The sequence below is a fragment of the Desulfobacterales bacterium genome, assembly GCA_028704555.1.
Classification (GTDB): domain Bacteria; phylum Desulfobacterota; class Desulfobacteria; order Desulfobacterales; family JAQWFD01; genus JAQWFD01.
Genome location: JAQWFD010000002.1, coordinates 115,344 through 173,014, shown reverse-complemented (window position 1 = coordinate 173,014; position 57,671 = coordinate 115,344). Strand labels below are relative to the sequence as shown.

The 57,671-nt window shown below is 46.5% G+C and carries 51 protein-coding genes and 1 tRNA gene (2 of these 52 cut by a window edge); 21 read left to right on the top strand and 31 right to left on the bottom strand.

Translation table 11 applies throughout. From position 1 onward, the window contains the following. Positions 1–252, top strand: the end of a protein-coding gene (locus PHQ97_01830; protein MDD4391472.1) for a phosphatidylglycerol lysyltransferase domain-containing protein. 663 nt of this gene lie to the left of the window's left edge; the window shows 252 of its 915 coding nt (coding positions 664–915); the start codon falls outside the window, past its left edge; the stop codon is at positions 250–252. Positions 253–299: 47 nt separating this feature from the next. On the opposite strand, the gene PHQ97_01825 is transcribed toward PHQ97_01830, so the two are convergent. From PHQ97_01825 to PHQ97_01810, 4 genes are all read right to left on the bottom strand, one after another. Beyond that, a complete protein-coding gene (locus tag PHQ97_01825) occupies positions 300–1,271 on the bottom strand; it encodes a rhomboid family intramembrane serine protease (protein ID MDD4391471.1) in 972 nt (323 codons plus the stop codon). 128 nt (positions 1,272–1,399) lie between these two features. Continuing rightward, the gene (nadC, locus tag PHQ97_01820; protein MDD4391470.1) at positions 1,400–2,248 is read right to left on the bottom strand and encodes a carboxylating nicotinate-nucleotide diphosphorylase; all 849 of its coding nucleotides are present in this window, start codon (positions 2,246–2,248) and stop codon (positions 1,400–1,402) included. A gap of 57 nt (positions 2,249–2,305) precedes the next feature. Further along, entirely contained in the window at positions 2,306–4,972 is a 2,667-nt protein-coding gene (locus PHQ97_01815) for a valine--tRNA ligase (protein ID MDD4391469.1), read from the bottom strand. 209 nt (positions 4,973–5,181) lie between these two features. Then, on the bottom strand, positions 5,182–5,673 hold the full coding sequence (locus tag PHQ97_01810; protein MDD4391468.1) for a hypothetical protein: 492 nt from the start codon (positions 5,671–5,673) through the stop codon (positions 5,182–5,184). A 381-nt stretch (positions 5,674–6,054) separates the two neighbouring features. On the opposite strand from PHQ97_01810, the gene PHQ97_01805 reads away from it, so the two are divergent. The 3 genes from PHQ97_01805 (at position 6,055) to PHQ97_01795 (ending at position 7,476) form a co-directional block, all read left to right on the top strand. Further along, positions 6,055–6,819, top strand: a complete 765-nt coding sequence (locus PHQ97_01805) for a 16S rRNA (uracil(1498)-N(3))-methyltransferase (protein ID MDD4391467.1) — start codon at positions 6,055–6,057, stop codon at positions 6,817–6,819. Between the two features lie 43 nt (positions 6,820–6,862). Then, on the top strand, positions 6,863–7,273 hold the full coding sequence (locus PHQ97_01800; GenBank protein MDD4391466.1) for a hypothetical protein: 411 nt from the start codon (positions 6,863–6,865) through the stop codon (positions 7,271–7,273). Between the two features lie 130 nt (positions 7,274–7,403). Then, positions 7,404–7,476: transfer RNA gene (locus PHQ97_01795), tRNA-Phe, on the top strand. A 676-nt stretch (positions 7,477–8,152) separates the two neighbouring features. On the opposite strand, the gene PHQ97_01790 is transcribed toward PHQ97_01795, so the two are convergent. Both PHQ97_01790 and PHQ97_01785 read right to left on the bottom strand, forming a co-directional pair. Continuing rightward, complete coding sequence (locus PHQ97_01790) at positions 8,153–9,085, bottom strand: restriction endonuclease (protein ID MDD4391465.1); 933 nt, start codon at positions 9,083–9,085, stop codon at positions 8,153–8,155. Positions 9,086–9,224: 139 nt separating this feature from the next. Then, positions 9,225–11,894: an AAA family ATPase gene (locus PHQ97_01785; GenBank protein MDD4391464.1), complete on the bottom strand. Its 2,670-nt coding sequence runs from the start codon at positions 11,892–11,894 to the stop codon at positions 9,225–9,227. 697 nt (positions 11,895–12,591) lie between these two features. On the opposite strand from PHQ97_01785, the gene PHQ97_01780 reads away from it, so the two are divergent. The 6 genes from PHQ97_01780 to PHQ97_01755 all read left to right on the top strand — a co-directional run bounded on the left by PHQ97_01780 (position 12,592) and on the right by PHQ97_01755 (position 18,924). Beyond that, positions 12,592–13,272 carry an ERF family protein gene (locus tag PHQ97_01780; GenBank protein ID MDD4391463.1) on the top strand — a complete coding sequence of 227 codons (681 nt, stop codon included), beginning with the start codon at positions 12,592–12,594 and terminating at the stop codon, positions 13,270–13,272. Between the two features lie 15 nt (positions 13,273–13,287). After that, the gene (locus tag PHQ97_01775; GenBank protein MDD4391462.1) at positions 13,288–14,526 is read left to right on the top strand and encodes a hypothetical protein; all 1,239 of its coding nucleotides are present in this window, start codon (positions 13,288–13,290) and stop codon (positions 14,524–14,526) included. A 101-nt stretch (positions 14,527–14,627) separates the two neighbouring features. Then, positions 14,628–15,623 (top strand): CbbQ/NirQ/NorQ C-terminal domain-containing protein, encoded by a 996-nt coding sequence (locus tag PHQ97_01770; protein ID MDD4391461.1) that lies wholly within the window; start codon positions 14,628–14,630, stop codon positions 15,621–15,623. A 257-nt stretch (positions 15,624–15,880) separates the two neighbouring features. Further along, the gene (locus PHQ97_01765; GenBank protein ID MDD4391460.1) at positions 15,881–16,879 is read left to right on the top strand and encodes a DUF3150 domain-containing protein; all 999 of its coding nucleotides are present in this window, start codon (positions 15,881–15,883) and stop codon (positions 16,877–16,879) included. Between the two features lie 5 nt (positions 16,880–16,884). Beyond that, the gene (locus PHQ97_01760; protein ID MDD4391459.1) at positions 16,885–18,579 is read left to right on the top strand and encodes a VWA domain-containing protein; all 1,695 of its coding nucleotides are present in this window, start codon (positions 16,885–16,887) and stop codon (positions 18,577–18,579) included. A gap of 15 nt (positions 18,580–18,594) precedes the next feature. Further along, positions 18,595–18,924, top strand: coding sequence for a hypothetical protein (locus PHQ97_01755; GenBank protein MDD4391458.1), 330 nt, complete (start codon positions 18,595–18,597; stop codon positions 18,922–18,924). A gap of 443 nt (positions 18,925–19,367) precedes the next feature. On the opposite strand, the gene PHQ97_01750 is transcribed toward PHQ97_01755, so the two are convergent. Next, complete coding sequence (locus PHQ97_01750) at positions 19,368–20,672, bottom strand: hypothetical protein (protein MDD4391457.1); 1,305 nt, start codon at positions 20,670–20,672, stop codon at positions 19,368–19,370. A 465-nt stretch (positions 20,673–21,137) separates the two neighbouring features. On the opposite strand from PHQ97_01750, the gene PHQ97_01745 reads away from it, so the two are divergent. From PHQ97_01745 to PHQ97_01715, 7 genes are all read left to right on the top strand, one after another. After that, a complete protein-coding gene (locus PHQ97_01745) occupies positions 21,138–21,374 on the top strand; it encodes a hypothetical protein (protein MDD4391456.1) in 237 nt (78 codons plus the stop codon). Positions 21,375–21,407: 33 nt separating this feature from the next. After that, on the top strand, positions 21,408–21,776 hold the full coding sequence (locus PHQ97_01740) for a hypothetical protein (GenBank protein MDD4391455.1): 369 nt from the start codon (positions 21,408–21,410) through the stop codon (positions 21,774–21,776). 279 nt (positions 21,777–22,055) lie between these two features. Next, positions 22,056–22,493 carry a hypothetical protein gene (locus PHQ97_01735; GenBank protein MDD4391454.1) on the top strand — a complete coding sequence of 146 codons (438 nt, stop codon included), beginning with the start codon at positions 22,056–22,058 and terminating at the stop codon, positions 22,491–22,493. 336 nt (positions 22,494–22,829) lie between these two features. After that, positions 22,830–23,057: a hypothetical protein gene (locus PHQ97_01730; protein MDD4391453.1), complete on the top strand. Its 228-nt coding sequence runs from the start codon at positions 22,830–22,832 to the stop codon at positions 23,055–23,057. Positions 23,058–23,067: 10 nt separating this feature from the next. Next, entirely contained in the window at positions 23,068–23,334 is a 267-nt protein-coding gene (locus PHQ97_01725; GenBank protein ID MDD4391452.1) for a hypothetical protein, read from the top strand. Between the two features lie 64 nt (positions 23,335–23,398). After that, on the top strand, positions 23,399–24,925 hold the full coding sequence (locus PHQ97_01720; GenBank protein ID MDD4391451.1) for a DUF3987 domain-containing protein: 1,527 nt from the start codon (positions 23,399–23,401) through the stop codon (positions 24,923–24,925). A 411-nt stretch (positions 24,926–25,336) separates the two neighbouring features. Then, the gene (locus tag PHQ97_01715) at positions 25,337–25,909 is read left to right on the top strand and encodes an inovirus-type Gp2 protein (protein ID MDD4391450.1); all 573 of its coding nucleotides are present in this window, start codon (positions 25,337–25,339) and stop codon (positions 25,907–25,909) included. A 758-nt stretch (positions 25,910–26,667) separates the two neighbouring features. Here PHQ97_01715 and PHQ97_01710 read toward each other — a convergent pair. From PHQ97_01710 to PHQ97_01675, 8 genes are read right to left on the bottom strand one after another with little or no spacing between them, the layout of a single operon-like run. Then, positions 26,668–29,718 (bottom strand): DEAD/DEAH box helicase family protein, encoded by a 3,051-nt coding sequence (locus PHQ97_01710; GenBank protein MDD4391449.1) that lies wholly within the window; start codon positions 29,716–29,718, stop codon positions 26,668–26,670. A 13-nt stretch (positions 29,719–29,731) separates the two neighbouring features. After that, on the bottom strand, positions 29,732–31,606 hold the full coding sequence (locus PHQ97_01705) for a site-specific DNA-methyltransferase (GenBank protein ID MDD4391448.1): 1,875 nt from the start codon (positions 31,604–31,606) through the stop codon (positions 29,732–29,734). A gap of 1 nt (position 31,607) precedes the next feature. Next, on the bottom strand, positions 31,608–32,471 hold the full coding sequence (dinD, locus tag PHQ97_01700) for a DNA damage-inducible protein D (GenBank protein MDD4391447.1): 864 nt from the start codon (positions 32,469–32,471) through the stop codon (positions 31,608–31,610). Further along, on the bottom strand, positions 32,468–33,133 hold the full coding sequence (locus PHQ97_01695) for a DUF4391 domain-containing protein (protein MDD4391446.1): 666 nt from the start codon (positions 33,131–33,133) through the stop codon (positions 32,468–32,470). The genes dinD and PHQ97_01695 overlap by 4 nt, the downstream gene beginning before the upstream one ends. Further along, the gene (locus tag PHQ97_01690) at positions 33,130–36,402 is read right to left on the bottom strand and encodes a helicase-related protein (GenBank protein MDD4391445.1); all 3,273 of its coding nucleotides are present in this window, start codon (positions 36,400–36,402) and stop codon (positions 33,130–33,132) included. Before PHQ97_01690 ends, PHQ97_01695 begins: the two co-directional genes overlap by 4 nt. Beyond that, positions 36,399–36,581, bottom strand: a complete 183-nt coding sequence (locus tag PHQ97_01685; protein MDD4391444.1) for an excisionase family DNA-binding protein — start codon at positions 36,579–36,581, stop codon at positions 36,399–36,401. Before PHQ97_01685 ends, PHQ97_01690 begins: the two co-directional genes overlap by 4 nt. A gap of 28 nt (positions 36,582–36,609) precedes the next feature. Then, complete coding sequence (locus PHQ97_01680) at positions 36,610–36,876, bottom strand: hypothetical protein (protein ID MDD4391443.1); 267 nt, start codon at positions 36,874–36,876, stop codon at positions 36,610–36,612. Between the two features lie 11 nt (positions 36,877–36,887). Next, positions 36,888–37,196, bottom strand: a complete 309-nt coding sequence (locus PHQ97_01675) for a gamma-glutamylcyclotransferase (GenBank protein MDD4391442.1) — start codon at positions 37,194–37,196, stop codon at positions 36,888–36,890. 593 nt (positions 37,197–37,789) lie between these two features. On the opposite strand from PHQ97_01675, the gene PHQ97_01670 reads away from it, so the two are divergent. The 3 genes from PHQ97_01670 to PHQ97_01660 all read left to right on the top strand — a co-directional run bounded on the left by PHQ97_01670 (position 37,790) and on the right by PHQ97_01660 (position 40,678). Next, positions 37,790–37,981 carry a hypothetical protein gene (locus PHQ97_01670; GenBank protein MDD4391441.1) on the top strand — a complete coding sequence of 64 codons (192 nt, stop codon included), beginning with the start codon at positions 37,790–37,792 and terminating at the stop codon, positions 37,979–37,981. A 73-nt stretch (positions 37,982–38,054) separates the two neighbouring features. Further along, positions 38,055–38,780, top strand: a complete 726-nt coding sequence (locus tag PHQ97_01665; protein MDD4391440.1) for a hypothetical protein — start codon at positions 38,055–38,057, stop codon at positions 38,778–38,780. Between the two features lie 281 nt (positions 38,781–39,061). Then, entirely contained in the window at positions 39,062–40,678 is a 1,617-nt protein-coding gene (locus PHQ97_01660) for a zinc-ribbon domain-containing protein (protein MDD4391439.1), read from the top strand. A gap of 301 nt (positions 40,679–40,979) precedes the next feature. Here PHQ97_01660 and PHQ97_01655 read toward each other — a convergent pair whose 3' ends face one another. The 16 genes from PHQ97_01655 to PHQ97_01580 all read right to left on the bottom strand — a co-directional run bounded on the left by PHQ97_01655 (position 40,980) and on the right by PHQ97_01580 (position 55,736). Next, complete coding sequence (locus PHQ97_01655) at positions 40,980–42,227, bottom strand: site-specific integrase (protein MDD4391438.1); 1,248 nt, start codon at positions 42,225–42,227, stop codon at positions 40,980–40,982. A 572-nt stretch (positions 42,228–42,799) separates the two neighbouring features. Further along, positions 42,800–43,240, bottom strand: a complete 441-nt coding sequence (locus tag PHQ97_01650; protein MDD4391437.1) for a Fic family protein — start codon at positions 43,238–43,240, stop codon at positions 42,800–42,802. A 39-nt stretch (positions 43,241–43,279) separates the two neighbouring features. Then, on the bottom strand, positions 43,280–43,678 hold the full coding sequence (locus PHQ97_01645; protein ID MDD4391436.1) for a hypothetical protein: 399 nt from the start codon (positions 43,676–43,678) through the stop codon (positions 43,280–43,282). A gap of 122 nt (positions 43,679–43,800) precedes the next feature. Then, positions 43,801–44,463 (bottom strand): hypothetical protein, encoded by a 663-nt coding sequence (locus tag PHQ97_01640; protein MDD4391435.1) that lies wholly within the window; start codon positions 44,461–44,463, stop codon positions 43,801–43,803. A 26-nt stretch (positions 44,464–44,489) separates the two neighbouring features. Beyond that, positions 44,490–45,938 (bottom strand): hypothetical protein, encoded by a 1,449-nt coding sequence (locus tag PHQ97_01635; protein MDD4391434.1) that lies wholly within the window; start codon positions 45,936–45,938, stop codon positions 44,490–44,492. A gap of 138 nt (positions 45,939–46,076) precedes the next feature. Next, entirely contained in the window at positions 46,077–46,976 is a 900-nt protein-coding gene (locus PHQ97_01630) for a PHP domain-containing protein (protein ID MDD4391433.1), read from the bottom strand. Positions 46,977–47,116: 140 nt separating this feature from the next. Continuing rightward, positions 47,117–48,028, bottom strand: a complete 912-nt coding sequence (locus tag PHQ97_01625; GenBank protein ID MDD4391432.1) for a diguanylate cyclase — start codon at positions 48,026–48,028, stop codon at positions 47,117–47,119. Between the two features lie 60 nt (positions 48,029–48,088). Then, on the bottom strand, positions 48,089–48,367 hold the full coding sequence (locus PHQ97_01620) for a chemotaxis protein CheB (GenBank protein MDD4391431.1): 279 nt from the start codon (positions 48,365–48,367) through the stop codon (positions 48,089–48,091). After that, the gene (locus tag PHQ97_01615; GenBank protein ID MDD4391430.1) at positions 48,364–48,807 is read right to left on the bottom strand and encodes a hypothetical protein; all 444 of its coding nucleotides are present in this window, start codon (positions 48,805–48,807) and stop codon (positions 48,364–48,366) included. Before PHQ97_01615 ends, PHQ97_01620 begins: the two co-directional genes overlap by 4 nt. A gap of 29 nt (positions 48,808–48,836) precedes the next feature. Next, the gene (locus tag PHQ97_01610; GenBank protein MDD4391429.1) at positions 48,837–49,286 is read right to left on the bottom strand and encodes a chemotaxis protein CheW; all 450 of its coding nucleotides are present in this window, start codon (positions 49,284–49,286) and stop codon (positions 48,837–48,839) included. Further along, positions 49,286–51,598 carry a methyl-accepting chemotaxis protein gene (locus PHQ97_01605; protein ID MDD4391428.1) on the bottom strand — a complete coding sequence of 771 codons (2,313 nt, stop codon included), beginning with the start codon at positions 51,596–51,598 and terminating at the stop codon, positions 49,286–49,288. The genes PHQ97_01610 and PHQ97_01605 overlap by 1 nt, the downstream gene beginning before the upstream one ends. Before the next feature lie 16 nt (positions 51,599–51,614). Continuing rightward, positions 51,615–52,187 (bottom strand): cytochrome c family protein, encoded by a 573-nt coding sequence (locus PHQ97_01600; GenBank protein ID MDD4391427.1) that lies wholly within the window; start codon positions 52,185–52,187, stop codon positions 51,615–51,617. After that, complete coding sequence (locus PHQ97_01595; GenBank protein ID MDD4391426.1) at positions 52,184–54,379, bottom strand: chemotaxis protein CheA; 2,196 nt, start codon at positions 54,377–54,379, stop codon at positions 52,184–52,186. Before PHQ97_01595 ends, PHQ97_01600 begins: the two co-directional genes overlap by 4 nt. Before the next feature lie 5 nt (positions 54,380–54,384). After that, complete coding sequence (locus tag PHQ97_01590) at positions 54,385–54,756, bottom strand: response regulator (GenBank protein ID MDD4391425.1); 372 nt, start codon at positions 54,754–54,756, stop codon at positions 54,385–54,387. A 102-nt stretch (positions 54,757–54,858) separates the two neighbouring features. Further along, positions 54,859–55,155, bottom strand: coding sequence for an STAS domain-containing protein (locus PHQ97_01585; GenBank protein ID MDD4391424.1), 297 nt, complete (start codon positions 55,153–55,155; stop codon positions 54,859–54,861). A gap of 116 nt (positions 55,156–55,271) precedes the next feature. After that, positions 55,272–55,736 carry a hypothetical protein gene (locus PHQ97_01580; protein MDD4391423.1) on the bottom strand — a complete coding sequence of 155 codons (465 nt, stop codon included), beginning with the start codon at positions 55,734–55,736 and terminating at the stop codon, positions 55,272–55,274. 125 nt (positions 55,737–55,861) lie between these two features. On the opposite strand from PHQ97_01580, the gene PHQ97_01575 reads away from it, so the two are divergent. Then, positions 55,862–57,671, top strand: the 5' portion of a protein-coding gene (locus tag PHQ97_01575) for a PAS domain S-box protein (protein ID MDD4391422.1). 299 nt of this gene lie beyond the right edge of the window; the window shows 1,810 of its 2,109 coding nt (coding positions 1–1,810); it begins with the start codon at positions 55,862–55,864; its stop codon lies beyond the right edge, outside the window.

Below are 57,671 nucleotides of genomic sequence, written 5' to 3'. Positions count from 1 at the left end.
GACGGAGATGTGAGCGCCTTTGTCGTTGCCGCATACCTGACAGATGACATGGGCGTGATGCATTTTCAGAAGGCGTATCAACATATCAGGGGCCTTTATCAATTTCTCGATAACCTGTGCGTCAGAGAGCTGTTCAAGGGCTATACCCGGCTGAATAAGGAAAGTGATATGAATCTTCCGGGGCTGGCCCAATCGAAAAAGTCTTATTGGCCCGTCGAAAAAGTCAGATCATTTGAACTGGTTCTGCGATAGATGGGCTACGGATCTGATTTTCAGCTGTTGGGCCTTTGCCGAGCCTCTCATGGCCGTATGGTCACTTTCAGGAGCAGATCACCTCTGGCATCGTCCCGGACGATTTTTCCCATTCCTTCCAGTCTCAGCACATTTCCTTCCTTGATTCCCGGTGGAATAGCCACCCGGAAAAGTCGTTTCTGAAAGCCCCATGGAATATTGATCAGTTTATGAGTTCCGGTAAATGCTTCGTGACGGGTAATTGTGAGCGTTCCATAAAGATGGGGCTCAGTGCCATATCCTGCCGGCCGGATCACCTGCAGCCGGGGGGATGTTTTTTTGAGGGTAAATTTCTGCATGCGTTCCGTGGCCTTTGCGCCGGCGGCCGGTTGCATCAGTTTCAGAAAAACGATGCCGAAAATAAATCCGCCGATATGGGCCCACCAGGCGATACCGCTGGCATTCGCATGACTTCCGGCAGCCTGAATAAATTGAAGGACAAACCATAGCCCCAGAAAGAAAAAAGCCGGAATTTCAACGAAATACGGAATAAAGAAAATCGGGATCAGCGTCAGTATCTTTGAATTCGGGTGAAGAATGAAATAGGCACCCATCACCCCGGCAATGGCGCCACTGGCTCCGATCGTGGGGATATTGGAATGAAGATTGAACATCAGGTGAACCAGTCCTGAACTGATGCCGCAAAGCAGGTAAAACAGGAGATACCGCACGGGGCCGAGATGATCTTCGACGTTGTCGCCGAAAATATATAACGACCACATGTTTCCGAGCAGATGCCAGAAGCCGCCGTGGAGAAACATGAATGAAATCAGGGAAAAAGCCTGCTGAGACATTGAAAAGTAGGCGGAAATCCGGGGCACGGCGTACCGGGCCGGAACAAGGCCATAAGTATAAATGAACACATCCATATCGCCCCTTTGCCCTATTTCGATCAGAAAAAACAGGACATTCAGACCGATAAGGGCGTGGGTGACGACAGGATAGGTTTTGGACGGGATGGTGTCTCGAACCGGTATCATAAGTTTTTTTAACGGCAGCTAAAGGATTCAGGCCATAAAGGCTCCCTCTGATTCTGTTGTAATAAAAAAACAGAGGGGATGGCAACCTGTTTTAATGTCGTTTTCGAAACGGATGGATCGGGTATCCGCTATGAAGGTTCGTCCAGCGGATCGATCGACATGCTGATATCCATGCTTCGGGCCGAGTGGGTCAGGGCGCCTGAGGAAATGATGTCGATGCCGGTATCGGCAAGTGCGGCCAGAGCCTCGAGCGTAACCCCGCCGGATACTTCAACAAGTGCCCTGCCCCCAATGAGGCGGACCGCTTCTTTAATCTGGTTGACGGTCATGTTGTCCAGCATGATAACCTCAACCTTCGTATCCAGCGCTTCCTGCACCTCCGTCAGGTTGGTTGTTTCAACCTCGATTTTTAACAGATGCGTACATTTTTTCCGGATACGGCTGACGGCGTTGGTAATGCCGCCACTGACGGCAATATGATTGTCCTTTATCAGGATGCCGTCATAAAGGCCTATCCGGTGATTATATCCTCCGCCTACACGAACGGCATATTTTTCAAGCGTTCGCCATCCCGGGGTGGTTTTCCGTGTATCGACCAGGCGAACCTTTGAAGCGGACAGGGCGTTTACATATGAGCGGACGTTGGTGGAAATGCCGGACATCCGTTGAAGAAAATTCAGGGCGGTGCGTTCTCCTATCAGAAGGGTGCGCAGCTGTCCTTCAATCTCAAGCAGAATGTCCCCGGCGCGTATAATATCGCCATCACTGAATCCGGATCGAAATACGGTGTCTGGCTGAAGGTGTAGAAAAACCTGCTTTGCGATATCCAGACCGGCCAGAATCATGGATTCCTTTGCAACCATCCGGCCCTTACCCTTGAGTTCCGGCGCAACGAGATTGTCGGTGGTGATATCTCCGGAACCGATATCCTCCTTTAATGCGATATCGATCAAATGCGTTATGTCATGCAGTATCATGTCGTAAAATCCCCATGGGTTATCGATGGTATGGTAAACCGGGCCGCATATAACGGCCTATTCTTCTTGAAGCCCGGTGATTTTTTCCAGATTGGCTTCGAGTTTATGCTGCTTTTCCACCAGAAGCTTATGCTGATCCTTGACTTTTTCAACGACCTCTTCCGGCGCTTTTTTTAAAAAATCTTCATTGATCAGTTTTCTGGACAGCGAGTTGAGTTCTTTATTGAGCTTGTTCAGTTCCTTTTCCAGCCGGACCGTCTCTTTCCCAAAATCAATGATGCCTTCCAGCGGAACAAAGACGACCGCACCCTTGATAATCGAGGTGGCCGCTGACTTGGGACGGTCTCCGGATTCAACTACGGAAAAAGATTCCAGCCGCGCCAGATGAACGATAATGCTCTGATAGGTTTCAATGGTGTTTCGAACCGCATTGTCGGATGCATGCACAGAGGCCCTCAGCAATTGAGAGGGGGAAATATTCATTTCGCCACGAATATTCCGGATGCTGGAAATAATGTCCATGACCAGCTGCATGGCGGTTTCCGCTTCCGTATCTTTGCGGATGCCTGAACATTCAAAGCCATCGGAAGGAAACGCGGCCTTCATGATGGAGTTTTGAGTTCCGGGCAGTTTCTGCCAGATTTCTTCGGTAACAAAGGGCATGAACGAATGCAGTAAAACCAGCGTGTCTTTCAGCACATGCCATAATGCGCCTGTGGTGGCATGCTGGCAGTCTGCCCCGTAATTGCCGTACAGAGCGGGTTTAATGGCCTCCAGGTACCAGTCACACAGTTCATGCCAGACAAACTGGTACAGGGCGCCGGCGGCATCGTTAAACCGGTAGGTATCCAGCGCATCGGCAACATCGTCTGTGACCTGGTGCAGGCGGGATAAGATCCACCGGTCCGGAAGAGAGATATGCTGCTCGTCAATCCGGTCGAAACCGGTTTTTATGTGCATCAGGGAAAACCGGGCGGCATTCCACAGTTTGTTGACGAAATGACGGTAGCCCTCTACCCGCTGTTCCGACATTTTGATGTCCCTGCCCTGAGCCGCAAATGCAGCCAGGGTATACCGGAATGCATCAGTGCCGTACTGGTCGATAATGGTCAGAGGATCGATCACATTTCCTTTGGATTTGCTCATCTTCTGACCGTTTTCATCCCGAACCAGCGCATGGACATATACCGTTTTGAACGGCACCTCGCCCATGAAATGGATGCCCATCATCATCATTCTGGCAACCCAGAAAAACAGGATGTCAAATCCGGTAACCAGAACGGATGTGGGGTAATATTTTTTGAGCAGCTGCGTCTGATCGGGCCATCCCATCGTGGAAAACGGCCACAGCGCAGAACTGAACCAGGTGTCGAGCACATCGGTTTCCTGGATCAGGCGGGTGCCGCCGCATCGGGTACATTGGGTCGGTGTCTCCGTGCTGCAGATGACTTCCTGACAGTCCTCGCAGGTCCAGACCGGTATCTGGTGACCCCACCATATCTGTCGGGATATACACCAGTCCTTGATGTTATTCATCCAGTCGAAATAGGTGTTGGCCCACATGCCGGGAACAATGGTGGTGGTTCCGTTTTGAACGGCTTCGATCGCTTTTTCAGCCAGAGGTTTGACTTTGACAAACCATTGCGTTGACAAATTGGGCTCCACAATGGTTTTGCAGCGGTAGCAGTGGCCAACCGCGTGTTTGATCGGTTCAATTTTCAGCAGAAGACCCGCATCTTCGAGGGCTTTTATCACTGCTTTTCGGCATTCGAAACGATCCATTCCTTCGTAAATTCCGGCATCTGCTGTCATTTTGCCATCTTCGCCGATGACCTTGATACTGGGCAGTTTGTGCCGCATGCCGATTTCAAAGTCGTTGGGATCATGGGCCGGGGTTATTTTCAGGGCGCCGGTCCCAAATGACATGTCAACATATGTGTCCCGGATAATCGGAATTTCGCGGTTGACGAGGGGAAGGATCACCTGATCGGATGCGGTGTTCTGGTACCGCTCGTCATCAGGATTGACCGCTACGGCCGTATCCCCGAGCAGGGTTTCCGGCCGGGTGGTTGCAATCACCAGCCCCTCTGAATTTCCGGGGAAAGGATACCGGACATAATACAGATTCCCGTCGAGTTCTTCGTGTTCGACTTCCAGATCTGACAGGGCGGTCTGGCACCTGGGGCACCAGTTGATAATATAGCTGCCGCGGTAGATCAGGCCTTCCTGATACAGCTGAACGAATACTTTGCGCACGGCCCGTGACAGCCCTTCATCCATGGTGAACCGTTCCCGTTTCCAGTCACATGATGCGCCCAGGCGTTTGAGCTGATTGATAATGGCGCTGCCGGATTCTTCCCGCCATTTCCATACTTCCTCTACAAAATTTTCTCTGCCGAGTTGATCACGGTTCCGTCCTTCACTGGCGAGTTTTTTTTCGACCACGTTTTGTGTGGCTATACCGGCATGATCTGTTCCGGGCATCCACAGGACGTTATGTCCACGAAGTCTCATGTAACGGCAAAGGATATCCTGCAGGGTAATATTCAACGCATGGCCCATATGCAGAACGCCGGTAACATTGGGAGGGGGAATTACAATCGAAAAATATTTCCGTGAATCCGATTCACCGGCATCAAACAGTCCCTGCTGCTGCCAGTAATCATACCAGCGCTTTTCGACATCATGTGATTCGTAACCCTTCTCGAGCAGATTTGAATTCATATATGAACACTCCTTGAATTTTGTACTCTGAGTAACCAAACCGGACAACCCGTATCAGAATGCAGCGTTGAGGTGTCCGGCTGCTTGCGGGCGACAGACTTTTTCGTTCAGGCACTATTTAAAAAGGGGATTAGCATATAATCCCCGTAAAAATAAGCAGTTAATAGTCTTATTGTTAATGTGCCAAATACAGTCAACAGGGTCTGGAATTAATAGAAATTGTTTCCAGGCGCATCTTCAAGAAGAAGACGCTTGATTTTATCGATTTCTTTTGAAACGGCCTTTTCGACGGCGTTGACCAGAATGGAATCCAGTTTGTCTGAAACCAGTCGTTGAATGACCCGAGTTAGCGCCGCTTCCAGTTGCTCGGGAGATACGGATATGCTTTGAGCGCCTGTGAGTGGGTCTTGCAGATCGCGATCCGTATCCGAACCGGAAAGGATGCCGACGTCCATGTCCGGCAAATCCGATTCGGGTTCGAGCGGAATGCCCATGGCGTCGATTAAGCTGTCGGCCGGCTCGATTTCATGGCTTTCATCGACAGGGTTGTCAGAGACCACATCGGTCAGTTCTATAATATCATCTTCATCCTCGTCGTATGAGGAAAGTTCACCCGCGTTTAAAAGTTCCATGCTTTCATCATCAGCGTCCATGCGATGTTCCGATTCGATGAGCTGATCGGAGTCTTTGTGATCATTCATGCCCGATTCCTTCCGGTCGTTGGTAATATATCATGAAAATTCGATATATTATGCCCCATAATACATGTCTGCGAGAACCTATCATATGGTATGGGGTGTGTCAAGGAATTTGCCTGGAAGACAGGGAGTAAATGAGTCCTGACGGTTGCGTATGGCCCGGTTCTTATTTTCTGCAGGGAAGCACATGTCCTGATGGCTTGTTGAAGATGATAAGGTTCGCGCGATTCGTTTGATCGGTGCAGGTGAAAGTGGCAAGCGGGAGCCGGCTATGAATTTTCGTTGTTTTCAACTTGACCTTTGCATAAAAAAAAGAGATTACTTGAAAAGTAAAATCCTTGGCGAATCCATTATGTTTTCAGTAGATTGACATGGCCGTATTCAATGAGACATTTTTTTATAGATTCAACAGACATCTCTGGTAACCGATGTGTTATATCCGGGCAGGATGCCAGACACATCCAAACGGTGCTTCGGAAAAAAACCGGTGACCGTATCGGTCTTTTTGACGGAAATGGGTATGAATATCTGGCACGGATCGAAGATGTTTCATCCGGTCGCGTCCAGGTTGTGATCGATGACCGGCTCCCGTCTGCCGCAGAATCTCCTGTCGACATCGCTGTGGCACAGGCGCTGTTAAAAGACGGGAAGATGGATGATCTCGTGCGCCAGGTCACCGAGCTGGGCATTACGCGCTGGTATCCGTTTACGTCCAGCCGCTGTGTTCCAAGGCCGGACCCGAAACGGATGGAGATGCGCCGTCAGCGGTGGGAAAAAATTGCGAAAGAAGCGCTCAAACAATGTCGTAGAGGTCGGCTGCCGGAAATCGGTTCAACGCTGACGTTTGAACAGATCCTGAAGCGGGGACAGGAATTTGACTTGAGCGTGGTGTACTGGGAGGGAGAATCAACGCCTGTCCGATCGATGTTGCCGCCAAACGATGGACGCATCCGGACAATTTTGGTCCTCCTGGGGCCGGAAGGGGGTTTTTCTCGGGAAGAAATTCAAATGGCGCTGGCAAACGGGTTTCTCACAGCGACTCTCGGTCCGCGCATTTTAAGGGCGGAAACAGCCACCGTTGCGGCATGTTCTCTGATCCAGTATCTGTACGGGGATTTGGGTGGTGGCCCATACAGCAAGTCCGGATGAGTCCGCAGCCTGTTGATTACGGTCAGCAAGATGGACGTTTAGAATGAATAAACGGCAAAAATGGTTTCTGGTTCTGTATGCTGTATTTGTTGTAATAATGGCGGTCTCGCTGATTACATCCGGTAAGGCCAAAAGAATCCTATCGAAATTTACAACGGAAAAATATCCGGAACAGTATTATGTGTATCTTGAAGTGATCTTTAACGTAGATGCCCGCTCCCATGTCATCATAACATGCTATATTCCATGCGGGAACAGTCTGAATCGAGTCCGGTTGCGTCGTGAGGTTTCGAGAATCAAGAATGATATTCTGGAGAACATGTCGGGGAAAATGGCGATATTGATTAAGGAGCGCAAATTTGAGGCTCTTAAATCAATGCTGCTTGACACCATAAACCGTCACACTGATACGCCCGTAACCGATTTGTATTTTGACCGGCTGGTGATCACTTAATCTGGCGGCTGGTGAGCATGGGGGGATTTTCCGGCAGAAATACCGGCTCAGCCGGCTTAAGTTATTGCTGGTTATTTCAAAAAAATCTTGACAGTGTTTTTCGGATTGGTGTATATGTCAGAAGTTGTCGGCCGAGGTAGCTCAGTCGGTAGAGCAGGGGACTGAAAATCCCCGTGTCGGCGGTTCGATTCCGTCCCTCGGCACTTTAAAAATCAAGGGTTTGGCCAGTTTTGGTCAAGCCCTTTGTTTTTTGTATAAACCTCTGTTCCCCCACTGTTCCCCCGGTTTTTAAGTATGGCTTGTGAAATTATGTGACGAACAATGAAAATAATCCTCGCCGAACAAAAAAAGTCGGATAATTTTTATCCGGCTCTGGTAAAGTTTTTTTGTCCTTGGTACCGACTGCCTGGCCCGAATCTTTATCTGTAGTCTGAATTAAAAAAGTTTAAATTTTTCTCTGAGCACGTCCGTCACTGCCTAAACATCAAACAAAACACCAGAAATACAACATTTTGTATCAATCGGCTATTAATGTTTCTATATACCCCATATTCTGATTTTAAAAAAAGACATAAGCCCTTTTACGGATCAAGTCGTAAAGTCCTCATATTCACGCGCTGACGGCTTCGTTTTGAAGCGGGGCAAAGCTCATTATATTTACGTATGGTTATTTAGAACAGATAGGATGGATTTTGGAATAAGGCCAGATATGAAATGGATACCGGAAAATTTTTGGATAGTTTGAAACCTGTGGTACATAGCAGGTATCTGTAATCGGGGATTTTCAAGATGGTTTGAAAGTTCCTTAGAGGTCTCTTTTGGGTACCGGAAAGTGACCCCTAAGCCGGATTCAGAGAATCGTTTTCAGATCAATTGCTTTTATTTCGATACGTTAGTTTGGTCCGTCCCCAGCTTATTGTTGTCAACCACCTCCCCTCGTGGTGGAATCGATATCTTCGATGGTTTTGGATCGTCCATTGTGAATGTCAAAGTTCGACTGCCATCCGCTTTCAGTTTGGCAACCACGGTCACCTGCTTTCCCAAGGCATTAGAAATCCCGGTGAAGGCGTTAATGCCATCTGATCTCTCGTAAGCTGTAAGTTTTACCGACTCAATTCGGTAATGATACCGATAGCGCGCATAAACATTTTGCGGCAAAGGCAATGTCCCTTTCGCGCATTCCAGAGAGCTGTGAAGGTCGTTGAAAAGAATGTTCGCAGCAAAAATGTCTTGGTCTTTCAAGTGAGCCAGTTCTGGTCTATTCAAGGCTTCCACTCCCTCTCCCTTAATATAGTCGAGCAGAGTACCTGACTCACCATTTGCAAGGGTAAGCACAAGGTCGGATATCTCCTCAGGTGCCAACAAAGCGTTCACGGACTCAAGTTCCTCGGGGTGAAAATTGACCTGCAGACGGAGTAACTCGACCTGCTGGTGAAATTGTGTCATGGCCGACGGAAGCCACCAGTTGGTTTTTTCAACCTGCGCCAAAGTTCTTAACTCAATTCCATGTCTTTCTGCCTCTTCTCTGGCGTTTTTTGTAAATCCAACTCGCGAGACAATGCACCCATAATCCAAATCGAGCTTCTTGAGCTTAACGATAAGCTGCTCAATTTCCGGGAGATCAACCGGGGCAGCCTCATCCTTAACTTCAACGCCAATGCGTAGCGTTCTAGGACCTGTAGGGATTTCCAAGTAAACATCGACCTGTCGAGGAACAGCACTAATTCTTTCGACGATGGAAGCATTAGGAATTACCTTTGTGCCTGGAACTATATTCAGCGATCGCTCGATTGCGGCAACAATATTCTCCATTATCTTCCACTTCGGGAGATTACACGAAACGGGCATTTCTGGCTAACCTCCTGTTCATTTTTACTGGGCGAATAACGTTGAGCTGAGTGGCGCGGATATCAAATTTCCATTAAAGGCCAACCAGTTTCTCCGCGTCCACTCAAGCGTCTGGTTCGATTTTGTGTTCTTTATTTTCGATATTCTCATTCAGCACTGAATCCAAATCGGCCAAAGAATCAATGATGCTTTTAACTGTAGTTCGATCAAACTCTGCCCGGCCAGCTTCTTCGTGTGTGCCCTTGTTTAAATAACGCCACTCACGTGAATCACCGCTGAAGCCTAAAAGCGTGCTAATAGGGGTTAATACAGCATCTCTGTCTGTATGAGTAAATTCTCGGTGTAAAAGCTTTGACTTCAGTTGTTCTGTTAGGTTTCGTAGTTCGATGGGAGAATTAGAGGCACGTAACTTAATACTTAAATTGCCATCTCCATGTTTTGATACGTAACTCCATATTTTGCCTTTGGTGAGTGCTTCTAGTGCCTGACGAGCCTTTTCTAATGCATTTCTGGTTTCTAATTTGTCAAAATGCTCCTGAGCAGATAGTAAATAGTTTCTTGGGGCCGAATGAAAGTCTATTTGTATGCTTTTTTCGCCCACTTGAGGTAAAAACGTTAAACGCCTTGATGCTTTGGTACGCTCTGCACCCAATAGGTTCTGAATATCTTTGAAAAACTCCTCCCCATGACAAGTCAGAATAATCTGCTTACCATGAAAATAGTCATCTTCGAACAGAGTACGACGAATGGCTTCTCGGTGGTCATCGTCAATGGCATTGACCGGGTCGTCGAAAATTAGAATTGGACAGTTTTCCTTCAGGTTTTTTGCCAGCAATATTGCCAAACCAACGCAACGGATATGCCCTTCGCTAAGTACATGCAGCGTATCAAAATATGTCTCAGGATCACCGCAAAACGAAACTTGGATACGCTCTCCTGGTGATACTGGAAACTTCAAATTGGCCAAAAGATCATTGGGCGCATCACCACGATTGAAGGAATTGTAAAGCTGAACAACAAGTTCCCCAAGATCAGCTACCAGCTTGCCTGGCAAAGCATCTTTGTAGCTGTTAAGACGCTCAATTAATAGTGAATAAGCCTCTGAAATTAATTTGTTTTGTGTGACTACATCTTTTTCCTGTTTGACAGCCTCAATTAACATTTTGTTTTTTCCATTAAACATCGCAATGGCTGTGTTCGCTTTGGCAATACCTTCTTCAAGTGTTTTTCGTTTGGTTTGTAGCTGTATAACTTGCTCATAAAGTAGGCGAAGCTTTTTTAGACGGTCCGTTTTTTGCTGACGTGCAGCCGGTAGCTCTGAGGCAAGTGCATCCGCCGCTTCTGTCTGTTTTACCTGCTGCTCTAATTTCGCCCAAGCAGACTGATTTTGTTCGTCGAGTTGGTTAAAGGCCTCCCACCACGCAACATCTAATAATGATTCATTGGCAACAGAATGTTTTTGCAGCAAGATAGGCCGTTTTTCATCTTCATTTATGGGCCAAGCCGTTTTAACAATTTGATAGACACATTTTATCGCTTCATGTTGGATAATTTTCAAGTCATCTCGCTGCTGCTCGAGTGCAGATAAATGCTCAAGTTTGGCGAGGCCAACTTCTGCTGCTTGAAATGGGTTCGCGGTGGTCTGGTCAAGTGGCGTTTTGCAAGCTGGACAATTCTCTTGGCTAACTGCGCTGAGTGCAATCACCGCCTGATAAAGCTGCTTATAGGAAAGCCCTTCGCTATATCCATCAAGTTCAGTTTCCTTTGCCTTAAGTTCGGTAATAGCTTTCTCAACTTCAACCCCAGATTTTAACAGTCCCGCATGTTTTAAGCCTGACACTGTCGGAGCAGGCTGTTGTAAATCTTCTTCAATTTTTTGAATCTCTCCCGTTTGTTCCCCTGTACCGAGTGCCAGCACAACTTCGGCAAATGGTATATCTTTTTCGTACTTATCAGCAAGCGCTTGTTCTTCTGCCTCCAATTGAGTTAATGCTTGAGTATTGGTTTCTTTAGTCTGCCTGTCGCCTTCAATAGCTTGTTGTTTTAATGATAGCTGGTTTGCTTTTTTTCCAATTCGGTCAATGTATTTATCGTCAATTTCAGCACTAAACCCTCGCACAAAATCATTAAAGTTGTCTAAGGCAAAAAGAGTGGAAATTACCGCTGTCTGGCGTGCGGGTGTATGAGCGGCGATACGTGAGAAATTATCGATACGGTTCTTTTCCACAAAGCAAAAGCGAAATTGTGTTTCGTTTACAGTGACAATGTCAGGTTCAGCATCAGCGAAATTTGCCTCAATTACAGGTGGTTCAAATCCGCTTACATATGCATTTTGAAGGTACTCCAGGGCTTCTTTGAAGCGTTTACTTTCAGCTTCCTCAACTGAGCCCAGCAGGCCATATTCCAAGGCTTCGCAAAAGCTAGATTTGCCGCTACCATTGGGGCCGTAAATCAGCACTATATGACTATCTAAGTCAATATTTACCGGTTTGGTGAAACCTCTAAATGGGCCAACAGTGAGTGATTTGAGACTGGATGGGCCGGTGGCCCCTGTCTGAGTATCCTTAATATCAGCAGTGCATTCAAAATTAGCTGTTTTGAACTCTCGCTGCGCCAATTCAACTATTTTTTGTACCCGTCGTCCATGAGCTGTGCTTAAGGGGGTTATCTCATCGAAATGATCAAGAACGATATTTGCCAGCTTGCAAACATTTTCAGGTGCGTCATCAATGCTTAATTTCTGCATGAAACGGATATATTCGTTTCTGATCATGGTTTAGTGTCTTTCAAAGAATTTACAATTTGCCATGCCTTCTAATTTCTTCATAGAAGGTGTCAATCGAATCAGAGATTAATCAGTTTCTGTTTATCTACACCGTCCAGAAATTTTTTCCGACGAATTTCCGACTAAATTATGTTGTTTCTAACTGTTTATCACTCATTCCGGAATGATAAACAGAAACCGTATAACTATTCACGAATTGCGTTTTATCCATTGTCCCGCATGAAAAGCCAGCTACTGATAATTCAGGTACCGATGAGGAGTAGGAAATATTTCAAGATCAAATGAACTGGGATAATGGATAAAATCTTGTAGAACTGAGGCGCTGTTATTTTCTCACGATAGGGATAGTATAAACAAGATGGGTAATTTGCAAGGGAGAATATCTTTTTTCAACTTTTTTTCGGTAATATGAAATTACAAACCTGTTGAGATCCCTTGCCAATACCTGAACAAATAGTTTTTTTCGGATATCTCAATCAGATCCCTAAAATTATCTCAATGCTCGGTTTTGAGTTTTCAATTGAGACGATATCTATCCTGACGCAGGGAAAAATGAAGTTCAAATAATTTCATATATACATCATATATATGAAAGCAGCGATCATATCGTTTTAAAACCATAACTAACGGTCCCTCGGCCTGCTTCGGCAGGTCGGGGGATTTTTATTTGGCAAGGAGGAAAAGCATGGAATCAAAAATGTGTTCCAGTGAAATCACTGCGCTGGCAACGGCTATGATAAAGGTGCAGCAAACATTACCGGCAGCGCCCACTGATCGGGAAAACTCTTTCACAAAAAGCAGATACGCGACTCTTAACTCGGTTTTCAGGGCATGTCGTGATGCGCTCCTTTCTCAAGGGATTTGGGTAACACAATATCCGGTGCCAGTTGAACAAAACCATTTGGGACTGGTTACGAAACTAGTCCATGCTGAATCTGGACAATGGCAATCCTCACTCATGGTGATGCCGTTACCTAAAAATGACCCCCAAGGGTACGGTTCGGCCATGACTTATGCGCGGCGTTACGGGCTTACCGCACTTGTCGGAATTGTTATAGAAAATGACGACGACGGTGAAGCCGCATGCCCCAAAAGGATGAGTGCAAAACAAACTCAGAATAATTTTTCTTATGAAAATCGGCAACATGCGACTGGCGCGAAATCGAACCAGAGGGTGGATGGACCTGAACCACCGGGGTTACCTAAATTGGATGGCGTGGGATATCAATCTGGCCAATCACCAAGCGGCAAGCCGTGCATCGTGGCTTTGGGAAGCACACATTCCAAAAAAGAATTTTTACGCCAGGCAGGTTTTCGTTGGGATGGGAACAATAAAATCTGGTGGCGGCACAAAGATGCTGCGTAGCAAGCGGAGGAAACTATGAATATTGATAAAAAATCTATGGGGTTGCTGTCACTACTGACTAAGGGTTTGATTAATTGCGCAAACCAGGAAACCGTCTTACATCTCGGTGATCGCCGGACTTACATCGGTATGTCAGATATCGGTAAGGGCATGGAATGTTTGAGGGCTGCGGTGGGAAGCAAAATTAGAGCGCCATCGTCTCATTCATCTTTAGAGGTGGACAGGCTGAAGCCATCGAAATTGAAAGAAATTTTAGCACGCCAGCTTATCTTGCAACGTGGTCACTGGCAAGAATTCGGAGTGCAAAAAGCACTGGCGGCAACAGGGGTGAAGTTTCTGCCGCAACTTGAAATCAACACCTTATATAAGGGTGTACCCATAAAAGCGCATCTCGATTTTACGCTGGTGTGGGGAGGAGGGCGCCCAGCCGTCCGCATAATTGAACTCAAAAGTAACCAACGCATACCGGATTTGCTCTACACATCCAATGAAGCGCAGATATATGGACAAATAGGCCTTCTAACGGCATTCTGGCATCTTCCTAATTTTAATATGAAAAGCGAAACCGGTGAAACCGTATTTACCGATTTAACCTTTCCTCAAGCCGTTCATAAAATATTTGGAGTTATCCTTCCTGAAACCCCGGATGCGGTTGATATTGAAGGCTGGGTCGTTGCTATCTCCATGTCGGATGTTAAAACCTTCGGACCCTACAAACCTGAAAACTCTATGTTGACGGCATGCCTGAATACAGCGGTGAAAATCTGGAACGGAAAACAGGCAGTGGAAAGCGGAAAAACCCATTTCAATGATCTGGAATTCTGCCAAGGGTTTCATCCTCTTTGCGACTGGTGCGAGATGAACAGGGATTGCCAGAAGTTCAATGGGCAAGGTATGACCGAACTTAATCCAATTTATGGTGACGAACTTGAAGGCCTGGCATCTCTCAAGGAACAAAGAGATAAAATTGAGAATGAAATTAAAGAAATAGAAAATCGAGTCAAATTTGTTTACCGTCTTCTGGATACTAACAGCTGTGGCAACTGGGTCAATACAGATAAATATAGATTTAGAGTGTCGACCGTGGCAGGACGAAAAACGCTGGATCGGATAACGTTGGAAAGAGAGCTTACTGCCTGCCTGAAAGATGAAACTGAGGGGCAGACCATCCTTCAACGCGCTGAAAAGAGCGGAAATCCATATGATCGGCTCTTTATAGGCAAAATTAACCAGCCAGTTCAATCAGCAGCATAACATTCCACCCCTCACAGGCGCACTCCAGGAAACCGGAGTGCGTCCCATTCATTCACATCAGTTCACAAGTCACACTTAAAAAAGCAAATGGAGAAATAAAGATGACACACGAATTGGGTCAACTCTCGGTTAAGGAAATGGACGCCGGTATTATTTTCAGTGGCAAGCCATCAGGCCGTATGATCAAGGGATTTGATAAGCCATGTTCCTTTACGCCGGTTCAAAATCCTGATTATCTGTTCCACGAAACGATGCGTGAAATAATTGTATGGTTCTTAAGCCCCCCTGAGCCTCTATACGTGTTCGGACCAACAGGAAGTGGTAAAACAAGCCTCATCAAACAGTTGGCGGCAAAAATAAACTATCCAGTATTTGATATCACAGGCCATAGCCGTTTGGAATTTCCGGATATGGTGGGGCATCTGAGCTTGGAAAAAGGGAAAATGACGTTTCAATACGGGCCGCTATCCCTGGCGATGAAATATGGGGGGCTGTTCCTCTTGAATGAGCTGGACCTACTTGATCCCTCAACCGCTTCGGGGCTGAATGGAATATTGGACGGAGATTCACTTTGTATCCCTGAAAATGGCGGAGAATTGATAACCCCGCACCCCATGTTCAGGTTCGCGGCTACAGCCAATACCAATGGTGGCATGGATGAGACGGGGCTTTATCAGGGGACCCTTCGGCAAAACCTGGCATTCATGGACCGCTTTTGGCTCTGTGAAGTCGATTATCCCGAGCAAGACGCGGAATGTAAGCTGCTTGAAAAAATGGCAGTTTCCCTTCCTGAATCCGTACGATTCACAATGGTTAAATTTGCCAACGAGGTCCGCAGGCTTTTCATGGGAAACGGTGACAGCCAGAACCAGTTCGGTGAAACCATAGAGGTGACGTTCTCAACGCGAACCCTCATCCGCTGGGCAAATCTTACCGTTCGATTTCAGCCGCTTGCCCGTCAGGGCGTTCAGCCTGTAACGTATGCTCTTGACCGGGCTCTGGGATTTAAGGCGACAAGGGAAACAAGGGCCATGCTTCACGAGCTGGCACAACGGATGTTTCCTGCCTCCAGTGTTCAGCCCGACAGCGCTCCTTGATATCGCAACCTTATATATAAGGTATGTTGCCGATAGCCTTCCATATTTTACCTCTATAATCACTTCCCCTGTTTTTCCATACGGACAATCAAGCTCAGATCATTACCCGCCCCCGGGTATTACATTTCACCGCATAGATATATGCCGTTATTAATTTATTGCGGATACAAAGCTCAAAAACAGGCTTTTGCATATTCCTGTTGGTAACGGCGTACTTGCTTATAAATAAATACGATAAAAAAACAAAGGAGATGACAATGAGTACGGATATTAAAGTGCTGGAGTGTATCATGGCCTTACGTTTGGATATAAACATATGGTCTGCCCGCAAAAAGCTCACCCCTTCTGATTTTGGCACGGTCAACCTGCCGCCGGAAAAGCTCGCCTCTCTTGGCAGTAAGAAAATATGCAATCCAAAGGAACTTCGAATTTTTGGAACCCTGAAAAGCCGGGCGGTATCGCTGTTGGAAAAAGCCGGAGTGCGCTTTCTCGGTGGTTGGGCCATCCCGGAAGCACGCATTCAAGATATTAACAGCGAGCTTGAATTAATCGCTCAAGATTTTATCCATGAAAAAGAAACCTTTCTGGCTCGATACGATGAGGCGGTTATGGAGTGGGTTCAGAATAATCCCGGCTGGGAATCACTTATCGCTGGTTCGACTGTAAGCGCAGATTATGTTCGCAGCCGCCTTGGGTTTAAATGGCAAATGTTTAAGGTGGTGCCGCCAAGAGGCAGCAAAAAGGCTTTAACCGCCACAGGACTGGTGGATGAAGTGGAAAATCTCGGTTCGACTCTTTTCGGTGAGATTGCCAAAACAGCATCTGATACCTGGCACCAAAGTTATGTCGGCAGAACCGAAGTTACCAGGAAAGCCCTGTCTCCCCTCCGATCTATCCACCGGAAATTAGCTGGACTGAGTTTTGTAGAACCCCGTGTGGCTCCCGTGGTTGACCTTCTTGATACGGCACTGAACAAAATTTCCAGCAAAGGCAAAATTGCAGGCGCGGAATTGGTAATGCTGCAAGGCTTGGTCAGTTTGCTCAGTGATCCTGTTGCACTGGTTGAGCATGGACAGAAAATCATTGAAGGCCAGACTGCCGATGGGATTTTGCAGGGACTACTTCGTCAATCGGTTATGCCGGTTGTTGAAGCAGCTTCTGACATGGATATCGGGGATGACATCATGACAAATATCGATGCGCTGATCCCGGCATCTCCTACGGAAACTCAACTCGATAGCTTAGGATTATGGTGACGATTATGATTTCGAAAAAAGATATCATGCGGTCATTACCGCTGTTGGCAAATGCACTTGGGAAAAGCTACGGTATAAAGGTCGAAATTGGTGGCAACGAAGCTTTTACGAATGGCTCTACCATTAGACTTCCGAGTCTGCCCGTTGAGGGTGATACAGCTTTTCTTGGTTTGGTTCGAGGCTACATCGACCACGAAGCAGCTCATATCCGGCATACTGATTTTGATTGTCTAAAACAGGCAAATACCCCTCTGGAAAAGCACGTATGGAACATCCTGGAGGACCGGCGGGTGGAAAACAAATTAACAGAACTATTCCCAGGATGTCGTCAGAATTTCAATTGGTTAATACGACATTTGTTCTTAACAAATAATCAAGAAACTCAATATAAGAATCCAGCAACAAAGATTCTGGATTGGTTGCTACTGACTGTGCGCAGTTGGGATGTTCGCCAATTACGGCCGACAGCTCAAGGCTTGGCGTTTGAAATTGATGCTACTTGGCCAGGATTGCGAAATGACATGAAGTTAACTTTATTAAAAGCCAGAGCTTTTTGTCCTGATTCAACAGCCTGTTTAATCTACGCCAGGGAGATAATATCCCTTATCAATGCGATGACACACAGGCCCTGTTCTCAGACAAATCAGAACGCTGATGACCAACCGAAGGAGGTGAATTCACAAAATGAAAACGGAGAAGCACGATCGGATGAAAACAGTTCCGATTCTTTACAACCCGCACAACAACAGGATGATGAGGAGGAGGATGAGATTGCAGATAGCATATCAAATCAAGAATATTCAACAGATGGTAAAAAAGACATTCCACAGGCACGTTCAATACGAAGCTTGAAAAATCTATTAAACGCATCGGACGCCGATCTTCCGAAAGACTTCGGAACTACATTGGCAGAATCATTGGAAAATATTGCAGAACAAGAATACAGCCAGCTTCAAGTCGCATCAATCGGTCACAAAAAATGCGGACCTTTTGATGCTGAGGCTATGGAGAATGTTCGAAAAAGTACGTCAGGAATAAGGGCTCGATTTCATGGGTTGATGCAGTCGACTAAACTGACAAGGGCAAGTCCTTCCAGAAAAGGTAAGCTATACGCACGAAATTTACATCGAGTTGTAATTGGAAATCCGCGGATTTTTCTCAACCAGGCTGAAAAGCAAGATCTCAATACAGCAGTTCACATTCTGATGGACTGCTCTGGATCTATGTATGGGTGTATTAACTTGGCTGGGCAGGTTTGTCAGGTGGTGGCCACCGCATTATTTTCTGTAGGTGTAAATGTAGGCGTCACAGCTTTTCCAGGTGATAACGAAGATGGACTTTCCGATAATACGGTGGCCCCTATCGTTGAACATGGGAAAAAGATACATTCCCGATTTAACTTATCTGCCGCTGGTACGACGCCCATGGGGGAATCGCTATGGTGGGTCCTGCAGCAAATGGTATTGTTGCGGGAAAACCGTAAAATCATTCTCATCATTACTGACGGCTCACCGGATTCTATGAAAAATACACGTCAAGCTATCAGTGCAGGTAAAAACTTAGGCATCGAATTCCATGGGCTTGGAATAAATTCGCATGAAATATGCTACCTGCTTCCAGAAAGCAGTCAGAATATCAAAGAGCTAAGTGAACTTGGCCCAGCGACATTCAAATTGTTTGGCAAGGTGCTGTCACGATAAAAAATAAGGAAAAATATGATGACTTATCCAAAATGTCCAATTTGTGAAATGGATGATCAGGTTGTTCTGGTCAAAACCTACCAAAAGATTGGTGCAGCCGTTGGCGGTGTGGCTGGAGCCGCTACTGGATATGTAGGTGCCAAGATAGGAAGAGTTACAGGTGAAATTATCGAAACCGTTATCCCTGTCGGCAACGGGCTTGGTGTGGTAGCGGGGGTACTTGCGGGAGCTATAGCAGGCTTTTTTGCTGGCTCAGCGATAGGCAGTGACGTTGGTGAACACATAGATCGGAACATTGTCAGCCGCTATAATTGTAACCGGTGCGATTATGAATTCGATGTATAAAAAAACAATTGCATGAACATGAACAGCCCCGGATACCCCGGGGCTGTTCTGTTTTAAAATGAGGTTGATATTTTCAAGCTGTGTTGGAAACGGTTGGAATGAATGTACGTTCAATAGTTGAATTTAAAAAAAATTCCGAAGGAGGGCTTATGGCATATACCCCTGAACTAAGCACAATATAATAGTGCCATTTTAAGAAGGATTACCTGGGCATTAAAGCGAGAAAGGGTCCACGAGGATAATGTCTGTGGACCCTAAGTGAATTGGTACGAATATATGGGAATAAGGCCTGAATTAATATAATTAATATAATTAATATTAATTATTGGGGGATGCCTCAACAAAATAAGACGTAGCATGCTCTAATAATATCCTCCATGTCGACTATGACGCTACGGATTTTGGGCAATAGACAAAGAAAAAAACATGAAGTTATCATGTTTTTATTTATGTGTTACCTCAGACAAGCTTAACAGCTCCCGCTTTTCAATACATTGACAAGCTAATTGGTACTCTTTGCGTAAGACGCGTTCAATATAATCCTTATTTGCTCTATCCTTATTTTCAGACATGTCGTATTGAGCAGGTAATTTTCTTTTTAAAATCTCTTTTATCGCCTCTGTTTGCGTAATGGGTTTGGGCGTAAAGTGTACCCTATCCCATAACCAGAGTCCAATAGCACGCGAGATTGGGTCTCTTTGTTCAGAAGGGGGGCTAATTATTTTATTATAACAAGCTATCATCTTTTTTGTTTGCGCATTTTGTTTTATCATTTCTAACAAAAAATCTTTATTTTTTTCGCTTTGCAACATTTCATCTGAGATGGAACTTATAAAAGTAATTTTATTCTGATAAATGTGATCAGCTTCTATTGTGCACTCTATTGTTTGCAATACAAAGTTTTTTGTGAATGATTTTGATTTGACGTTTATCCGAAACAGTATCTTCGCCGTGTTAGGATTTCCAACTGATACGACTTTTCCATTCTGAGCTACAGCTATCCCTGACAGCACATTATTTTTTATATTATTAAAAGATACGGATTTATCTCTGGGGTCTATATATACAAGCAGGTTATGCTTTGATCTATTGTTATACTCAGCGAACTTATTTTCATACAAATATTCAGTTATGATGGCATTATTTCTATTCATTGGAGCTTTTTTTAAAAAGCTCTCTACCGCTGGAAAATCAATTTTATCCCCCATAGATAAGCATAAATTAAGAAGTTTATCTGAATTCGGCTCTGCTATTAATAAATCCCAAGCATAGTATCCGTAATCATAGGTAATTTCATGCAGTATTTTTATTACATTCTTTTCAGGTTGAGTAGCCTTATTCAAGACATTCCGGCAATTTATTAAGGTTTCGTCAGAAATTCGAAAATCTCTAAAACTGTCTTCAGGCCGTGGGTTATTTTCGTTATGGTAAACAATAATGCCAGCAGCCAAATCGACCAAGAAGCCATTTGGCACTAATGAGTTCCTTATGATTTGTAGGTAGGACTGTGATGACCATTGTTCAATGAACCTTAAATACCACTCCAATATTTCTACAAGCGATAATCTACGCCTGAACATATCCTTATCCGCTTTTGGCCATGAACACTTTATAAGATACTGCTTATCATGAGCAGGGACCCACTCATATGTCTTGAAATACTTAGACTTTCTGTGAAAATGTCGTTTGCTGTATTCATATAACCAGAAAATATTCCATGCCTGTTTTTTAAGGACTTCATCGTTCATATTCTAACTCCAATCGTTCTCTAAAAATTAAGATTAAAAAAATTCATGCCCACACCCCCGAACGTTTTGCAACCTTTATAAGTCTTTGAGACATTTAAAATATACCTATCCAACAGGAAATAGAAAGTGAAACCTGATAACTTTGAAGCTCTCGATGGTGTCAGGAAAAAATTACAATACTAATCCAAATATAATGATTTACGGGTGTTTCAGCTTCTAATATCCGTTTTTTCCTGACACCTTTATTATAATTCAAACGAGCTGGTGTCTCAGAATTTTCCCAGAGGTAAGGAGTCCTGAAATTATTTACATTTTCCCTTCACTTTTTCAACAAAACTAAAATTTAGTGTTTCGCTTTAACTTTTTGAACATTTTATAAAAAAGTTCTTGACTTGGCCTCGCAAATGCGCGGCCGCGCGTTGGCGGTCTCCAAGGAAAAATCAAATTTTCATTGGAGGTTAAATCATGCGCACTTCTTACTATGCATTCCAACTGCTGACGGAATGGATTTCATTTCTTTGGGCCGGCTTGCCGGCCAAACTCAGGCCTACGATGCTGGAACTCTTATTCGGCACCATGATTTCCAGAACCGGACATATCACGGATGCCTTTCTGAGCATCAAGAGCAAACGGACATGGACAACGTATTTCAAAGCAATCCAGAAAGGCAGATTCTCATGGTTGAAACTGGTACAGCGATAGGTTCAACTGCTGCTCAAACTGTTCGGGAACCAGTTGACGCTGGTGCTGGATGATTTCATCGCTGTCCGTGCATCAAAAAAAGCGCCTTCAGTTGCCTTTCATAACGATCATGCAAAAAGAGCCAACAGACCCAAATTCTTATGGGGACAACTGAGGGTCAGTCTCGGGATCATCTGCTTTCGCAAAGGCAAAGTTGCTTCCTTGCCCTTGATGATGAGGCTTATCCGAACAAAAGGAAATACTTTCAAGCTTCAATCGGCCGAGATGATGCTGCAGTTGCTTTTCAAATGGCTTCCATGTCCCGCCCGGGCCAGACTCCTCGTAGATGCCTGGTACATGAAAAAAAGTCTGCTGCTACCTCTGATTGCAAAATCGGTGACCGTTATCGGTCAGGTCCGATGAGATACAGCCTTATTCGCCCTGCCCGACCACTCTGGTTATCACAATGGCAGATCCCCAAAAATACAGAGAAAAGCTCCCCCTGTCAAAAAACATGGACACTTTTCCGTGCATCCAAAAGTCACTGAAAGCCTATGGAAAAAGAGGCTTTTCCAGTATTACAGCCTGACAGCTGTGGCTCGGTTTCTCAAAGGGCACAGGGGCAGAGCCGTATGATGTCGTTTCCAGCAGGACAACGGAAAATGGACCCGCTGGCATCTGCTTTTATCAACAGATGCTTCCATGAAGGCCGAAACGGTTATCAGATTGTATGCTTACCGGTGGAACACCGAATCCATGTTCAACGAACTCAAACATCTGTTTGGCCTTCAGCAGGCATGGCAGCAATCCCGACAGCCACTGGCCCGATGGACAACCATTTTGTCTCTGGCATATGCACTGCCCCGGTTGTTGGCATTATGGCTCACAGACAAAGAGGGAAAAGAGATTTTTCCCATTGCGTGGCGCAAACATCTTCCGATTTCAGCCGGATGGATGGCCAAAGCCATCGATTTATATTTTCGAGGTTTTCCGGTCCGCAGTCTCTGGGACCGGAAATGCCAAAAAATGAAGCCGCCGGAAGAGGATATCGAGCCTGTTTTTCGCGAGCCGCATAGAAAAAAGCTCAAACCCATTAGAATCGAACCGTTTCGTAACCTGCTGTGTCTGCGGGAAGAGTGAGTTGCGCCCTGAATCCCGGTGGGCAACGGCTTAGCAGGCTCTACACTTTAGTCAACAAAATAGATGGGATAATTGCGAAACGATTATGTGAAATACGGCCGACATGGGCTCAATTGTAATTGCTTAATACACGATAAATATATTTTTACTATTTGATAATATTGATTTTATTACTCATAAAAGTTTCGAAAATATCTGTCCTTACGTTAACCGGCTAAGCCGTATATTATCGAATCATCAGAATACATATACGGCTAAGAACCATGAGGTTTCTTTGGTCAGCATGTTTCAGTTTAAACAAATAAATTTAAGGTAAGGTAAGGTAAGGAGAATTTTATGGAAAATTTACAATTGTTAGATCAATTGGCGCAAGAATTGCCAATTTGCTTCACGCGCAAGAACGTCTGTTCACATCTTGGAGGATTAATGGCTCCGGGAACCCTCGCTAATCTTGACAGTAAGGGACTCGGTTGTTCTGGACGGAAATTAATCGGAGGCAAAGTGGTGTATTCCAAAGCAGAGTTTTTAAAATGGCTTGAAAGCAGAATGTTTAACAAAAATTAGGAGGTGTTACATGAAGAATAATAAAAATTATGATGATTTAGACATATTTGATTTTGATAAGATCGATAAAAATGACAAACCCGCTGAGCTTATTCCTGCAACAGAATCTATTCCCTCAGAAAAGATTAAGAAATTTATTGAGGAAAACATTCCTTTAGAGTTCATTGCCGATCGCGAAATTCAAATAGAATATCAAAGCAAAGCAGTGGAATTTAATTGTTGCACAATGATTGCAACGGTTAAACCGGAAACTTTTCGTATTAGATTTTTAAAATAAATTATAAAAATACCATAAGGTGTTCAAACATATGAACACCTTATGGTTGAAAGGATAAAATATTATGGATAATTTTTTTGATTCTGAACGACCTGTTCAAAAAATAAGATACGCCTTGGGTGATGGTAAAAGAATCGTAGGGGGTAAAGTTTCCTCTCAAGTTGCACCTCCCCAAACAAAAAGCGACATGGCGGCCATGATTAAGGATTCAATCTCGAACTTTTCAAATACATCTTCAGGGTTTCCTGGTTCCGTGCATGAGAGATGTCAGCCGCAAAATAATACAGTTATTTCAAAGCCCCTTATTTGGCAGCCGATACTACCATTTGTGAAAAATACATTCCCTCTATTTCCGTTGAACATGCTTCCACCTGAATTTAAGCGATTTTGTCAAGAAGGTAGTGAAGAGCTGGAAGTTCCGCAAGAGCAAATTTTTGCAACTGCCCTGGCTACATTTTTTTGCGCTTCTCAAGGAGCGTTAGAGGTAAAAAGAAAAAAACGATATAAGGTACCCGTGTCAGCGTGCATTGTGATGTCGATAGTTTCGGGTGGAAAAAAAACACCAACATACAGTCTTTGCATAGAACAACTAAAAAAATGGAAGCATGAAAATCCAGAGAGTCATTTGGATTTGATTGACGATGTGACACCCGAGGCCTTTGTAACGGCTCTATCTAAGGGGCCTGTTGGTTTAATGATGGACGAGGGAGCACGTTTTGAACAGTTGATTTGTGATACCAAGAAAAACGATATCATTCTCAAGGCCTTAGGTGGTTCGTCAATAACCGTTCGGCGTGAAACCAAAGACAATATTGTGGTTGAGAAACCAGTTGCAAACGCACTTATAATGCTTCAGCCCGAACGGCTTAAAAATATTGCGACGAAATACAACAGTAAAGAATATGGCGTCATGGCTCGGGCTTTATTGGTGGGAATTGAACCGAATATGTTCCTCGCGCAAAGTGACTATGTTATTTCTGAAAAATCTGAGGAATGGTATCGAAAGACAGTATTTCGTTTAGCAAATATGGGGCAAAACGTTGCTGTTGGAACTCAGGACATCACCACCCTAAACTTGAGCAGTGAAGCCCTAAATTTTTGGAGAAATGAATCTGCTTGTTTTAACAATGAAAAACAAAGCGGCAGATTTCTGGAAGATTTCAAAGAATGGGCATCAAAGGCACCAAGCCACTTGTTGAGTTTAGCGGGGCTTCTACATGTAATTAAAAATGAAGATCCTCATTGCAAGACGATTTCTTCAGAGACAATGCAGCAAGGTATTCATTTAATAGGATTTTTTGCAAAAAATATGATTTGCCAATACGATACGATTGGTCCCAATCCCGAAGTCGAGTGCGCCCTGTCCATCTTGAATAAAATAAGAGATAAATATTGTTTGTCTCCATTTCCAATGGTCAACCTTACCAAGTCCATGCAGAGACGTTATAAGGCTACCGACATACGTCAGGCGTTAGAGATCCTTCAGCATCGAAACTACATCATGATATTCTCAAGTTTTCGCACGGGCAAATCGGGTCATCCTTATTCTGATCTAATTTATGTTAATCCAGCCCTCAAGACTTTTGTTTAGTATAGAATTATGATGATCCCCCTATTATTTATCGGTTGGGGGATCATCATCCAGTATACAATACCCAAATCGATACAAATTTTAACAAAGATTCAACATTGCAGATAAAGGCAATTATAAATTCTTCTACACTAATTCCGACAACTATATTATACAGAAAAACAAATGGTTACACATCAAAAACCTCTTAGCAGCAAAGGCCTATTCAAAGGCGCTGAAGTAGGTATATAGTAATATATTTATATTAGCATTAATATCCTCAAATCAAATCTAAGTATATTAAAACATTAAACAATTATCTAATATTAAACATATAATAGAACCTATTTAATATAACTATGACAAGATAACATAATCAAATTAAGTCATTAATTATTTCTACATACTATAACGACAAGGAAGTAAAATGTTATGAGAACAATCATCAATGATGACCAATATCTTCACTACACCATCAACAATTTCAATAAAAATGAGCAGGGCAGTTATAAAGAAATCCTTGAACCCATAGATAACCTCTTAAAGACTATGATCAACAAACATAATAAGGTTCTATTTATCCGTTTTGATTTAACATATCCTCAATATGGCAACTTTTCTAATAACAACGAGCTTCTTTCCAGATTCATAGAAACGTTAACAGTTTATTGGAAACGAAAAAAAATAGACCCCCTCTATTTATGGGTCAGAGAGCAAGCAACATCTGATAATCATCATTACCACTTTATGCTTCTTCTCAACGGTAACCTGATACAGAACCCATTTCGTGTCTTTGAAAAAGCAGAAGAGTTATGGGGAAGATGCTTAGGCGTGGTTGGGAAAGGGCTTGTTCATAAAGGGATCGATCTCATGATCAGAAGGAATACCCCTGAATTCGAACAACAACGTCAGGATTGTTTTAAGCATGCCAGTTATTTAGCGAAGGTATACAGTAAAGGAAGCGCACCTCCCGGGGTGAGGGGAATGGGCATGTCTAACCTGTAAAATTTTGTCTATTCGAGATAAACATCATGGATATATAACCTCATGTAACCGCGGATGTATGGTCATCCAATAACAAATCATTGGTGACGCGGGCATTGGATTCATTAATCACGATTCCTTCGTCACCTATGCTGCCAATTTTGAATCAAACGGGATGCCCGGCCATTATATCAGACATATTGTGCGACAATTATCTTGACCGGTTAAGGACAATCGGGTCAAGAGGCGGTAAAAAGTCTCTGAGATATTTTTACGGCAGTCATTACAGATCAAAAATACGGCGTGCTCGGAATTTTTCGAAGATTTTTAATCCTGGAATCAATTCCCCCAATTCACATCCGCCCCAAAGTTCTTGTTGGTTTTTCTTCTCCGCTGAATTATGAATATCCCCATGAAAAAGAAAATAGCCTGCACTATACTGACGATCTTAATCATTCTCATCGGATTATATGATTTGAAATTATGGGATTGCTGGTGTTCGTCAGGCTGGCTTTTCGATTGACGTGGCGCTTGACTTGAATGACTTCCGTAGGGTTTCCTTCTTTTTCAAAGACAACGTCATCTAACGATTCGATTGTAACCGCTATGTCGGGGTCTGACTTCAAACGCTTCAGAGACTACAGCAATGCAAGACGACACTGATAGATATACCCAAGCAGAGATGCCGTTGCTGAATATTGTGATCTATCTTGAATAGAAATCCCTCCGTCCGAGTTACAAAATATTCCGCAAGGGATGGAGAATTGAGGTTTCCGATGTCAATGCCTTGCTCCTCCCATACCGACAATTTCCATCAGCTTCCCGTAGCTGGTCACCACGTCATACTTGACGTGTTCTGGATCAATCTTGCGGTTGATCTCTGCGAAGAACTTGCGGGCGCATTCGATTTTCGTATGCTCGATGGCCCTCAGTTCCATGCTGGACATGGAGCCTTTGGTCTCGGCGACGAAATAGATGTGTTTGATCGAGCCTTCTTTAAAAGAAATGGCCCAGTCCGGGTTGTAGTCGCCGACGGGAGTAGGAATCAGAAAGCCTCTGGGGAGCTTTGCATAAACGACCACCTCGGTGCTGGTGTCCAGCTCTTTCACGAACTCCCTTTCAACCTTGGAGTCGGTAATCACGTAATCGTAGATATGGTGCTTCAGCTTCTCGCTGGCTTTGGTGAAGTCCTGCTTACTTTGTCCGGCCGTGAAGATATCGATATCATGGGTCTCGGCGATATTGTCGTAGCTCAGCCGTTCAATGATGATCGTGGCCTTCTGCTCATTGATCAGTCGCGACCCCTCAGCAATGAAGTGCTCGGGGTTCTGTTTGAATTGCTTGAAAACTGCGGGTTGAACGTTGCTCAATATATCAGCGATTGTTTTCCGAGTGAGCTGGGTGTTTTCGGCGATCTTTCCGAGCAGGTCGTAGGTGACCATCGTATGAATCGAGGCGTTATATTCTTCCGTAGCGGTTTCACGAACTTCGAATGACTGACCCGCCTTTACTTGATCGTAGGTTGCCTGAGAGACCTGTTCGCCACCCTGGATAGTGTACTGCAGAGGAGTAACCCGGAGCTCCTTGTCGAGCGTCCGGATGCAGTTCTGTATGAGTTCGCTTGACTCAAACTCAACGCGGTACACGGCCTTCTGGTTGATACGGTCCCACAGTGCCTTAAACTCTTTCTTCTCGAAGTTAGCATTCAGCGGGTTGGTCTTCGGTTTACGGTCATCACCCACGTCGGGCAACTGGGATTCGCTGAAGACGCTGTCGATCAGCCCGAAAATCTGTTCCGCATGAGGAGCAAGCTCAGGAGGGAGCGCCGCCAGGGTTCCATCGGCTTTTGCCCGGTGATAGGTCTCGGCAACCTGGTCCGTGGCATCATCCGTATAATCGTTCTTAAGCAGATATTTGTAGATCTGTTTGGCCATGACCGGAGTGATTTCCAATGTTCCGGTTTCAGTGGTAATGACCTTCCCTGTGAAGTAGGCTTCGTCCGCCTTGCGGGGGCGAGCCGACAGCGAGTCACTGATTTCACGCTGCAGGTTGGCTACAAAGTCCTTATAACTTTCGCTGGCCACAACGGTCAGGATATTCACATCGTGAACTGTGGCCGGGTGATCCATGCGGTCGCCGTGCTGGTTGACGCTAATCCGCAAGCCCCGGCCAACTTCCTGGCGGCGCGAGATCGTGTTGTCGCTATGCTTGAGCATGCACATGACGAAGACATTGGGGTTGTCCCAACCTTCACGAAGAGCCGAGTGAGAAAAAATAAAACGGACCGGCTCTTCGAAGGATAAAAGCCGCTCTTTGTCCTTCAATATCAGATCATATGCATCGACATCATCCGAGAGTCCCGCCTCTTCACCCCGTGTCTTAAAACTTGGATCAGTGAGCTTCTTCGTTTTCTTGTCGATGGCGAAGTAACCGTTGTGCGTCCGGCCAACCCGAATATCGGTCAGGTATTTGCGGTAATCCTCGTTATCGAGTGCGAGCTCCCCTAAATATTCAGACTTGAGCTGTTCGTACTCCTCCTCAAAAATACGGGCATATTCTCCCTGATCATCCGCCTGACTGTAATCGCGATATTTGGCGACTTCATCGATGAAGAAAAGTGACAGCACCTTGATGTTTTGAGCGAAGAGGCGCTGCTCCTTCTCAAGGTGCGCTTTGATGGCTTCACGAATTTGAATCCGCCGCATCGTCAATTCGGTTACGTCTCCGGTCGCATCACCCGCAGACAGAACGTGGCCATTGGTAAATTCGACCGTGTCGTTATTGGCATCGATTTGGGCAATGACGAAGCCGCGATATTGATCGAGCTCATTCGATTCAACGAACAGGTCCTTGCCGCGTTCCAGGCGTTTCACAATGCGCTTAATCCCATTTCCCTGGCGCACCTCCAGTTCAATGCGGGCGACCGGTGCCTTCTTGGAAATCTCGATGGATTCCAGATAGAGGTAGGCATTGGTCCCGGCCAGGCCTTTCACGGAAATGCCGCGCACCGCAATCTTTTTCACCAGCTTCTGGTTATAGGCGTCCAGAGCATCGAGGCGGTGAATCTTGTTGTGGGTGGTGCGATGAGTCGCCGAATAGCGCAGGATCATCAGCGGTTTGAACTTGGAGAGCGCCTCCAGGGTTTTTGCGCCTTCCATTTTCTGTGGCTCATCCAGAATCAGAATGGGGCGGTTGCTGCTGATCACATCAATGGGTCGGCGTGACTGGAAATCGTCCAGTTCATCATAGATGCGGCGGTTGTCCTTGCCCGTGGCATTGAACGCCTGGATATTGATAACCATGACATTGATGCCTGCATCCGACGCAAAGCTCTCCAGGTGGTGAAGTTGCTTAGAGTTGTAGATAAAGAACCGGGCTTTTTTGCTGTAGCTCTCCGTAAAGTGCTCGGCGGTAATTTCCAGCGATTTAAGCACGCCTTCGCGAATGGCGATACTGGGGACCACCACGATAAACTTGGACCAGCCGTAGCGCTTGTTCATCTCGAAGATGCTCTTGACGTAGCAGTAGGTCTTGCCGGTACCGGTCTCCATCTCGACGTCGAGGTTGACCTTGCAGCCAGCGCTCACCACCAGCTTGTCCGACAACGGGAGGTTCTGCCGACGCTGCACGGCGTGGATATTTTCAAGAAGCTGGCCATCGGTCAGTTGAACATCGGCGTTCTTGAAGCCGGATTGTTCAAAAGGGAGACGCCCTCTCCCGGGGTCAATCCGATAGGTAATTCCGGAGGTATTCACCTGACCGGCGAAGCAGTCAACGACCGATTCAACCGCGCTGGTCTGATAGGGCTGGATCTTAAACTTCAGTTTCATGCCATGCCCCCCCTTAAATGGACTTCACATCAGTGCCCGGAGACATCTGCTTGAAAATCTGCTCCACGTTGATCTTGACGGCGTCGGACACGAAACCGTTATCCCGGAAGACCACGCGCAAAGGCTCGAACCCGGCCAGTTCCTTGACCAAGTCCTCGTTCACGCCGGTATCGAAGCAGGCGACCAGGGCGTTTTCATCGACAAAGAAAACGGTCTTGCCCTGAATGGTTTCCTTGCGAATAAGCAGCGACAGATCCACGCCCCAGTCCAGCAGTACCTGGAAGAGCAGGTCTTCGGACTTGCGGTCCGGTTTGATGTTGTCGGTGAATATTTTCAGCTGGTTCTGTTCGATGGCGTCCGGCGCGTAGTAGACGTCGGCCATGTTTGATGAATCGACTTTAAGCACACGAAAGCCGATGTCCTTGTTCCAGCCCTCGTGGCATTCATCTTTCAGAGTTTTCTTGCCTGCTCGACGGATGCGTTCCTTGCTAATTTCAGCGATGGTTTTATATCCTGCCTTGAATGCCTCAGACTTTTCGTCGCACGGCTCGGGCAGCTGCACCATGATGAATTTACGGTTGCCGCCGTCTTCGGCATTTAACTGCATCACCGCGTGGGCAGTAGTAGACGAACCGGCAAAGAAGTCGAGGATGACGCCATCTGCGCCAGTGTTAGCAATAAATATTGCCCGAGAAAGCAAACTCACCGGTTTTGGTCCGTCGAAATAGCCTCTGTCATCAAAAAGTTTTTTAAGCTCCTGACGGCCGACTTGGTTATGTCCAACATCGGTGTGCTTCCATATTGTTACCGGAACCACCCCATCTTTGACCTCAGATAGAAAGCGCTTTATAGACGGGACATTGTCTCCATTTTCGCCAAACCAGATGCGGTTATCTTCAACTAATTCAGCAAACCTCTCCTTTGAAACACGCCAGCAAGCCCCATGAGGTGGGTTAACTGTTCTGCCAGACGGTGTAGTTATTGGATAATCATAATTAGCAGAATATGATTTTACGGAAAGATCACTTGATTTCCAATTACCTCTATGGTCATTGTCACGGTTTGAATATCTACTGTTTTGTTCATCTGACCGAGGCAAGGGTTGAGGCCGCCATGTGTTTTTATCCTTGGCATATATGAGAACATGATCGTGTGTGTCGCTTAACCATTTAGCGTCATTGGATGGAGCATATTTCTTTTCCCAAATGACATTTGCTACAAAATTATCTGCACCGAACACCTCATCAGCGGCCTTTCTTAAATTATGCACCTCCCCATCATCAATACTTATGAAAATCACCCCGTCGTCTCGTAATAGATTCCTCGCCAGCTTCAACCTTGGATAGATCATCGAAAGCCAATCCGAGTGAAACCTCCCATTGGCCTCTGTATTCGCCACCAACCGATTGCCTTCCTCATCCTTCTGATTTGATCGTTTCAGAAACTCTTCCGCGTTTTCTGCAAAGTCGTCTTCATAGATAAAGTCATTGCCCGTGTTGTAAGGCGGGTCAATGTAGATCATCTTGACCATGCCGAGGTAGGTCTCCTGAAGCAGCTTCAACGCCTCCAGGTTGTCGCCCTCGATAAACAGATTCTTCGTGGTATCAAAGTCCACACTCTCTTCCCGGCAGGGGCGCAGGGTCTTGGCGATGGGCGCATTGGCGGTGAGCAGGGCTTCCCGCTTGCCCGGCCAGTTGAGGTGGTAACGCTCCTGTGGACCTTCCACGATGGACTCGGACAACTCCTGCCGCAGCTGGTCGAAATCGACCGCAAGCCTCAGCTTGCCGTCTTCGCTCTGGGCCTCGGTCACGCAGTCGGGAAAGATCTCGCGGATACGGGCGATGTTTTCCTGGGTCAGGTTCGGGGAGTGCATTTTCATCTTTTCCATATCAATTCTCATCCTTCTGTTCGGGCAGTTTCCCGGATTGCTTTTCAAGCTTCTTTTCCTCGGATTTCACCCGACGTTCCAACTTCTTTATGTCCTCTTCCGGCGGGAGCTTTTCGGGTTTGATGCCACGCTGGCCGAGCATATCGCGCACACTGACGTTATTTTGAATATGCTCGCTGGTTATCGCATGTTCGCCCTGCAAGTCCTCTTGCTGGACATTGTGGTTGGTCATCTCGGTCGCCAGATTTTTTGCGGCTATGGTCAGGGTCGGCAGGAAGTCAGCCAGCGGGCGTGTTTTGGTGATTCCGTACAGGTCCTTCATAACCTGAGTGGTATGGCCGCCAAAGAGTGCGGCATCGCCCTTGGAACGAATCCGGCCGAAACCGGCGTCATCCACACCACGCTCATAGATGTTCTGTGAAAGGGTCTTTTCCGACTCCCGCAGCCGTTCACGGACATCCAGCCGGGCCTGCAGGCGCATCCGGTCTTCGATCAGCTCCTGTTTGCGGGTCTGAATGGCAAAGTAGCTCTGGGCAAAGGCGATGGGCTCCTTGCGCGGATCGCCGTTCTGGGCGATGAGGTAGCAGGCGTAACGGGTGAGTATGAAATCATCGATGGCACGCTCGGCCCCGCTGCCCAGCCTGACCATTTTCGTGACGCCACGAAAATGGTTGTCCGGAGCGTAACCTGTTGTTTCACAAGATTCTATGGCCCGCTTAATGGCAGTCTGGAAGTTTTCCCAACGGGCGTAGCCAAGCGGCTCCATAAGGTCCCGGGCGAACCAGAATTCCACATTTTCATCGGGTATACGCTGGCTGAGTGCGTCAAAGTGGTTCTTCAGTTGCTGAATAGCGTCTGATTTCATGCGGTCAATCCTTCAAGTTCTTGTTTCAGGTCACGCAACTCGGCATTGATTGCGACTTTGCGGTTAAATTGCTTCTCTTTCCGAAGACGGGCTTCGCATTTCTCCAGCTCGCGCTTCCGGGAACGGATTAGCTCCATTCTTTCCACCCGGGCCTGAAAGTTTTCTCCCTGGCGGGCCGGATGTGGCATCAGGGGCGTCAGCAGGTGGGCGTACAGAGCTTCGAGGTCAAACACCATCGGCAGGGGTTTGCGTGGCGTATCATTTGAAAACCAGCCGCTTTTAAAGTATTCGCTGATGACCCACTTGGCCGAATCAGCTTCGCTTGGCCTCTTGAAAGCGGCGATGGACATGATTTTCCCGTCATTGCGCAGCTCAAAGAGGATCGGGAAAGGAATCGCCTGGTCGATGCAGCGCAGCACCTCTGTTTTCAGCTCGCCCCCCTTAAGGGAAATGCTGAATACCTGAATTTCCGGTACAGATTGCGTTCCCTTGATGTTGACGGTTTCCGGAGCAAGTTTAAATTGCCAGACAATCTGTTCCACCTGCCGGACAAAAAGCTCCTTGACCGCAGTGCTGGGGCTCCCGTGCTCATAGATTTTGTTCTTGGGCAGCACGCGTCCGAAGGCGGCGTTCTTTGGATAGTCGAAGAGCACGGCTGTCATCCTTCCCCCTGTACAACAAGAAAGGCGACGAGCTCAAAATCGTCGAGTCCGGCGATTGTGTTTACCAGGGCCGTGGTTTTGCCGCCCGAGAACAGGCTTTCGAGGTCCTTTTCCTCCTTGACGTCGATCATAGAACGGATGGCAGTGCTTAGCAGGTCGGAACAGGCTTTCATGTCGCGGCCTTCATCAGTTAGCTGATTGAACAAGCGACATACGGCCTGAATGGGTTCTCCCTGACCCTTGCAGCTGGAGCGCACCAGGTCGAGCAGTGATTTGACCTCGGTGTGGTTGGCGATAACCTTCCCATCGCCTGCGATATAGATCAAATAGTAGGGATGCAGCCGGTTCTGCTGGTTAATGTTGACGCCATGGTTGAGGTTGCGCAGTGCGAAGATGACGCCGGAGTGCAATCCCACTTCAGGCCTGGCGGGGACAACCGCATGCATGCCATTGGGCATGTTGGCAAGGTCACCATTGGTTTTGACATAGTTCAGCAGATCCATGCGAAAGTCATTCAGACCAAGATCGGTGATGGACACACCTGTTTTAAGGTCTTCCAGTTCGATCACCTCTTCCTGCATACGCCGGAGTTGCTCTTTCCGATACGAAATTTCGTTGCTTTTTGCCGTGAGGACGTTGTCGTCGCCGGTGGCCGTCACGTCGGCAATGACCATCCGGTTTTCGACCCGTTCCTTGAGATTGATGTATTCATCCAGAGAAATATCGGGCCAGTAGTTGACAAGCTGTATGGTCTTATTGATGGAGCCGATACGGTCGATCCGACCGAATCGCTGAATGATGCGGACCGGGTTCCAGTGGATGTCATAGTTGACCAGGTAATCGCAGTCCTGAAGGTTCTGCCCTTCGGAGATACAGTCGGTGCCGATCAGCAGGTCCAATTCAGCTGGTTCATTTGGCAGCACCTGAGCCTTCTCTTTGGCGCGAGGAGAGAAAAGCGTCAACAGCGACTGGAAATCATAGTTCTTCTTGAGGGTTGATTTCGGCGCATCCTTGCCGGTTACTTTTCCGGTGTGCAGCCCCTGTGTTGCCAGTAGGGTATCCGCCAGGTTGTTGTAAAGGTAATTGGCCGTGTCGGCAAACGCTGTGAAAATAAGGACTTTTTTGTTGCCGTCATTGATGGGATTTTCAATCTTTCTGAGGATCAGGGCTTTCAGGTGTTGCAGCTTGGCATCGTCCTCGGGGGTGACTTTTGCCATGGAGCTTAGCAAGGCGTTAATAACTTCCAGATCAACCTTCAGGTCATGTTCCCATGAGGGAAGATCCATGTCGACCAGGTTGATTTTGACCTTACCGCCGATTTCTGCGTCCTCCAAAACGGGGATGTCATCTTCCTCGGCTTCAAGATTTGCCAAGCTACCGGTCCAGTCGGAAATGCTGTCAGCACGGCCTGCGACCTTGAATGAATCAATTTTATTCAGGGTGCGGGTGTGGTTGTTATGCAGACTTTGCAGCGTAAGCCGAAAGGCTTCGACCGAGCTTTCCAGGCGTTTGAGCAGATTGGTCGTCATCAATGCCTGCAGACTTCGTTCGCGGTCTGCCTGCTTGAGCTTTCCTTTGCCGCCTTCCACCTGCGTGTCGTACAGGTCTTCATACTTTTTGAGACGACTGGGAAGGATGTAGCTGATCGGGGCGTAGACGGCCAGTTTAAGCAGCGAGAGCTGTTCGAATATTTCATTGAAGCTCATGACATCCGTGCGCCCGGTCAGTGGAGAATGAAACGACAGGGGTTTGCGGCGCTCGGGAAACTGGCCTATGTCACTGGTGTCGTAAAAGGTCTGGATATGCTTTCGCGAACGGGCGATGGTAACGCTATCCAGCAACTCAAAGAAGTCAAAATCAAGGGAATCCAAGATAGCTCGCGCCGTACGATCCTCCGGGGCCAGCTTTGACCACTGATTGAATACCGTCTGGGCGTTGCGGAAGATTTCTTCTACTGTTCTGCCCGTGCGCAGCTTCTTGCTGAGATTTTCGGAGTCGCCTTCGTAGGCCAGGGCCAGTTGATTGCGAAGGTCATTGAATCGATTGTTGACCGGAGTGGCAGACAGCATCAGGACCTTGGTTTTAACGCCCTGGCGGACGACCTGGTTCATCAGCTTCTGATATCGGGTTTCTCGGTCTTTAACGGCATCGTTATTGCGGAAGTTATGGGATTCATCGATGACGACCAGATCATAGTTGCCCCAATTGATCCGATTCAGAGGAATGCCAAACGACTCACCCGAGGTGCGGGAAAGGTCGGTGTGACACAGCACATCGTAATTGAAGCGATCCTTGGAGAAGATATTGGTCGTCAGGTTGCTGTTGTAGTTTAACCAGTTGTCCGCGAGTTTTTTGGGGCACAGAACAAGCACTGACCGATTGCGCAGTTCGTAATATTTCACAACGGCCAGCGCCGTGAAGGTTTTACCAAGACCAACGCTATCCGCCAGGATGCAGCCGTTGTATGTTTCCAGCTTATTGATAATGCCTATGGCGGCATCGCGCTGAAAATTGAAAAGTTTGTTCCAGACCAGTGTGTCCTGGTAGCCCGTGCGGTCGTTGGGTAACACGTCTTCATCGATATCATTGAGGAAATCGCTGAAAATATTGTAGAGCATCAGGAAGTAGATGCGTTCGGGCGAATTTTCCTGATAGACCGATGCGATATGATCACAGATCGCGGCGGTGACATCTTCGAGCTTGCCCGGATCGTTCCAGATTTGGTCAAAAAGCTGAAGGTAGGTCGAGGTAAAGGCAGCTTCATCTACGCGGTTAACGATATTGGAAACGGCATCTCCTTGTTGATATCCCAAATCCACGGCGGTGAAGCCGTGCAGAGGCATATAGGCAACGTCCTGCTCTGGCCCCTGAACACAGGCAAACTGCTGCATCGGGGACTTGGTTTTGTTAGAACGAAATTTGGCTTTGCGGCGCATCCATTCGGCGCACTCGCGGGCAATGGCTCGCTGGGTGAGTTTGTTGCGAAGCTGAATCTCAAATTCTGACCCATAGAGGCTACGTTCGCGGTTGGCTTTGGGGATAAAAAACTCTCGACGCTCTTTTCTGAGCTTATCGGTAACTTCATTGGGAACGAAGGTCGGTGCTGTGAAAATGAATTCCAACGATTCAATCTTCGCGAGCTCGGACTTTAAGGCTTCATAGGCATAGATTGAAAAGCACGATGCCGCAATTTTCAGTTTGGCTTTGGGGTGGATGGAAGCCTTCAGATCGTCGCCCAGCAAAGAGTTGATGTTGTCGATGATCTTCATTTATCCGAATCCTTTTTGTTACGATCCGCTTCATCTTTCTTGAACTTCGAAAGACGCCCCATGCGATGGGCGGGCATGGCGTGCTTATCGATCCAGCGGTAAACGGTGTCACTGCTGCTGACCCCGAGGTGCCTGTCTATTGCGTCTACTGATAACCAAGGGCCTTCCATCTCGGCCATATCTTTAGCTCCTCATGGGCGATTGGGTTTATAGCCATGTCAGAGGCGAAAACGGGGATGCCGGGCGCAGCTTCTCCAACTTAAAACATCTTCCATGTATATTTTGGCAGTTGCCGATTGTCAAACGCTTTCGTCCGGATAAGACCTCTAAAATAGTAAATCCAGGCGGGCAAATCGAATGTTCAGCCTTTGCCGCAACCATCACCCGCTGATACATACTGAGCCCGTCAGGGCGGAAGCCTTCCAACCGGTCGATTGGAGTCAGGTCGCGTAGCGGGTCGGTGAAGGTTACCAACTCGCCCTGGATCAGGTCCCAGTCACCTGAGGGGCGCTCGAAACGTAGGCCGTCGGTCTGGCGCTGTGTCTGTAGGCTATGGGATCGCCGGTGTCGTGAGCCAAGATGAGACTATCCGGTACCTCCAGAGTCGGGAATCCTGCTGAGAGATGGTGGTGCCCGCCCCATACGGTGGCCGGTTCGATGCTTTGAGGCTGGACGCAGAAGCGTTCGTGGTTCCAGTATCCCAGTTTCAGTGTGCCGTAGACGAACGGCCGGAGGATGACTGCCGGGCTGTCTTCTGGTATTTTGTTCAGCTTTGAGGGTTCTCCAATGTTCACGCTTTCACTCCTTCGGGCAGGGTCCCTTTGCGTTTCTGGGCAATGAAGCGCGCTGTTGCTGACGCTCGCACATTCTCGTGACGGCGGATGGTGAGGATGGTCATGGGCTGCACCTCAAGCTCGTGCCAGCCCTTTTAAAATTATGCGATGTCTGTTTCATATCTGTCATTATTCCGGTATCTATCCAATTGTGAACATTGGCAAGTTATGTCAACAGGTATGCAATTTCATATTACCGGAAAAAAGTTGGAAAAAGATATTCTCCCTTGCAAATTACTCATCTTATTTATATTCTCCCTATCGAGAGAAATAACAGCACCTCAGCTCTACAAGATTTTATCCATTATCCCAGTTCATTTGATCTCGAAATATTTTCTACTCCTCATCGGTACCTGAATTATCAGTAGCTGGCTTTTCATGCAGAAAAATGGATAAAACGTAATTCGTGAATAGTTATACGGTTTCCGGTTATCATTCCGAAATGAGTGATAATCAGTTATAAACAACATAATTTTCTCGGAAATTCGTCGTCACCCATTTCTGGTCCATGGAGATAAACAGAAACTACTTAATCACTTGTTATAGGTGAGAAAATGGAAGTAATGACACTACATGAATGGCACGACGATGACGTGGAAAAGGTTTTGTGGGAAGGCCATGAGGATAATAGGAAAATAGTGCTCAAGGAACCAAATGAGGGCGTTCTCGTAATAAGCAAGAGGGATGTTATCGCCTTGGCATTTGAATTCAATCTCGTTGTCTACAAAAAAGGTTCAAACCTATAACCAATAACCAATAAATCCAGCCGACCCCAAAAGCCGGGCGGCTGATTACAATGTTAGATTTACGGATAAAAACATGAAAACTGCAAAAGATATTGATTGGAGAACCAAGCATGTATCACAAGTAACAAAAGATTGTTTTATTAAGGGTAAGAAAATATCAGCCGGAACAGCATGCTATTCACCTACTTCCACAATACAAGATTCTACCGAAGTCAGTTTTCCTCCTCCAAGTCCGACTGCATTATTTTTATCTATAGCATTTAATAATTTTAAATCGTCAAAGCCATTATATAACGAGATTATTAAATCATGCTTAAATGATGAGTTTACAGGATTATTTAATTATTTCGAATATACAATTGCATCAATTATATTTTCATTTAATGCACTTGAATCATACGCAAACGATAAAATCGTTGAAGATAAATATTATGAAAAAAAATTTAAATCTGGGATTTATGGTGCCTTAAGTAGTAAACGAATTGAATGGTTGTCTCTAGATGAAAAAATTGGAAATGTTTTACCTCAACAACTCAATGTTAAAACTCCAAAAGGAACGGTTTTGTGGGAAGCTTATATTAGACTGAGGAAGCTAAGAAATAAAATAGTTCATGTAACAACAAAGGATCAAAACAAATCAAATATCAATACAGGTATGTATCCTGAGAATATTTGGTCTGATTTATTACAATCACATGATGAAAATTACCCAGAAATTTCAATAAATATCATTTTACACTTTGAAGACAAAAATAAACTACCTCATTGGCTCAAGTATAATAAAATAAAAAAAATCTAACCTGACGCTTCGCTTCACCTGATCCCAAGGGTTTGGCTGCCCTCGGTCCAAGTGAGCTTGGCGGTAGGTGCTACTCTATCGATGACAATTAAACTACATAGCCCCCTGTCCATGAAACATTTGTTGGGATTGAGGGCAAAATTGCTCTTGAATCTTGATAGGAAGAATAAGAGACAAGAACAAAATAGATAGATTGACTGCTAACCCCTTTAAATCACATATTAAAGTAATTTAATATCATCTGCCTTGTGGTGGGAAGGACTTGAATTAGGAGAATGGTAATGAATGCCCAATGTCCGAATTGTCAAACAATTTATCACATAGATGATTCTAAACTCTCTGATAAAGGGACAAATTCACAATGCCCTAAATGCCAGAAGCAGTTCTCCGTTAAGAAAGAGCCTGGCAAACAGCAATGTACTCCAGAAGCAGGTGAGATAGTTTGTCCAAAATGTGAACATATACAGCTTAGGGGAGTTGAGTGTGAAAAATGTGGGCTGATTTTTGCCAAATATAAGACACGTCTTACCAAAGAACTAACTGAGACAGGTTCCAAAAAACTCAAGAGAAAACAAAATAAGGCTGAAAGGTCATCCGGAGAACAAAATGCAGAAGAAACCGCTATCGTTTGCAGCTCATGCGGCAAGGGCATATCCCCAAACGAGCTATTTTGTCCACGTTGCGGAGAACCCTCCACCACAAAGGCCTGGATAAAATATAAGAAGGTAAAAGGCATTAAACATTTATTGGGCATAGCCGGTTCAATCGTCCTCTTCGTGGGGGTCTTTATGCCAATAGTGAAGCTACCCATTGTTGGGTATGCAAACTATTTCCACAATGGGAGAGGAGGCGGAGGCATCATCCTTGCGTTTGCATTGGTATCTGCTTTCTTGAGTCTCACACACAGATACAAGGGGCTATGGTGCACTGGATTCGGCTCTCTGGCAATGTTAGCTTTTACGACTTTTCACTATTTATCAAAAATGACTCAAATAAAGAAAGAGATGAATGTTGAATTGGAAGGCAACCCATTTAAAGGCTTCGCTGATGCGGCGCTGGAGTCCGTTGAGCTGCAATGGGGATGGGCTGTGTTAGTTGTTGGAGCAGCACTATTGGTTGCTTCGGCTGCTATAAGAGGACAACGAGAAGAATCTCATACTTGGGATAGAAGATTTAAGACCTCACCTGCGTCAGTCACAGTGCAAGTCAAGGCGATAAAAAAAAACAGGCTTTCAATTCTGAAATGGGCCGGAATCGGCATAATCATAAGTATATTAGTGGTATACATGATTAATTTAACGTTAGAAAGAAGGGATGAAAGCAATGTCTCAGTAGATAGCAGAATAAGCTTTCCAGAAGACGATGAGCAACTTGGCCCTGCATTTGGTTTTCGTGGAATAAAGTGGGGAACTTATATATATACACTAAAGGACATTGTGCCAGACAAAGAGCCATACGAGTTTAACGCATTAGGAAAGCTAAAAGACAAAAGTCAATATCTTAGAGAGCGCGTGCGATATTCTAGACGAAAAGTATACGGGGACGTATACACTATAAAGAATGACGTTTTGGAAATAAAACACGTTGGTTTAGAAGGGATTTATTACATTTTTTGGTTGGACAAGTTCTACGGTGTATTAATTGAATCTTCCCATAATGATTATGAAGACATACTCGGCATCTATCAAGACAAATATGGCGAGTTTAGCTTTGAGTCAAAAACATCAGTGGGAAAAAAAGAATACGAGGACTTTGAGATAAACATAAAAAGAATATCTGATGAGTATTGTGAAATCTCATATTGGTTCAAGCCCATTTTAAACGAGAGGAATGAAAATATTAGCCGCTATTACAAGAATAAGGAAAAGAAAGAGAAAAAGCTTCGAGAGGCTTTCTGACTTTGTTTCCACCATTAAATCCTGTTTAAAATTGAATATCCAAAAATTGTGCTGTCTCGCGGTGCTATGGCATGCGGTGGGTCGGCCCGAACTATCGCATTAAAATAAAAAAAACTTTTACATAAAAACGAACCTCTGAATACGGCTTAGAGGACATTTTTTGATCCCAAAAGTGACTTCTACAGAACTTTCAAACAATTTTGAAATTTTCCAATTACAGATACCTGCTATAGATCCAAACTTGTGGGAATGTCACCTGCTTTTTGGGTATGTCTATAATATCAGTAAGTTGTTTTTGCTATCACCTGCTATCTGTTTTACTTTTATCGAAGTTCAGAACTGCCCTTTCAAGTGTATTATCGCCGAGGTGGCTATAGCGTTGCGTCATAATTGGTGTTGAGTGCCCTAGAAGCTTCTGCACAACTTGAAGGCTCTCCCCCTCTTCCGCCAGCCAGCTGGCGAAGGTGTGCCGTAAGCAGTGAAATGAAAATTTTTGTTTAGGGTCTGTTATATCCTGATTCAGCCCTATGTCCACCACGGCCTTGTCAAATGCCTTCGATATTTTTCCGATCCGTCCGCCCGTTCTGCTTTTAAACACAAGCTCGTTATTTTTGCATAGATCCAGTAGTGCAAACATTTCTTTGACTTCCCTCCTCATGAATGCGGTGCGGTCTTTGGCCCCCTTGGCGTTAAGAATCTGAATCCGCCCGCCGGTCGTGTCCACACAACCCCAGGTAAGGGATGCAATCTCGGAAAACCGCATGCCGGTATGAAGGCTTAAAAGACAAATATCATGGGTCTGCTGGCTGCTCTCCGCAATCTGTTTCAAGAGTAGGTCGGCTTCGGCTCGGGAAAGAAATCGTTGGCGCTGGTTATTTACCCTCGGACGATTGACCTGTTTGCTGGGGCTGCCCGTTGTGACAACTCCCCGATCCCGTGCATGATTCCATACTGATCTGAAGGTTGCAAAAACGTATTCAATACTGCGGGGGGAGCGTTTCTTAACCTTCACTCGTTTGGAGCGGACAGCGCATTTCCCGTTAAGCATATTGGAACGAATACGTTCAAGGTGAAGCGCCTTGAGTTCCTTCAACGGAAGGTTGTCGGTAGCCGGTCCGATCCAGTTCTTGACGTGTTCTTGTTCTTTTCGGACAGACTCGGGCTTTTTCGTCTCTCTTGCATTCGGCAAATATTCAGATTCGAAGTATTCCCGGAAAGTGATCTTTTCCCGTTCAAGTTGTTCGGCTTCCTGCTGAGATTCTTCGCGAAGTTGTTTGTTCAGCTGCCGTTTTTCAGAAAGGGTTTGCGGTCCTTCCCCGGTCAAATGGTTTTTTTTCAATTCGGCAAGCTCTTTTGCCGCTTTCTGTATGGTCCAGCCTTCAGAGGCCCAGCCGATCATCTCCTCTTTGCGTATATTTACACCCTTTTCCTGATCTTTAAAACGGTAGCGGATACAAAAATTTCTATCTTTCTGAACCCCATTTTTGCGGGTGGGGTGAGAGTAAAACCTGACTCCGGGGTATGAGGTCGTCTGCCAGTCTTTAGCCATTTGTTGCTTTCTCCTGTTCCCCCACTGTTCCCCCACAAAATGGTGAAAAGGGGTGATTTTAAGTGATGTGCTGTGAAGGTAGGATATAAAGAAAACTCAACTATGTCAATGGTTTTATGGCGTTTTGTGAAGGTGTGTGAAAATGAATTTCGGGGACTGAAAATCCCCGTGTCAGCGGTTCGATTCCGTTCCTCGGCACTTTAAAAATCAAGGGTTTGGCCAGTTATGGTCAAGCCCTTTTTTTTTTGAATAAGCCACTGTTCCCCTACTTTTTAATTATGGCTTGTGAAATTATGTGACGAACAATGAAAATAAGGGCTTGATCATAACTGCGGCCACAGTGTCACGGGGCCCGTCCCGCCCATTGCCGCCTTCTCCAGCACGATCCGGGGGATGCCGGGGCCATGAAGCTAAAGCACAAAAACTCGGCAAGCCTCAAACCGTTTGCGCTTTTTAACGCTTCATGGCCCCGACATCTTTTTCCCGGATCGCGCCATGTCGTACGCCGGCAACGGGCGGGACTCCGAGGCTACGCACAGCAAAATATGGCCGCAGTTATGATCAAGCCCCAATTATTCTTTCATGATTTTTATAACCTTTTCATCTAAACACGAACGCAGGAAGGTATTCATCTGTGCCTGATCTCCCGTCTGGTATAAAGTGAGCATCAATTGATTAAATTCCAATTGTCTTTTCGCCGGAAGATTAATTGCCGGGTATCCACGACTTAACAAAAGCCCATTCATGACAAAACGCCCCATACGCTTATTGACACCGTAAAAAAATTGACATCTCGCCATTGTAAGAAAAAAATGGATGGCTTGATCGTAAATGTCTGATATTCTGCATGAATCATCCACCATTTTTTCAAACAACTCCGGTAACGAATCTGCCTGTGGCGGCATATAGTCTGTTCCCGCAATAATAACTCCGCCGGATCGGAACTTGCCCCACTCCAAAGCTTCGTCCTTGGCAGCTATTAGATGAAGCGCACAGATTTTTTCAAGCGTGATTTCAAATTGATTGTTTCCTGTTAACTCAAATAATGTTTGTCATGTATATGCTTGATTCAGCGCTATTTGCTGGTCAGTTACTTTATGTCCGCCAACGGTAATTCCCTCCAATAAAGTTTGGATTTCCGGCAGGGTAAAATTGATCCCCTCCAGGTTCACTGCATCACAGACAAATTCAGCTAATTGACGCTTAGCAAGCATGATTGCTTTTCCGCGGCCGAGCTTGCGAGGTCCGCAGCAACGGGCCTGTTCGAATGCATTTTTTCGCCTTTCGGGTCTTGCATACGGAACATCTGGCCATTGGGTTTTTCCTTTTTTGTGACCGCTGAACAAAATAATGATATCTGTCAAAATACTCGATTCGAGTTGCCATTCAGATACATCATGACTATACCGACAGAATTCGGACTTGTCAAAACGTGCAATTTGCTCTGCCATGATCAAAACGTTAATATTTTTGAAAATATTCCGGGCTGCAATGCCGAAATCACTTTATGAATAGCTCCGGTATAACATCCGTACGTCGCTCATGAATGCCAGGTTTTTTACCCGGTCGCAGTTCAGTAGCTAATGCAGAATTCCGTCAGTATCGTATCGATGGCGTCTTTATCTGCTGCTTCAGCTGAATCCGCATCGGTTTTGAATCTTTCATAGCCGATTTTTATATTGGCGGTGTGACCTTTTATAAAATACGACAGGCCGAGTTGCCAGGTGTTACAGCTTTCACCGGCATCCGGAATATTTTTTTCCCACCTTTGATATGAAGCCCAGGGCTCAAGATCCCAGTCTGAAATAAAATAGCCGGCCTGAATATACCAGCCGTCGCCCGGGTTTTTCGGGGCATCCTGAAGTAATGCAATTAGTGGCGTGGCATCATCCGGATCAAGCGCCGGGCGACCCGCTTCTCTGAAGATGATCCCGGTTATGGAGGGATACTCCGCAAGGGCGGCCACTACCAGCCATTGGCAGTCAATATCGCCCTTTGCCGCATTTTCTGTCAAGCGGTTCCGGCCATCATAGGATAGCCCGAAACTCAAGGGCTGTTTTTTTTCGGGGCAGGCGGAAAGAAGGCTTTCCCCAGTTGAAACGACGATGCGCTGGACCTGGAGCCCCGGATCGACCGGCGTGTCGTCGGAAATATTGAGCGTAACGCCTGCCCGGACCGGCGACTGGATACAAAAAATGAACAGGACTACAAAATAAGACAGAGTGACGGTTTTCATCTCTAACCTCTTTTCGGGACGGCTTTTCAGGAAACGGTCAGCCGTCCGGTCTTCCACAGGGTTACTGCGCTGTAGGTCCTGGCCCAGAAGTTGGCTTTTTCTTCGGCCGGATATTTGAAAAAATCCTGCGTCCAGTTAAACGACGGGTTTTGATACAGATCCCTGAGAATGTTGGCGATATGCCGCGGTTTCCAGCTGGCGCGGATTAAAAAATCATAAATAAGGCCGATCAGATTTTTTGGCTGGAGGGCGGATGGATTGGGATGATAGAGAATATGCCTTGCCCAGTCCGGCACCCGTTCTTCCTGCCTGGCATATTCTATGGCCCTTCCTCTGGGGATATCCTCCTGCTGGTCAAACTCCTGATGAAACCGGTATAGATCAGAGGCTTTATATTCGTTGATCAGATCGATCAGGGTGTCATTGGAACAGGGAATATGACCGGAAAACTGTCGGGCATGGGCCGATGCTTTTTTCAGATTCCACATGCATTCGAGGATTGTGTTCGTATCGGGTTCTTCAATGGCATTTGTGCCGTCAAAATACGTTCCGATCACATCCACCAGGGGGCCGTGATGAGAAACCCCGTATTTTTCGATATTTTTTTTGTGAAGGCTGAAAGGGCTTCGAATGGATCGCATAAAGGGGGAGCCTTCGGCCCACGTATTGTCAAAGTTGATCGCGCGGTCCAGCGCATCGGAGATGACCACCGGGAGACTGGCCCCTGCTTCCTCTCGCTGAAAGGCGTTCATGGTGATCAGGGAAATGTATTCGGCAATTTTGCCAAGACCGCTGAAGACCCGGGCGGCATCATGAGAGACGCCGCAGCAGCGACGGATATCCGTCGGGTCGATAAAATCACAGGCGGCTTTCAGGTCAGCTTCCAGATATCCGATACGGATCAGCTCGTCGGTCGCCCGCTGCCCCATCGGGTTGTGGAACAGGATGTGGCCGCCCGATGGGGTATAATCCAGCAGATAGGGAATGCCCCTGGTTCTGAAAAAATGTTCTAGAAAACGGCTCAGCGGCAGGATCTGCTCAAATAAGTGCTTCTGGCTGTCGGGATTTGTATACAGAAGGTGATTTTCATCGGCGAGGAAAATTTCAAAATCAAGGGGCATGAGAACCGACCGTGATTTTTCGCCGATGACCGGGAGGTGGACCTGCAGGCCCCGGTGAGCCGTACATGCCTCTAACCGGTCTATCGGAGCGGCGATGGCCGGAAACGAAGGATCTGCCCCTTCGGATATCAGCTCCGGTCCGGCCGCGAGAACATAATGACTGAATTCGAAGCAGTTTTGCAGTTTGCTGAAAACTGTTTGATAGTATGTCTGCGCATTCATGGTCAGCTGGTCTTTTTGTTCAAAGAATGTTCGTGTCGAAGGTGATGCTATTGGTTTATGCTCTGTAAGCCTGGAAGCTTTTTGGCTGTTGGGAAGAAATCCTGCACATTCACCGTCGATGCCGGGATTCATGCGGATTCGACTTTTTCTCAGATATCAGACGGATTCGGGTCATGCTGGCGCCAGCGGATATATCTGTATAGTAATCGGATACGTTTTATAATGGCAAGAACTATCGGCGGGGAAATGAGAAAAAGAGCCCGGGATTTTTTATCCGGCAAGTTTGTTCAGTGTCCGGTTGATGTTTCGTTTGACGCTGTCTTTCAGGAACTTGGATTTTGCATGAATTACGATACATGAATACTTGAAGTTTTTTTCGACCAGATTCGGATAATTTCTGAAATTCGTTTTCATCTTTAATCCGTTGGATCTGATTTTTTTCAGCATATCAATCTCTTTTCCGACAACCTTGTTGCGTTTTTGCCGGATGCAGTCCAGAAAGGCGTTACGGTTGGCCGGGCACGGTGCATAGCTGACGGTTTTCCCCATGTATTCCAGGCAGTGCCCGTCGCTGCCGCCGGTAACGGCCTTGTCGAGATTAAACCCGAGTACGGCGCTTTTTAAATTCCATTTGTAGAGGTTTTCCGAATTGATGACTTCCACGCCATCGACCTGGTTCAACAGATCGTTTTGCTGTTCTTCGGAAAAATGAAGATTGAAGAGGCCTGTGTACGCAGTACAGTAGGGATGAGGGAAAATAATAACCGTGTGATACTGTTTTGCGCGGAAAATGATATCCGACAGGTTCAGGGAAATGGAACTCATGACATCATTTCCCAGAAAGGGCTTGATATCGCGCGTGTAAAACTGTTTCAAGCCTTCAATATCGTAAAAATAAACAAGCAGATGGGTGCCTTTTTGCGATGTGACCTCAATGCCCGGGATGCTGAGAATATGCCTGTAGCTGTCAATTTCAACGGCCCCTTCGATGGCGTTATGGTCTGTAATGGCTATCCCGATACCGAATTCGGCTGCTTTTCGGGCAATGTCATCAATGGAATTGATGCCGTCAGAATAGTGAGAATGAAAGTGCAGGTCCACTACCGTATTGTGAGGCAGCAGCCGGGAAAGGTCAGGCTTTTCAAATAGAATCTTATGCGTGTTTTCCATTGTCTCCTTAACAACAGCGATCGAGTCGCTGTTTTATTCAGAAATAAACGAAATTGTTCTATAGCATATCTGAAAGGATAGTTCAACTTTCTGAAATTTATTTAAAATGTACAGAAGAAAACTTGTATCCCGCATGGGGCTCAGCCCAGATCACAGATTACCTGATTTCTGCCGCCTTCTTTGGCCCGATACAACGCCTTGTCGGCGCATTCGATCAATGATTTGGCATCCATGATATCCGGATGGGGATAGGTGGCAATGCCAAAACTGATGGTCACCTTCAATATCAAATCATACGCTTTGAATTCATGCTTTTCCACGGCCTTGCGGAGTCGCTCCGCAATCGTAATCGCATCGGCGGAAATGGTATGATACAGCAGCAGGGCGAATTCTTCCCCTCCGTATCTGGCGGCCAGATCGCTGTCCCGCTTATTATGCTGTATCAGTTGCCCCAGCGTTTTTAGAACCATATCTCCGGTCTGGTGGCCATAGGTATCATTGAATTTTTTAAAAAGGTCGATGTCAAACATTACGCATGATAACGATTCGTGATACCGCATTGCCCGTTTGATATCCTTTGTGACCGCATCCTGAAAATACCGGTGATTAAACAACCCGGTCAATCCGTCACGGGTGGCCATCTCCAGAAGCTGGCGGTTTTTTCCCTGCAGGCTTTCACAAAGCTCCTTGATTTTCAGGTGCGTATTGGTCCGGGCCACCAGCTCTGCTTCATCAAAAGGCTTGGTGACATAATCGGATGCCCCGAGTTCAAGTCCTCTGACTTTATCAGCCGATTCGCCTTTGGAGGTCAGCATGATAATCGGGATGTCTCCGGTTGAAGCATTTTTTTTGATACGCCTGCAGACTTCATAACCATCGATGCCGGGCATTACCAGATCCAGAAGAATCAAATCGGGGTACTGGTTTTGTGCAATTTGCAGTCCGGTTTCTCCATTCGGGGCCAGCAGAACACGATGACCTCTTTTGGATAAAATGTTTTTTGCCACATGGGCGATGAGCTTGCTGTCATCAATAATCAATATGGTCGCCATAATCCGGTTGAGCCTCGTTCAGTGATAAATAGTGTGGTTATCGGTGCCCATTTGCCAGAATCAACCCCGGGATGGGTTCCGGTGGAGCCGTATCGGCGGCGGCCCCCGTTTAATCGCCTCTTTAGGCATGCCGAACACCACACAGCTGCCTTTATCCTGAGCGATGGTATAGGCGGCGCCTGCCTTCCGCATGGCGAGAAGCCCGTCGGCGCTGTCCTGTTTGTCTGCATGCGTTGTAACCGAATGAAATAAAATATCGATAGAGGGGCGTTGGTGAAGTCGCGGCGGAGACGGATCGATCCGGATAAAATATCCTCGTGAATCCCGGGCGAGCCTCATGTGTTTTCCTCCGGGAGCGATGAATACCTTGCCTCCGAGGTCCTGGCTGATGGCTGGAATCTGCTCGAGCGCCAGATATTTTCTGGCAAATCGGATAGTTGACTCCATGATCGCATCGTCGCCGGATCTGAAATTGAGTACATTGCCGCCACCAGATTTTTACGCTGAGTACCTGATTTAATCAGGTCTCCGATTAGCAGCTCCATGGAATACATTCCGTATCTGCCGACATCGGAGGTCAGTATTTCTTCGGGATGGATCATGTTGGGAAGCAGATAATGATTCATGCCCCCGATTTTGTTTCTGGTATTACAGATACACGAGGACATGCACGAACCCGGGATGGCATAAAGAATTTCCCCCCTGGCGGATGCATGATACTCACCGGCTCGGAGCATGGTCACATTTTTTTCAAGGTTTTTGCTGTAAAATTCGTTCATGTTATTTTTTTTCCTGTAAAATCCGGTCGCTACGTTGCATCCGCCAGTTCAAGTTCTTCCGGGCTGAGCAGCCGATCGATATTCAGGAGAATGATCATCTCGTCGTTCTTTTTTCCGACCCCGTTGAGGTAGTCCCGTCGAAGCGTGGTGGGAAGGTTTTCCGTGGTCTGGAGCTCTTCAGAAAAAATTTCGACAACATCGGTTATTTCATCAACGATGACGCCCATCACCCTTCCGGATATTTCCATCACGATAATCACATGGTAGGGGCTGTAGTCACCTCTGACAAAATTAAATTTTTTGCCCAGATCAAATACCGGAAGAATCATGCCCCTGAGGTTGATGATCCCTTTGACAAACCCCTGGACATGGGGCAGAGGCGTAATCTTCCGATAGCTCAGGACTTCTTTTATTTTTGAAATTTCAATTCCGAAAATCTGCTCATTGATTGAGAAAACAACATATTGGGCTTCCACCATCAGTATTCCTCGAATTCTTCTTCAAAGTCGTCTTCCAGCAGGTCATTTTTTAAATGATCGATGTTGGATTTATGGATAATATTTTTTTGAAGGGAATCTCCGAAAGGTATGGGTGACCGTTTCTCCTTTCCGGAAAAAGAAAATGCGTTTCGTGTGTCCGTGTACCCGGAGTCGTCCAACTCATCCGGTTGATTCGTTTCACCCAGATTGAAAATCTCGGTGATATTTTTAAGCTGTTCAGACTTTTCTTTGAGCTTTTGCGTTTCCCGGGCGATTTCATCGACAAAAACGGCATTCTGCTCGTTGACTTCCACGAGTTCTCTGGCGGTTCCTTCACTGATTTGTTCGATGCCGGTGGCGCTTTCTTCCGTGCCTACAGATACGTTATTTAAGGCGATAGAGACCTGTTCCGCTGTCGTCATGATCTTGGCGAAGCTGGTTTTCAGCTCTTCGACCCATTCCCCGGATTTTGTTACCGTATTTAAAATTTCGCGGACCAGATCCTTAATGTTTTTGGACGCTGCGGTGCTTCTCTTGGCGAGGTTTCTGACTTCGTTGGCGACCACGGCAAAACCCCGCCCCTGCTCTCCGGCCCGGGCTGCCTCGATGGCCGCATTGATCGACAGCAGGTTGGTCTGGAACGTGATTTCGTTGATCAGGTCCATCATTTCAACGATTTTTTTGCTGGCCTCCGACATTTCAACCATGGCCCGTGCCGTCTTTTCGATTTGTTTTCCGCCGGCTTTGGCCACATCGAGCGCCTCTTTGGAAAGCGTATCGGCATGGCGGGTATTGTTCAGGTTTTGGGAGGTGTTGGAAACCAGCTGTTCCAGGGTGGAGCTGATTTCCTCCATGACCGAGGCCTGTTGCTTCGTTCGCTGGGACAGACTCTGATTGCCCTGAGAAATCTGCATGATCCCTTTCAAAACCGGTATGATATGGGATTTGACCTGGGTAATCAGAGAGACGATGCCGTCCAGCGTTTTGTTGATGCGGGTGGTCAGGATGTCCATGGCATCATTGGCGCCGGTCTCAGCCGCTCTCATGGTAAAATCCCCCTGCCCGACCCGGGCAAGAATTTCGGACAGTTCATGGACTTTGTCTTCCATGGCCTGTTTGGCTTTTTCTTCTCTGAGATAGGCTTCCTGCAGCCGGTTTTCCGCTTCGACTTCAGTGGTCAGATCGCGGATTATTTCAAATCCCCCCAGAATTTTGCCGGATGAATCGCGCAGCAGAGAAGCGCTGGTCATCACCGGTATCTCGCGGCCGTTTGAATCTGTTACGGTGATGCGCTGGCCGAGAAGTGCAGTCCCCGTTTCAATGACTTTTTTGAACGGGCTGCTTGTGGTTGTCCCAAACACTTCCTGACAGGTTTTACCGATTGCCTGGCCGGCCGGTATGCCGGTCATTTGCTCAGCGGCGGCATTAAAATAAGTGATTTTCATTTCCGGATCGGCCATGAAGAAGGGATCTGAAATTCCCAGTTTCAGGCTGTTGGCGTATTCCATCCGGTCTTTGATATTTTTGACCATTAAATTGAAATTGCGGGCAAGCCTTCCGATCGAATCGATATAGTCATCATCGGCCGTTATGTTGATATCACCCGCGGCAAGTTTATTGGCCTGTTCTTCGAGGCTGCGGATGCGTTGCGTCACCAGTTTGGAAAACATGAAATTGATAATCAGTACCAGCCCGACCAGAGATCCTGCAAAATACAGAATCAGTTCGTTTCGAGAGTTGCGGATGGCGGTATATATCCCTGTGACGGGCTGTTTGATGACCATTGCGCCCAGAATCTTGCGGCTGGAGCCGTGGCAGTGAAAACAGGCCGATTCATTTAAAATGGGTTTTATGGTTGTCAAAAAGGGGATGTTGGTATCGAGTTCCTGCCAGGACCTCTCCGGGGCGATTCCCGTTTTCAAGGATTGATCCAGTGCCTGACTCAGTTCATCGTTACCGAAAAACCGGTTCATATTCTGATCGATCCGCTTGTCTTCAGACGCATAGGAGATGAGTTTTTTGAAATCGGTAATGTAAAAATGTACACCGCCCATGTTGTTTTTGATATCTTTTAACTGGGTTTTTACGATATTGCTTTGGCCGACGATCATCGAGGACCTGACCGTGCTGTAGGTGTTTCCGATCAGATCGTTCGAAAAATTGGCCAGCTGATCCATGGCGGTCTGTTTGTGCAGGGAGAGGCTTTGAACCAGACTCAATCCCATAAAGAATACGACGATGACAATGGTGGTAACCAGTATCTTGCCGCGCAACCTTGTCCGTCTCAGCAGTTTGTTAAAAATAGTGATCATCCGTGCACCCTCCCGTTTAATGGCACCCTGCATGAATTACCGGTGTGTATCGAAAAGATGTTACCCTGTCTTCGGTATGACATTCCTGGCATATTTGAATCGTCACCTCTTTTAAAATGTGATCGGGGTTCCGGGTTTTAATATGTCGCTGACCCGGCCCATGACAGACCTCGCATCCGGCGTCCTTGAGTTCCGGGGTTTTGTCTTCGCTGATAAACCCGCCGGCTTTTCCAAAGCCGGTACAGTGACACGTGTAGCAATTCTTGATCTCATCGGGGGTCAGCCCATTTGACATTTTTCGCACACTGTCAAACGATTTGCTCTTCCGGGCATAGGTTTGAAAATTTTCATACTGTGCTTTGTGACAGGGCTGACATGATGTAGATCCGACATAGCCATTGTCGATCGCCTGTTGAGCGTAAGCGGGAAACGATACCCCGGTCAGACAGATGCTTACCACGGTTACGGACAGGAATTTTTTAATGGGTAACACATCGGCAAGCGTTCCTTCACGCCTCCAATGTTCCGGCATGGCCGCATTCTGATCGCACCTGTTCAATAAAAAGACCAGCCATTTTATGATCATCATGTCTCACTCCCTGAATAAGAAGGTTGTTTAAAGAACATTTCTTCAAGTCCCAAGAGATCTAAAACCAGCGCCACAGAACCATCACTCAGTATGGTGGCACCTGAGACGCCTTGAACGCTCCGGTAATTGGTTTCAAGGGTTTTAACGACTACCTGATGTGGATCGAGTACATCATCGACGATAAGCGCGAACTGCTTTTTTCCGGTATCGATAAATACCAGTATGTTGCCTGACAGGGGGGTATTTTTTCTGGTTAAATCGAAAAATTGGGGTATGTCCATCAGGGGGATATAGTTCTCTCTGAATTTATACAGGGTTTCATCGGCCCCGAACGTTTTTATCCGGGCAGGATTGAACCGTTCGGTGGCGACGACCCCCCAGATAGGAATCAGAAACGATCGCTCACGGCATATCAGGTGCAGCGAATGGGTCAGCGCATAGGTCAGGGGAAGTGCCAGGGTAAAGGTGGTGCCTTTTGCGGGCTGCGTGTTGACCCTGAGGATTCCCCCGAGCCGTTCCACCTGGGTTTTGACCACGTCCAGTCCTACGCCTCTACCCGACATTGGCGTGACTGAAGAGGCGGTTGAAAATCCGGGTCGGCAGATACATTCTAGGAGCGCATCGTTATCCAGGGGTTGTTTCGCCGTAATGAGCCCCTGTTCAATGGCACGCTGACGGATTTTTTCAACGTTGAGTCCCCGGCCGTCATCACTGATCTCCACGTAAATTTTTCCGCTTCTCTGGTAGGCCCGGAAGTCCAGACGGCCTTCCGGCGGTTTGCCGGCGGCGATTCGTTCTTCCGGCGGTTCAATCCCGTGATCTACGCAGTTTCGGACAATATGCTTGAGTGGATCGGTAATGTATTCGATGATTTCTTTATCCAGCTCGGTATCAACGCCGGAAAGAACGACTTTAATCTGTTTGTTCTGCTCGCATGCTGTATCTCTGGCCAGGCGCAGATATCGGGTGAAGGTGCCTTCAAGGGGAAACATCCTGACGTTGGTAACCCGTTGTTGAAATTCCTGATTCACCTTGGTCAGATTTTCCAGTTCCTGCTCGATATCATTCAGGTTGACATGGCCAGGCTCGTACAGCAGCTTCTCAAGTTTTGACAGACCGATACCGATTTCTTCCGCAAGGTTTACCAGGTAATTGATTTTATTGACATCGATCCGGATACTAGTTTTACGGTATGCCGAGCGGCTTTTTTCCTGAAGAGCGACGATTTTATCCAGCGTTTTTTCGTCAATTTTGCCATCTTCGATCAGAATTTCCCCGATTTTTTTCTGCTTGCGGAGGGCTTGTTTGATATCCTGCCGGGATATGCCCTCTTTTTCAACAAGCGCCTCGCCAATGGTCAAATTGGCCGCCTGAAGATCCACATCGTTCTGGTAATGGTTTGTAATATCATCGATATCAATCCGGTTTTCACTCCGGACAAATATGAAAATATCTTCGAGTTCACTTTGCGGGGCCGTTGTTTTCAGTACCAGCTTCCATATGATATACAGCTCACAGGGAATGAGATCATCGTATCGGGGGATTTGGGAAATATCGGCAACGATTTCGATCGTATCTCCCAGATCGCCGAGATTGCGGAGGAGAATCAGCGGGTCCTGGCCACAGTCGAAAAAGTTTCTTTTGAATTGAAGATTGATCCGGTAATAGCGGCAGCTGTCCGATGGCCGGTCTGCTGTGGGAGCGGGGGCTGCCGACTTTGCCGGGAGATTTTTTTTTGAAGGTGCGGCGTAAGGGGCTGGGCCCGTCTCTTGCGGGGGAGATGTTTCCGGGTCCGGGATTGCGTCATTGCCCGGAAAGCGGCTCAGCTGATTTTTAAAGTCCGTGATGGTCTCAGGCGAAGCTGCGGGCCTGCCTTCGGCACTGCGGTCGACCATTTCACGAATTAAATCCACCCCTTTCAAAAGAAAGGATATCAGAGGCTTTGAGATCGTCAGCTCATTGTTTCGGATGCGGTCCAGTAAATTTTCAATCAGATGAGCACATTCGGAAACAGTCTCGAAACCGACCATGGCAGAGCCGCTTTTCAAGGTGTGAAGCGCCCGGAAAAGTTCTTCAACGTCAGGTCCGGGTCCGGGGGAATCTTCTAATCTGAGCAGACTTTCTTCAGCGATTTTAAACAGATCTTCAGCTTCAGCAAAGAAAATTTGCAGGGTCTCGTCCGTATCATTCATTGAGTCTACACCAGCTTTTTAATTGCCCACAGCAACTGTTCGGGTTGAAACGGTTTCATCAGCCATCCGGATGCCCCTGATGCCCTGCCTTTTTCAATCATGGCTTCTTCAGACTCGGTTGTCAGAACAAGAATGGGAATATAGCGAAAATCGCTTTTTTTAATATTTTTTATGAAGGTGATTCCATCCATCCTGGGCATATTGACATCGGTTATGATCAGAGAAGGAATCAATCCGTCCTGTTCCATGAGCGCTATTTTATCCAGTGCATCCTGGCCATCGGCTGCTTCGGTAACCGTGTATCCGGCATTTTGAGCACAGAATGAGACAGATGCGCGAATGGTCGGAGAATCATCGACTATCATGATGTGTTTCACTGTATTCCCCCGGGGCTTCCTGATAATTAAGTGTTTTAAATCATTGTCAGATCGTAATCAGTATTTTTTGTAAACCGCATCTTATGCAAGTCAGCTGGATTGTCACAGAAGAAATTTTTTAAGGCCGCTGATCTCCAATAGGGTATTTAATTCCCTGGAAACGTTCCGGATTTCAAATTTAGCTTTCGCTTTCTGACTTTTTCTGAATGCTATCAGCAGTTGAAGTGATGCCGTATCGACATATGAAACATCCGCCATGTCGAGAGTTATTTTTTTTGACCTGGCAGATGTGGTATCTAAAAAACCTTTCAAATATTCGATATTATGGATAGTCACTTCACCTTTAAAACGAAAGGTTCCATCGGCGTCCTGGGTAATGCTGAACTGCTGAACTGCCATTGCATAGTCCCTCTTTCTTAAAGATGTCCGTTGCGATTCAGGTATTGAATTATCACGCCCAAATGACTGACGCAAGTCCTATGATTATAAAAAAAAATCCGCTGCAAGGGGCTTGTTCAAATGTCTTTCTTTTTACCACTCTCTTCGCCTCTGCGGTGATTTTTTTTGTTTCGACCAAGGCAATTCTCAAGCCGATACCAGTGCATGACATCTTTGCCGAAGACATAAGCGATCGCCCAAAAGGATACATCGAATTTTGGTAAAAACAGGGCCTTCTCAAATTTTTCGGTTATTGCTGTCATATACGGCATGATGAAACCAGGCCGGGCGCTATAATAAGAACCAGTGATTTCGATTCTGCGAATGCATAGTGAAAGCCTTTTTGAATATCGTTCGGCTTTCATTCGATATCCGGCTTTGATTTGAGAAGGAAACAACTCGGGGTAAAGGTCTATAAAATGATCAAGCTCAGCTCTGAATGCAACAGAGTCTGCAACTATTTCAGGATAATAGTCTTGATCAAAAGGCAAAACAATTGTACTGTCTTTACGGAGAGTTGATATTGAATCCGGATTCGTCATGGGTCATTTTGCTTTTTAAGGCTAAACCTGTCAATTCAGCCACATGCGAAAGGCTTGGCTTTGTCCAGTTCTTTATCACTCCTTATAATTCGTTATAATCAGAAAATATTTGAGAGAGGGAAGGGATGGGAAAGCTGATTCATCTATTGCTGGTAGAGAACAGGGAAGACGACGCCCTCCTGATAATGGAATGTCTAAAGGATGGCGGTTACGAGGTTCTGTTTGAAAGGGTGGAAACGGAAGAATCCGGGATTGATCTCTCCTGCATCGTCCTTTCCGGCCGGATCGGCGAAGAGCCGGCGGTTGCCTGCATCAAACAGGGCGCCCACGGCTATGTGATGAAGGATAAGCGCTCCTGTCTTATCCCCGCCATCGAGCGGGAACTCAAAGAAGCCGAGGTCAGACAGGGAAAAAGGCAGGCGGAAGAGGCGCTGAAAAAGACTGAAGAGAATTTCCATTGTTTTCTCGATCATTCTCCGCTGGGCGCTCGCATTGTCTCTGAAGCGGGTGAAACGATTTATGTCAACCAGACCCTTCTGGATATGTATGGTTACAAAGGCATTGAGGAATTTAAGAAAACCTCTGCAAAAGAACGCTATACCCCGGAGAGCTACGCCGGGTATCTTCTCAGGCGTGGGAAAAGGCAGCGGGGCGAGTTTGTACCCTCCGACTATGAGATCAGCATCGTTCGAAAAGGCGGAGAAGTTCTCAACCTCCAGGTCTTCCGCAAGGAAAGCTTATGGAACGGCGAGCCGCAATTTCAGGTCCTGTACAATGACATTACCGAGCGCAAAATTGAAGAAGCTGCCCGGCGCGAGGGTGAACAGCGTCTGTCCGACATCATCGAATTCCTTCCGGATGCGACCCTGGCCATCGATAAAGACAGGCGGATCATCATATGGAACCGGGCGATCGAGGAGATGACGGGCATCCCTGCTCAGGAAATGATCGGCAAGGGAGACCATGCCTATACACTCCCCTTTTACGGGGTGGCCCGGCCGCAGCTCATGGATCTTTTCTGGGAATCTGAGCACGAAGTTGCCGCAAAGTACCCCATTCTGCAAAGAGAAGGCTATAATCTCGTCATAGAGGTATTCTGTCCCGCCCTTTATGGCGGCAAAGGGGCATTCGTCTGGGCCAAGGCCTCGCCGCTTCACGACTCCGAGGGACGACTTGTCGGCGCTATCGAGTGTATCCGCGACATTACCGAGCACAAGCAGGCACAGCAGGCGCTGCAGGCTGCTTTTGTCAAGAGGCAGGAACTGGAATTTATTATCAACCACAGCTCGGCAATTGCCTGGCTGTGGAAAGCCGCACCGGGATGGCCGGTGGAATATGTTTCAGACAATCTCACATGCTATGGTTACACCCCTGATGACTTTACAAGCGGCAGGATTGCGTTTGCCTCCATTGTCCACCCCGATGATCTCCCAAGGGTAGGCGCCGAAGTTGAGCAGTATTCCTATGAAGGCAGATCCGAGTTTACTCAGGAATACCGAATTTTTACAAAATCCGGGGAGATGCGCTGGATTGACAGCAGGACATGGGTGAGGCGCGGGCCTGACGGATCGGTAACCCATTACCAGGGTATTATAATTGACATCACCGAACGTAAGCGGGTGGAGGAGAAACTTCTGCGGAGCCTCGAAAGTCTCAGGAAAGCCATTGGCACCACCATTCAGGTCATGGTAGCGGCTGTGGAAACAAGAGATCCCTATACGGCCGGTCACCAGAACCGGTCGGCCGATCTTGCCCGCGCTATTGCCACAGAAATGGGACTTCCCCGGGAGAGAATTGAAGGCATCCGCATGGCGGGTAGCATTCATGACATCGGGAAAATGTCCGTTCCGGCGGAAATCTTGTCAAAACCAATAAAACTGAAAGCGCTCGAGTTTGCCCTGATTAAAGAACATGCCGGCAAAGGATTCGAGATGC

Coding starts and splice junctions, on each gene's coding strand:
- PHQ97_01825 (MDD4391471.1), bottom strand. CDS start 1,271: ATGATACCGGTTCGAGACACCATCCCGTCCAAAACCTATCCTGTCGTC.
- nadC (MDD4391470.1), bottom strand. CDS start 2,248: ATGATACTGCATGACATAACGCATTTGATCGATATCGCATTAAAGGAG.
- PHQ97_01815 (MDD4391469.1), bottom strand. CDS start 4,972: ATGAATTCAAATCTGCTCGAGAAGGGTTACGAATCACATGATGTCGAA.
- PHQ97_01810 (MDD4391468.1), bottom strand. CDS start 5,673: ATGAATGATCACAAAGACTCCGATCAGCTCATCGAATCGGAACATCGC.
- PHQ97_01805 (MDD4391467.1), top strand. CDS start 6,055: ATGAGACATTTTTTTATAGATTCAACAGACATCTCTGGTAACCGATGT.
- PHQ97_01800 (MDD4391466.1), top strand. CDS start 6,863: ATGAATAAACGGCAAAAATGGTTTCTGGTTCTGTATGCTGTATTTGTT.
- PHQ97_01790 (MDD4391465.1), bottom strand. CDS start 9,085: ATGGAGAATATTGTTGCCGCAATCGAGCGATCGCTGAATATAGTTCCA.
- PHQ97_01785 (MDD4391464.1), bottom strand. CDS start 11,894: ATGATCAGAAACGAATATATCCGTTTCATGCAGAAATTAAGCATTGAT.
- PHQ97_01780 (MDD4391463.1), top strand. CDS start 12,592: ATGGAATCAAAAATGTGTTCCAGTGAAATCACTGCGCTGGCAACGGCT.
- PHQ97_01775 (MDD4391462.1), top strand. CDS start 13,288: ATGAATATTGATAAAAAATCTATGGGGTTGCTGTCACTACTGACTAAG.
- PHQ97_01770 (MDD4391461.1), top strand. CDS start 14,628: ATGACACACGAATTGGGTCAACTCTCGGTTAAGGAAATGGACGCCGGT.
- PHQ97_01765 (MDD4391460.1), top strand. CDS start 15,881: ATGAGTACGGATATTAAAGTGCTGGAGTGTATCATGGCCTTACGTTTG.
- PHQ97_01760 (MDD4391459.1), top strand. CDS start 16,885: ATGATTTCGAAAAAAGATATCATGCGGTCATTACCGCTGTTGGCAAAT.
- PHQ97_01755 (MDD4391458.1), top strand. CDS start 18,595: ATGATGACTTATCCAAAATGTCCAATTTGTGAAATGGATGATCAGGTT.
- PHQ97_01750 (MDD4391457.1), bottom strand. CDS start 20,672: ATGAACGATGAAGTCCTTAAAAAACAGGCATGGAATATTTTCTGGTTA.
- PHQ97_01745 (MDD4391456.1), top strand. CDS start 21,138: ATGCGCACTTCTTACTATGCATTCCAACTGCTGACGGAATGGATTTCA.
- PHQ97_01735 (MDD4391454.1), top strand. CDS start 22,056: ATGAAGGCCGAAACGGTTATCAGATTGTATGCTTACCGGTGGAACACC.
- PHQ97_01730 (MDD4391453.1), top strand. CDS start 22,830: ATGGAAAATTTACAATTGTTAGATCAATTGGCGCAAGAATTGCCAATT.
- PHQ97_01725 (MDD4391452.1), top strand. CDS start 23,068: ATGAAGAATAATAAAAATTATGATGATTTAGACATATTTGATTTTGAT.
- PHQ97_01720 (MDD4391451.1), top strand. CDS start 23,399: ATGGATAATTTTTTTGATTCTGAACGACCTGTTCAAAAAATAAGATAC.
- PHQ97_01715 (MDD4391450.1), top strand. CDS start 25,337: ATGAGAACAATCATCAATGATGACCAATATCTTCACTACACCATCAAC.
- PHQ97_01710 (MDD4391449.1), bottom strand. CDS start 29,718: ATGAAACTGAAGTTTAAGATCCAGCCCTATCAGACCAGCGCGGTTGAA.
- PHQ97_01705 (MDD4391448.1), bottom strand. CDS start 31,606: ATGGAAAAGATGAAAATGCACTCCCCGAACCTGACCCAGGAAAACATC.
- dinD (MDD4391447.1), bottom strand. CDS start 32,471: ATGAAATCAGACGCTATTCAGCAACTGAAGAACCACTTTGACGCACTC.
- PHQ97_01695 (MDD4391446.1), bottom strand. CDS start 33,133: ATGACAGCCGTGCTCTTCGACTATCCAAAGAACGCCGCCTTCGGACGC.
- PHQ97_01690 (MDD4391445.1), bottom strand. CDS start 36,402: ATGAAGATCATCGACAACATCAACTCTTTGCTGGGCGACGATCTGAAG.
- PHQ97_01685 (MDD4391444.1), bottom strand. CDS start 36,581: ATGGCCGAGATGGAAGGCCCTTGGTTATCAGTAGACGCAATAGACAGG.
- PHQ97_01670 (MDD4391441.1), top strand. CDS start 37,790: ATGGAAGTAATGACACTACATGAATGGCACGACGATGACGTGGAAAAG.
- PHQ97_01665 (MDD4391440.1), top strand. CDS start 38,055: ATGAAAACTGCAAAAGATATTGATTGGAGAACCAAGCATGTATCACAA.
- PHQ97_01660 (MDD4391439.1), top strand. CDS start 39,062: ATGAATGCCCAATGTCCGAATTGTCAAACAATTTATCACATAGATGAT.
- PHQ97_01655 (MDD4391438.1), bottom strand. CDS start 42,227: ATGGCTAAAGACTGGCAGACGACCTCATACCCCGGAGTCAGGTTTTAC.
- PHQ97_01645 (MDD4391436.1), bottom strand. CDS start 43,678: ATGGCAGAGCAAATTGCACGTTTTGACAAGTCCGAATTCTGTCGGTAT.
- PHQ97_01640 (MDD4391435.1), bottom strand. CDS start 44,463: ATGAAAACCGTCACTCTGTCTTATTTTGTAGTCCTGTTCATTTTTTGT.
- PHQ97_01635 (MDD4391434.1), bottom strand. CDS start 45,938: ATGAATCCCGGCATCGACGGTGAATGTGCAGGATTTCTTCCCAACAGC.
- PHQ97_01630 (MDD4391433.1), bottom strand. CDS start 46,976: ATGGAAAACACGCATAAGATTCTATTTGAAAAGCCTGACCTTTCCCGG.
- PHQ97_01625 (MDD4391432.1), bottom strand. CDS start 48,028: ATGGCGACCATATTGATTATTGATGACAGCAAGCTCATCGCCCATGTG.
- PHQ97_01620 (MDD4391431.1), bottom strand. CDS start 48,367: ATGAGGCTCGCCCGGGATTCACGAGGATATTTTATCCGGATCGATCCG.
- PHQ97_01615 (MDD4391430.1), bottom strand. CDS start 48,807: ATGAACGAATTTTACAGCAAAAACCTTGAAAAAAATGTGACCATGCTC.
- PHQ97_01610 (MDD4391429.1), bottom strand. CDS start 49,286: ATGGTGGAAGCCCAATATGTTGTTTTCTCAATCAATGAGCAGATTTTC.
- PHQ97_01605 (MDD4391428.1), bottom strand. CDS start 51,598: ATGATCACTATTTTTAACAAACTGCTGAGACGGACAAGGTTGCGCGGC.
- PHQ97_01600 (MDD4391427.1), bottom strand. CDS start 52,187: ATGATGATCATAAAATGGCTGGTCTTTTTATTGAACAGGTGCGATCAG.
- PHQ97_01595 (MDD4391426.1), bottom strand. CDS start 54,379: ATGAATGATACGGACGAGACCCTGCAAATTTTCTTTGCTGAAGCTGAA.
- PHQ97_01585 (MDD4391424.1), bottom strand. CDS start 55,155: ATGGCAGTTCAGCAGTTCAGCATTACCCAGGACGCCGATGGAACCTTT.
- PHQ97_01580 (MDD4391423.1), bottom strand. CDS start 55,736: ATGACGAATCCGGATTCAATATCAACTCTCCGTAAAGACAGTACAATT.